General features: G+C 62.9%; 51 protein-coding genes (2 of these 51 running past the window's edge). 36 read left to right on the plus strand and 15 right to left on the minus strand.

What is annotated here, in order from left to right; translation table 11 throughout:
- From PPGU16_RS07445 to PPGU16_RS07475, 7 genes are all read left to right on the plus strand, one after another.
- Positions 1–11 carry the 3' portion of a hypothetical protein gene (locus PPGU16_RS07445; RefSeq protein ID WP_180722345.1) on the plus strand. 349 nt of this gene lie to the left of the window's left edge, so only the last 11 of its 360 coding nucleotides appear in the window; the start codon falls outside the window, past its left edge; it ends in the stop codon at positions 9–11.
- A gap of 75 nt (positions 12–86) precedes the next feature.
- Positions 87–1319, plus strand: a complete 1233-nt coding sequence (gene hpnI, locus PPGU16_RS07450; RefSeq protein WP_180722570.1) for a bacteriohopanetetrol glucosamine biosynthesis glycosyltransferase HpnI — start codon at positions 87–89, stop codon at positions 1317–1319.
- A gap of 61 nt (positions 1320–1380) precedes the next feature.
- Complete coding sequence (gene hpnJ / locus PPGU16_RS07455) at positions 1381–2805, plus strand: hopanoid biosynthesis associated radical SAM protein HpnJ (protein WP_180722346.1); 1425 nt, start codon at positions 1381–1383, stop codon at positions 2803–2805.
- Positions 2802–3662, plus strand: coding sequence for a hopanoid biosynthesis-associated protein HpnK (gene hpnK / locus PPGU16_RS07460; RefSeq protein WP_180722347.1), 861 nt, complete (start codon positions 2802–2804; stop codon positions 3660–3662). The genes hpnJ and hpnK overlap by 4 nt, the downstream gene beginning before the upstream one ends.
- On the plus strand, positions 3662–4651 hold the full coding sequence (locus tag PPGU16_RS07465; protein ID WP_180722348.1) for a lysylphosphatidylglycerol synthase domain-containing protein: 990 nt from the start codon (positions 3662–3664) through the stop codon (positions 4649–4651). The genes hpnK and PPGU16_RS07465 overlap by 1 nt, the downstream gene beginning before the upstream one ends.
- 143 nt (positions 4652–4794) lie before the next feature.
- On the plus strand, positions 4795–5262 hold the full coding sequence (locus tag PPGU16_RS07470) for a Fur family transcriptional regulator (protein ID WP_180722349.1): 468 nt from the start codon (positions 4795–4797) through the stop codon (positions 5260–5262).
- A 399-nt stretch (positions 5263–5661) separates the two neighbouring features.
- Complete coding sequence (locus PPGU16_RS07475; protein ID WP_180722350.1) at positions 5662–6369, plus strand: carbonic anhydrase; 708 nt, start codon at positions 5662–5664, stop codon at positions 6367–6369.
- A 25-nt stretch (positions 6370–6394) separates the two neighbouring features.
- Here the strand turns inward: PPGU16_RS07475 and PPGU16_RS07480 are convergent, their stop codons facing one another.
- Entirely contained in the window at positions 6395–7801 is a 1407-nt protein-coding gene (locus PPGU16_RS07480; RefSeq protein ID WP_180722351.1) for an aminotransferase-like domain-containing protein, read from the minus strand.
- Positions 7802–8612: 811 nt separating this feature from the next.
- On the opposite strand from PPGU16_RS07480, the gene PPGU16_RS07485 reads away from it, so the two are divergent.
- The 10 genes from PPGU16_RS07485 to PPGU16_RS07530 all read left to right on the plus strand — a co-directional run bounded on the left by PPGU16_RS07485 (position 8613) and on the right by PPGU16_RS07530 (position 22704).
- Complete coding sequence (locus tag PPGU16_RS07485; RefSeq protein ID WP_180722352.1) at positions 8613–8759, plus strand: hypothetical protein; 147 nt, start codon at positions 8613–8615, stop codon at positions 8757–8759.
- Between the two features lie 49 nt (positions 8760–8808).
- Positions 8809–9795 carry an iron-containing redox enzyme family protein gene (locus tag PPGU16_RS07490; RefSeq protein WP_180722353.1) on the plus strand — a complete coding sequence of 329 codons (987 nt, stop codon included), beginning with the start codon at positions 8809–8811 and terminating at the stop codon, positions 9793–9795.
- On the plus strand, positions 9792–10790 hold the full coding sequence (locus PPGU16_RS07495; protein ID WP_224030484.1) for an iron-containing redox enzyme family protein: 999 nt from the start codon (positions 9792–9794) through the stop codon (positions 10788–10790). Before PPGU16_RS07490 ends, PPGU16_RS07495 begins: the two co-directional genes overlap by 4 nt.
- Positions 10791–10798: 8 nt before the next feature.
- Positions 10799–12301: a heme oxygenase-like domain-containing protein gene (locus PPGU16_RS07500; protein WP_180722354.1), complete on the plus strand. Its 1503-nt coding sequence runs from the start codon at positions 10799–10801 to the stop codon at positions 12299–12301.
- The gene (locus PPGU16_RS07505; RefSeq protein ID WP_243460578.1) at positions 12291–13574 is read left to right on the plus strand and encodes an aminotransferase class III-fold pyridoxal phosphate-dependent enzyme; all 1284 of its coding nucleotides are present in this window, start codon (positions 12291–12293) and stop codon (positions 13572–13574) included. Before PPGU16_RS07500 ends, PPGU16_RS07505 begins: the two co-directional genes overlap by 11 nt.
- Complete coding sequence (gene rarD / locus PPGU16_RS07510) at positions 13571–14653, plus strand: EamA family transporter RarD (protein ID WP_180722355.1); 1083 nt, start codon at positions 13571–13573, stop codon at positions 14651–14653. The genes PPGU16_RS07505 and rarD overlap by 4 nt, the downstream gene beginning before the upstream one ends.
- A 597-nt stretch (positions 14654–15250) precedes the next feature.
- Positions 15251–17545: a tellurite resistance TerB family protein gene (locus PPGU16_RS07515; RefSeq protein WP_180722356.1), complete on the plus strand. Its 2295-nt coding sequence runs from the start codon at positions 15251–15253 to the stop codon at positions 17543–17545.
- On the plus strand, positions 17542–18852 hold the full coding sequence (locus PPGU16_RS07520) for an ATP-binding protein (RefSeq protein ID WP_180722357.1): 1311 nt from the start codon (positions 17542–17544) through the stop codon (positions 18850–18852). The genes PPGU16_RS07515 and PPGU16_RS07520 overlap by 4 nt, the downstream gene beginning before the upstream one ends.
- Positions 18824–21052, plus strand: coding sequence for a DEAD/DEAH box helicase (locus tag PPGU16_RS07525; protein WP_180722358.1), 2229 nt, complete (start codon positions 18824–18826; stop codon positions 21050–21052). Before PPGU16_RS07520 ends, PPGU16_RS07525 begins: the two co-directional genes overlap by 29 nt.
- 149 nt (positions 21053–21201) lie before the next feature.
- Complete coding sequence (locus tag PPGU16_RS07530) at positions 21202–22704, plus strand: MDR family MFS transporter (RefSeq protein WP_180722359.1); 1503 nt, start codon at positions 21202–21204, stop codon at positions 22702–22704.
- Positions 22705–22749: 45 nt separating this feature from the next.
- On the opposite strand, the gene PPGU16_RS07535 is transcribed toward PPGU16_RS07530, so the two are convergent.
- Positions 22750–23679: a LysR family transcriptional regulator gene (locus PPGU16_RS07535; RefSeq protein ID WP_180722360.1), complete on the minus strand. Its 930-nt coding sequence runs from the start codon at positions 23677–23679 to the stop codon at positions 22750–22752.
- A gap of 97 nt (positions 23680–23776) precedes the next feature.
- Between PPGU16_RS07535 and bla the strand changes: the two genes are divergently transcribed.
- From bla to PPGU16_RS07550, 3 genes are read left to right on the plus strand one after another with little or no spacing between them, the layout of a single operon-like run.
- On the plus strand, positions 23777–24676 hold the full coding sequence (bla, locus tag PPGU16_RS07540; protein WP_180722361.1) for a class A beta-lactamase: 900 nt from the start codon (positions 23777–23779) through the stop codon (positions 24674–24676).
- A gap of 18 nt (positions 24677–24694) precedes the next feature.
- On the plus strand, positions 24695–25864 hold the full coding sequence (ampC, locus tag PPGU16_RS07545) for a class C beta-lactamase (RefSeq protein ID WP_180722362.1): 1170 nt from the start codon (positions 24695–24697) through the stop codon (positions 25862–25864).
- Positions 25861–26271 (plus strand): cupin domain-containing protein, encoded by a 411-nt coding sequence (locus tag PPGU16_RS07550; protein ID WP_180722363.1) that lies wholly within the window; start codon positions 25861–25863, stop codon positions 26269–26271. The genes ampC and PPGU16_RS07550 overlap by 4 nt, the downstream gene beginning before the upstream one ends.
- 25 nt (positions 26272–26296) lie before the next feature.
- Here the strand turns inward: PPGU16_RS07550 and PPGU16_RS07555 are convergent, their stop codons facing one another.
- From PPGU16_RS07555 to PPGU16_RS07565, 3 genes are read right to left on the minus strand one after another with little or no spacing between them, the layout of a single operon-like run.
- Positions 26297–27367: a serine hydrolase domain-containing protein gene (locus PPGU16_RS07555; RefSeq protein ID WP_180722364.1), complete on the minus strand. Its 1071-nt coding sequence runs from the start codon at positions 27365–27367 to the stop codon at positions 26297–26299.
- A 45-nt stretch (positions 27368–27412) separates the two neighbouring features.
- On the minus strand, positions 27413–28735 hold the full coding sequence (locus PPGU16_RS07560) for an MFS transporter (RefSeq protein WP_180722365.1): 1323 nt from the start codon (positions 28733–28735) through the stop codon (positions 27413–27415).
- A gap of 10 nt (positions 28736–28745) precedes the next feature.
- Positions 28746–30167, minus strand: a complete 1422-nt coding sequence (locus PPGU16_RS07565; RefSeq protein ID WP_180722366.1) for a M20 family metallopeptidase — start codon at positions 30165–30167, stop codon at positions 28746–28748.
- A 221-nt stretch (positions 30168–30388) separates the two neighbouring features.
- Here PPGU16_RS07565 and PPGU16_RS07570 point away from each other — a divergent pair, with 221 nt between their 5' ends.
- A complete protein-coding gene (locus tag PPGU16_RS07570) occupies positions 30389–31294 on the plus strand; it encodes a LysR family transcriptional regulator (RefSeq protein WP_180722367.1) in 906 nt (301 codons plus the stop codon).
- Positions 31295–31390: 96 nt separating this feature from the next.
- On the plus strand, positions 31391–32152 hold the full coding sequence (locus PPGU16_RS07575; protein ID WP_180722573.1) for a Fic family protein: 762 nt from the start codon (positions 31391–31393) through the stop codon (positions 32150–32152).
- A 7-nt stretch (positions 32153–32159) separates the two neighbouring features.
- Here PPGU16_RS07575 and PPGU16_RS07580 read toward each other — a convergent pair whose 3' ends face one another.
- The gene (locus PPGU16_RS07580) at positions 32160–33536 is read right to left on the minus strand and encodes a GntT/GntP/DsdX family permease (protein WP_180722368.1); all 1377 of its coding nucleotides are present in this window, start codon (positions 33534–33536) and stop codon (positions 32160–32162) included.
- A 28-nt stretch (positions 33537–33564) separates the two neighbouring features.
- On the opposite strand from PPGU16_RS07580, the gene PPGU16_RS07585 reads away from it, so the two are divergent.
- The 3 genes from PPGU16_RS07585 (at position 33565) to PPGU16_RS07595 (ending at position 35913) form a co-directional block, all read left to right on the plus strand.
- Positions 33565–33786 (plus strand): hypothetical protein, encoded by a 222-nt coding sequence (locus tag PPGU16_RS07585; protein ID WP_180722369.1) that lies wholly within the window; start codon positions 33565–33567, stop codon positions 33784–33786.
- Positions 33787–34117: 331 nt separating this feature from the next.
- On the plus strand, positions 34118–35257 hold the full coding sequence (locus PPGU16_RS07590; RefSeq protein ID WP_180722370.1) for a porin: 1140 nt from the start codon (positions 34118–34120) through the stop codon (positions 35255–35257).
- A gap of 200 nt (positions 35258–35457) precedes the next feature.
- Positions 35458–35913, plus strand: a complete 456-nt coding sequence (locus PPGU16_RS07595; protein ID WP_180722371.1) for a lipoprotein — start codon at positions 35458–35460, stop codon at positions 35911–35913.
- A gap of 79 nt (positions 35914–35992) precedes the next feature.
- Here PPGU16_RS07595 and flhC read toward each other — a convergent pair whose 3' ends face one another.
- From flhC to PPGU16_RS07610, 3 genes are all read right to left on the minus strand, one after another.
- Positions 35993–36637, minus strand: a complete 645-nt coding sequence (gene flhC / locus PPGU16_RS07600; RefSeq protein ID WP_180722372.1) for a flagellar transcriptional regulator FlhC — start codon at positions 36635–36637, stop codon at positions 35993–35995.
- A 14-nt stretch (positions 36638–36651) separates the two neighbouring features.
- Complete coding sequence (gene flhD, locus PPGU16_RS07605; RefSeq protein ID WP_180722373.1) at positions 36652–36972, minus strand: flagellar transcriptional regulator FlhD; 321 nt, start codon at positions 36970–36972, stop codon at positions 36652–36654.
- A 536-nt stretch (positions 36973–37508) separates the two neighbouring features.
- Positions 37509–38960, minus strand: coding sequence for a sugar porter family MFS transporter (locus tag PPGU16_RS07610; RefSeq protein ID WP_274599975.1), 1452 nt, complete (start codon positions 38958–38960; stop codon positions 37509–37511).
- A gap of 227 nt (positions 38961–39187) precedes the next feature.
- On the opposite strand from PPGU16_RS07610, the gene PPGU16_RS07615 reads away from it, so the two are divergent.
- A complete protein-coding gene (locus PPGU16_RS07615) occupies positions 39188–39391 on the plus strand; it encodes a DUF3563 family protein (protein ID WP_180722374.1) in 204 nt (67 codons plus the stop codon).
- Positions 39392–39477: 86 nt separating this feature from the next.
- Here PPGU16_RS07615 and PPGU16_RS07620 read toward each other — a convergent pair whose 3' ends face one another.
- From PPGU16_RS07620 to PPGU16_RS07635, 4 genes are all read right to left on the minus strand, one after another.
- Entirely contained in the window at positions 39478–40728 is a 1251-nt protein-coding gene (locus PPGU16_RS07620; RefSeq protein ID WP_180722375.1) for a multidrug effflux MFS transporter, read from the minus strand.
- A gap of 142 nt (positions 40729–40870) precedes the next feature.
- A complete protein-coding gene (locus PPGU16_RS07625; protein ID WP_180722376.1) occupies positions 40871–41875 on the minus strand; it encodes an aldo/keto reductase in 1005 nt (334 codons plus the stop codon).
- Between the two features lie 16 nt (positions 41876–41891).
- Positions 41892–42653, minus strand: a complete 762-nt coding sequence (locus PPGU16_RS07630) for a glucose 1-dehydrogenase (protein ID WP_180722377.1) — start codon at positions 42651–42653, stop codon at positions 41892–41894.
- A gap of 114 nt (positions 42654–42767) precedes the next feature.
- A complete protein-coding gene (locus PPGU16_RS07635) occupies positions 42768–43661 on the minus strand; it encodes a LysR family transcriptional regulator (RefSeq protein ID WP_180722378.1) in 894 nt (297 codons plus the stop codon).
- Between the two features lie 225 nt (positions 43662–43886).
- On the opposite strand from PPGU16_RS07635, the gene PPGU16_RS07640 reads away from it, so the two are divergent.
- Together PPGU16_RS07640 and PPGU16_RS07645 are read left to right on the plus strand one after the other, a co-directional pair.
- A complete protein-coding gene (locus tag PPGU16_RS07640; RefSeq protein ID WP_197986837.1) occupies positions 43887–44606 on the plus strand; it encodes a carboxymuconolactone decarboxylase family protein in 720 nt (239 codons plus the stop codon).
- 195 nt (positions 44607–44801) lie between these two features.
- Positions 44802–46109, plus strand: coding sequence for an MFS transporter (locus PPGU16_RS07645; protein WP_180722380.1), 1308 nt, complete (start codon positions 44802–44804; stop codon positions 46107–46109).
- Positions 46110–46158: 49 nt separating this feature from the next.
- Here the strand turns inward: PPGU16_RS07645 and PPGU16_RS07650 are convergent, their stop codons facing one another.
- Positions 46159–47082 (minus strand): LysR family transcriptional regulator, encoded by a 924-nt coding sequence (locus PPGU16_RS07650; protein WP_180722381.1) that lies wholly within the window; start codon positions 47080–47082, stop codon positions 46159–46161.
- Between the two features lie 159 nt (positions 47083–47241).
- On the opposite strand from PPGU16_RS07650, the gene PPGU16_RS07655 reads away from it, so the two are divergent.
- The 7 genes from PPGU16_RS07655 to PPGU16_RS07685 all read left to right on the plus strand — a co-directional run bounded on the left by PPGU16_RS07655 (position 47242) and on the right by PPGU16_RS07685 (position 55178).
- Positions 47242–48417 (plus strand): L-rhamnonate dehydratase, encoded by a 1176-nt coding sequence (locus tag PPGU16_RS07655; protein WP_180722382.1) that lies wholly within the window; start codon positions 47242–47244, stop codon positions 48415–48417.
- Positions 48418–48515: 98 nt separating this feature from the next.
- A complete protein-coding gene (locus PPGU16_RS07660; RefSeq protein ID WP_180722383.1) occupies positions 48516–49826 on the plus strand; it encodes an MFS transporter in 1311 nt (436 codons plus the stop codon).
- 21 nt (positions 49827–49847) lie between these two features.
- On the plus strand, positions 49848–50849 hold the full coding sequence (locus tag PPGU16_RS07665; RefSeq protein ID WP_180722384.1) for a 4-hydroxythreonine-4-phosphate dehydrogenase PdxA: 1002 nt from the start codon (positions 49848–49850) through the stop codon (positions 50847–50849).
- A gap of 4 nt (positions 50850–50853) precedes the next feature.
- Complete coding sequence (locus PPGU16_RS07670) at positions 50854–51810, plus strand: amidohydrolase family protein (protein ID WP_180722385.1); 957 nt, start codon at positions 50854–50856, stop codon at positions 51808–51810.
- A 25-nt stretch (positions 51811–51835) separates the two neighbouring features.
- A complete protein-coding gene (locus PPGU16_RS07675) occupies positions 51836–52756 on the plus strand; it encodes a dihydrodipicolinate synthase family protein (protein ID WP_180722386.1) in 921 nt (306 codons plus the stop codon).
- Positions 52757–52852: 96 nt separating this feature from the next.
- A complete protein-coding gene (locus tag PPGU16_RS07680; protein ID WP_180722387.1) occupies positions 52853–54181 on the plus strand; it encodes an MFS transporter in 1329 nt (442 codons plus the stop codon).
- Positions 54182–54224: 43 nt separating this feature from the next.
- Positions 54225–55178, plus strand: coding sequence for an amidohydrolase family protein (locus PPGU16_RS07685; RefSeq protein ID WP_180722388.1), 954 nt, complete (start codon positions 54225–54227; stop codon positions 55176–55178).
- A gap of 810 nt (positions 55179–55988) precedes the next feature.
- On the opposite strand, the gene PPGU16_RS07690 is transcribed toward PPGU16_RS07685, so the two are convergent.
- Positions 55989–56852 (minus strand): LysR family transcriptional regulator, encoded by an 864-nt coding sequence (locus tag PPGU16_RS07690; RefSeq protein ID WP_180722389.1) that lies wholly within the window; start codon positions 56850–56852, stop codon positions 55989–55991.
- 116 nt (positions 56853–56968) lie between these two features.
- Here PPGU16_RS07690 and PPGU16_RS07695 point away from each other — a divergent pair, with 116 nt between their 5' ends.
- Positions 56969–57380, plus strand: partial view of an NIPSNAP family protein gene (locus tag PPGU16_RS07695; protein WP_180722390.1) — the 5' portion only. 200 nt of this gene lie beyond the right edge of the window; the window shows 412 of its 612 coding nt (coding positions 1–412); it begins with the start codon at positions 56969–56971; its stop codon lies off the right edge, out of view.

Raw genomic sequence — 57380 nt, forward strand, 5'->3', positions numbered from 1 at the left:
CGGGATGGTGACACCGGTTTGTCTTAGTGGCTGCGCGTCGACACGACGACCAGCTTGCATTCATTTCAGCGGGAGCAATCGACAACATGCAGGACACGCTGTTACGTATCGACTGGTTGCCGATGATGTTCGTGTGCGGCGCAGCGCTATACGCCGTCGTGGCCGTACTGGCCTCGCTCGTGTCGGTGTCGCGTGCTGCCGCGCGCGAACGGCGATCCTTGCCGATGCGTGCACCGGTGCCCGTCAGCGTGCTCAAGCCGCTGTGCGGCGCCGAGCCGCGACTCTTCGACAACCTCGCGACCTTCTGCGAGCAGACGCATCCGTGCTTCGAACTGATCTGCGGCGTATCGAGCGCGGACGACCCCGCCATTGCGATCGTCCATCGCCTGCAGGCTGAGTATCCGCATTGCCGCATTTTGCTCGTCGTCGATCCGCGCGTGCACGGCACGAACCTGAAGGTGAGCAACCTGATCAATCTCGCGCAATGCGCGCGACATGATGTGTTCGTGCTCGCGGATAGCGACATCGCCGTCGAAGCGGATTACCTGGAGCGCGTCTGCGCGCCGCTCGCCGATCCGCAGGTCGGCGTCGTCACGTGCCTGTATCGCGCGAAAGGCATTGCCGGGTTCTGGTCGCGCGTCGGCGCGCAGTTCATCAACGAATGGTTCGTGCCGTCGGTGCGGATCGCGCATGCGTTCGGCTCGACGCGCTTCGGCTTCGGCGCGACGCTTGCGCTGCGTCGCTCGACGCTCGCGGGCATCGGCGGTTTCGAGCGGCTGCGCAACACGCTCGCCGACGACTACTGGCTGGCCGGTCATGTGCGCGAACTGAACCTGCACACGGTGCTGTCGCCCGTCGTCGTCGAGACGGATGTGACCGAGCGCACGCTCGCCACGCTGTGGAACAGGGAGACGCGCTGGCTGCGCACGATCCGCTCGGTCAACCGTGCGGGCTTCGCGTTGCTGTTCGTGACGTTCACGATGCCGTGGATGGTCTGCGGCGCGTGGCTCGCGTTCGCGTTGCATCGCGCCAGCATGCATCCTGCCTTGTCGATCGCGCTCGTCGTCGCTGCCGTGACGGGCGTGTCGGCGCGTGTCGTCCTGCATGCGCTGATGGGCGGCGAGCGGCGACGCTTGTGGCGCGATCTTGCGCTGATGCCCGTGCGCGATGTATTGCTGTTTGCGCAATGGATGGCAGGGTCGTTCGGCTCGACGGTGGTGTGGCGCGGCGTGCGCGTGCCTGTCGAGTCCACCGACAGCGCGACGACAGTTTTCCGGCCCGAGACGGCCAACGCACTCGAAGTATCCGATGGACGCTGAGCATGTCGCGAGAGCATCGCGCGCGCTCGGCTCAATGACAACTCGTGGAAAACGAACGAATATGAAGAAGACGTTATTTTTGCAGGCGCCGTCGTACGACGGATTCGATGGCGGCGCGGGGTCGCGTTATCAGGCAAAGCGTGAGGTTCGCTCGTTCTGGTATCCCACGTGGCTCGCGCAGCCCGCCGCCCTCGTGCCGGGCAGCCGCGTGCTCGACGCGCCTGCCGACGGTCTGTCGGTCGAAGCGTCGCTAACGATCGCACAGGAATACGACCTCGTCGTCATTCATACCAGCACGCCATCGTTCCCGACCGACGCGCTGTTCGCCGAGCAGCTGAAAGCGCGCGCACCGAAGGTGTTGATCGGCATGGTCGGCGCGAAGGTCGCCGTCGATCCGCACAACTCGCTGACGGCGAGCGAAGCGATCGATTTCGTCTGCCGCGAAGAGTTCGATTTCACCTGTAAGGAACTCGCCGAAGGGCTGCCGCTTTCGCAGATCAAGGGCTTGAGCTATCGCGCCGCGGACGGCTCGATCGAGCACAACGAAGCGCGCCCGATCCTCGAGAACATGGACGAGCTGCCGTTCGTCGCGCCCGTTTATCAGCGCGATCTGAAGATCGACAATTACTTCATCGGCTATCTGAAGCATCCTTATGTGTCGATCTACACAGGGCGCGGCTGCCGCTCGCGCTGCACGTTCTGCCTGTGGCCGCAGACGGTGGGCGGGCATCGCTATCGCACACGCTCCGTCGAGAACGTGCTCGAAGAAGTGAAGTGGATTCGCGACAATATGCCCGAAGTGAAGGAGATCATGTTCGACGACGACACGTTCACCGACTTCAAGCCGCGCGTCGAGGAAATTGCGCGCGGTCTCGGCAAGCTCGGCGTCACGTGGTCATGCAACGCGAAGGCGAACGTGCCGTACGCGACGCTGAAGATCATGAAAGAGAACGGCCTGCGCCTGCTGCTGGTCGGCTACGAATCGGGCGATGACCAGATTCTGCTGAACATCAAGAAGGGTTTGCGCACCGACATCGCGCGACGCTTCTCCGAAGACTGCCGCAAGCTCGGCATCAAGATTCACGGCACCTTCATTCTCGGCTTGCCGGGCGAAACGAAAGAGACGATCCACAAGACCATCGAGTACGCAAAGGAAATCAATCCGCACACCATTCAGGTGTCGCTCGCCGCGCCGTATCCGGGCACCACGCTCTACAAGCAGGCCGTCGATAACGGTTGGCTCGAAGAGAACAAGGTGATCAACCTGGTGAGCAAGGAAGGCGTGCAACTGGCGGCGATCGGTTATCCGCACCTGTCGCGTGACGAGATCTATCACCATCTCGAACAGTTCTACCGTCAGTTCTATTTCCGTCCGTCGAAGATCTGGGAAATCGTGCGCGAGATGCTACTCAGCTGGGAAATGATGAAACGGCGCCTGCGTGAAGGCGTCGAGTTCTTCCGTTTCCTGCGGGCGCACGAGGCATGACGCGACAGTCGGCGCAGCGCCCGATAAACGCACCGCGACGCGCGCTGATCGTGACGGCCGACGACTTCGGTTTGCACGAGCGTATCAACGAGGCCGTCGAGCGTGCGCATCTGCATGGCGTGTTGACCTCGGCGAGCCTGATGGTGTCGGCGCCCGCCGCGGCCGATGCCGTGCGCCGCGCGCAGCGTTATCCGAGCTTGCGCGTCGGCTTGCATCTCGTGCTCGCGGACGGCGTGCCCATGCTCGCCACGCATCTGATTCCCGCGCTCGTCGACAGACATGGGCGGCTTGGCGAACGGATGGTGCGCGACGGCTTTCGCTTTTTCCTCCTTCCTGAAGTGCGACGCCAGCTAAAGGCGGAAATCCGCGCGCAGTTTCAGGCCTTTGCACGCACGGGCCTCACGCTCGATCACGTGAATACGCACAAGCACTTCCATCTGCATCCGACCGTGCTCGCGCTGATTATCGAAGTGGGTAGCGAATATGGGCTGAAGGCGATGCGGCTGCCGTACGAGCCGGGGGCGCCCGCATGGATCAGGCCGTGGATGGCACGCGTGCGCAAGCAGCTGGATAATGCGGGTATTGCACACAACGACTACGTGATCGGCATGTCTCAGACCGGGCATATGGACGAGGCGGCGTTGCTCGCCGCGCTCGCGCGGCTGCCGGAAGGCGTCGGCGAGATTTACAGTCATCCCGCCGTGGCCGGGGAGGGCGCCATTACGCGCACGATGCAGGCGTACCGGCACAGCGACGAATTCGATGCGCTGGTGTCTGCGCGTGTCGCTTCGGCGATTGCCGCGAGCGGGGCGATCACGGGCGGTTTCGCCGACGTGTTCGCGCAGCCGTCTTACTGATGATGAAGTGGCTCAACTGGTTGGGATTGCCTGCGGGCATCGCGGTGCTGATCGCACTGGCGTTGCACAGCGGACTCGACGACGTATTGCACGCGATCCGTTCGGCGGGCTTCGCGCTGCTGTGGCTCGTGCCGCTGCATGCGCTGCCGTTGCTGCTGGATGCGCAGGCGTGGCGGCTTCTTCTCGGGAAAACTGCGTCGCTGGCGTATCTGTGGTGGGTCGCCACCGTGCGCGAGGCGGTGAGCCGGTTGCTGCCTGTCGCGAGCATCGGCGGGGAGTTCGTGGGCGTGCGGCTCGCGCGCTGGAAAATCGACGAGACGAGCATGGTGTGCGCATCGGTGATCGTCGAGGTGCTGGTGACGGTGGCCGTCCAGTACGTGTTCGCCGCGCTCGGGCTCGTGATGATCGTCGCGCAGACGGGCCACGACGGTCTGCTGACGACAGTCGGTGCGGCGTTGGTGCTGTCGTTGCCGCTGCCCGTCGTCGCGTTCGTGCTGCTAAGGCGCGGCGGCTTATTTCACGCGATCGAGCGCTGGTCCGCGCGTCTGCCGATGAGCGCGCACTGGAACGTCGAGCGTATCGGCGGCGCGCAGCTCGATGCGGCGATCGATGCGCTGCTGTGCAAACCGCGTCTGCTGCTGAGCGCGTTTGCCTGGCAATTCGCGGGCTATCTGCTCGGCGCGTCGGAGGTCTATGTCGCGATGTGGATGCTGGGGCATCCCGTTTCGATTGGCGGCGCGATTGCCGTGGAAGCGCTCACGCAGGCGGCGCGCCATGCGGCGTTCTTCGTGCCGTCGGGACTCGGCGTGCAGGAGGCCGTGGTCGTGTTGCTCGCGCGAATGTTCGGTGTGGATGATCAGACGGCGCTGTCGCTTGCACTCATCAAGCGGATGCGCGAAGTCCTGTTCGGCTGTGTCGCGCTGGTCTCGTGGCAAGCGGTGGAGATCGTGCGCAACCGTGGCGGTGGTGTCGCGAGAAATCTGCGCTGAGTCCTTCTCGCTGATTCGGTTGTTGTGCCACGCATGCTGCGTGTTGCCGAATGCGAATCGCAATCAACTAGGTTCCGGAAATATTCGTGCCGATGTCATAGGCTGAAAGCCGGTTCCCTCGATTCGATTCAGAACGGCTGCGCATGCCGCCCTTGTCAACGTCTCCGACCCGAACGCTCGACGCGCTCAAGCGAGCCGGCCTGCTAGGCACGGCTGCGCAGGTCGCCGTGCTCGACTATCTCCAGCGCACGGAGCACGGCCATTTCAGCGCGGAAGAGATTCACCGCCGCATCGCTGCAAGCGGTGAACGAATGAACCTGTCGACTACCTATCGCGTGCTCAGTCAGCTGGTCGAGGCGGGCTTCGTCGCGAACGTGCCGCTCGGCAAGCATCACAGTCTCTACGAACTGAACTCGGGCAAGGCGCACGATCATCTGGTGTGCGTCGTGTGCGGTCGCGTCGAAGAGTTCTCCGACGCGACGATCAATCGCCGGCGTATCGCAATCGCGAAGAAGTTCGGCTTGCGTATTGTCGGCAAGACGCTGGCATTGCACGGCGTGTGCGCGGATTGCGCGGCGCGCGCGCATCCACCGAGAACGCGTGCGAAGTGAGCGTGGGGCATACGCGTCGCGCCCGTTTGTGCATGCTGGAAAGGAGTGTTTCCGCGCGACCCGTTAATCCGCGGCGCGCAAACGGCTACAGTGCCTCTTGTGCGCGGTGCTTCCCTTCGCGCGCGAGAGAGCTTCCCCCGGTCGCCGCACCCGGCGTCCGGGGTTTTTTTCGATTGCTCCGTTTTTTTGACGCGCGTAACGTGAGCTTGCCTCTTGAGAACAGGCGAGCTTTTTGTCAAGCCCCGCGCCGCTCCGATCACGTCCGGCCGGGGCTTCTTTTATGGTGTCTCCGCGTTCCGCGCACCACGGACTGCCGGTGCGCATGACTGCCTGCTGACGCATTCCCGTCGTACACTCCCTGATCCAAGATCCAGATGCGCTGCGAAGGGGGACAGCCTCATGTCGGACGATATGCTCAACACCAGACGGCTTCGCGACCCGGCGAAGTCGGACCTGCTGCATCTGCTGGACGGCGTCGAACAGTTCAGCGACGAGGTGTTTCCCGCTACCCAGGCGCTATTCGAAAGTCTTGCGCAAGGCCAGGCGCCGCACACCTTGTTCATCACCTGCGCCGATTCGCGCGTTTCGCCGGAAATGATTACGCAAACGCATCCGGGCGAACTGTTCGTGTGCCGCAATATCGGTAATATCGTCCCCGCTTACGGCGAAATGCTGGGCGGCGTGTCGGCTGTCGTCGAATACGCGGTGCTGGCGCTGAATGTGCGGCAGATCGTGGTGTGCGGACATAGCGACTGCGGCGCGATGCGCGGCCTCGCGGGCACCGCGCCGATGACAGCGGAAGACATGCCAACCGTCAATGCGTGGCTGCGCAATGCGGAGACGGCGCGCAGCGTCGTGCAGGCGCGCAAGGTCGACAGCGGTCATCTCGTGCAGGCGCTCGTCGAGGAAAACATCCGGCTGCAACTGATGCATCTGCGTACGCATCCGTCCGTCGCCGGACGGCTTGCGCAAAAGCGCCTCGATGTCCAGGGCTGGGTGTACGACATCGGGCATGGACGCATTTCGGTGTTCAACGAAGACGACGACCGCTTCGAAAGTCTGGGCGAAGCGCGCACACGGATTCAGCGGGAGCAGGGCGGCTCATAGCCGGGCGCAGCGCGACCGTTTTTCTTCAATCGCCCATTGCCGCCGCGCGCCGCAAGAATCCCAGCGCCCGCTCATTGTCGAGATACGCGGTGTTGAACCGGACCCACGGCGTCACTTCGCCGTGCGGCCGATAGTAGCTGCCCGGCTGCACGGTGATGCCGGCGCGGGCCGCCTCGGCGACGAACACGTCTGAACTCGGTACGCCCGGCACGCGCGCCCACACCAGCGTGCCGCCGCACGGCTCGTCGAACACCTCCCAGCCAATGCCGTTGAGCAATTCCACCGCGGTCGAAATGGCGCCGTTCACGCGCCGCCGCAGCCGTTCCAGATGCTTGCGATACGTGCCGCGCTCGAGCAGCGCGGCCACGACGCGCTCGCTAAAGCGCGTGCCGCCGAGGCTGGTCAGCGCCTTCACTTCGACGAAGTGCTTGACCAACCCCGCTTCGGCGGCGATATAGCCAAGCCGTAGCGACGACGACAGGCTCTTCGAGAACCCGCCGATATACACGACGCGCGTCAGCCGGTCGAGCGACGCGAGACGTTGCGTGGGAATCGCCTGGAAATCCGCGTAGACGTCGTCTTCGACGATCATGAAGTCGTGTTCCTGCGCGAGCTGCAGCAGCCGGAAGCCGACGTGCGGCGCGACGTTCGTGCCCGTGGGATTGTGGAAGACCGTGTTGATGAAAAAGAGCTTCGGCCGATGCTCCTTCAGCAGCGCCTCGACGGCTTCGACATCCGGCCCGCTCGACAGGCGCGGCACGCCGACCAGCTCGATGCCCTGCAGCTTGAGCAGGCCGAACAGGTTGAAGTAGCCGGGATCTTCGACGAACACGGTATCGCCGGGCTTGAGCAGCATTCGCACGACGAGGTCGAGCGCCTCGCTCGCACTGTTGGTCACCATGATGTTCTGCGGCTCGGCCGCTACGCCGACGAACGCGAGGCGCTGCTCGATCTGCAGCCGCAGCACCGGGTCGCCCTGCGGAATCGCGTAGTCGATCAGACTGCGCGCGTCCGTGCGGGACGCCTGGCGAATCGCCTGCGCAATGCCTTCGACGTCGCGCCACGCCTCGGGAATGAAACCGATCGACAGGTTCAGCACCTCGTCGGGCCGCTCGAACTGCCGCAGGATCTGATCCGACTCGGGCGTCGCGCGGATCGCATCGAGCCCGCGCGTCGCGCGCGGCGCCTTCTCGAACTGTTCGGCGACGTAGTATCCGGAACCGTGCTTGGGCTGCAGCAGGCCGCGCGTGGCGAGCCGGTCGTAGGCCTCGATGACGGGAAAGCGGCTGATGTTGTGCTCGGCCGCGAATTTGCGGATAGACGGCAGACGCATGCCCACGCGCAGTTCGCGCGCCAGGATCAGCGCTTCGACCTGACCGACGATCTGTTCCGTCAGCGGGGTAGCCGTTGCGACGTCGAGGGTGATCTTCATTCGCCTCCCTGTCGACCAGAGCCGGCGCTAGCACCTTGCCGTGGTCCCATCAAGATGATTGCTCTGAAAGTGTTCATGCGAGTTTGCCGAACACTTCACGCAAATTGATCGCAAGTGTTCATTCCAGTTATCGCAGTTTACCGGAACAATAGGCCCAACGAGTTAGTTTGTTCGCATGAATTTTAAAGTGAAATGCTCGAAAAATCAGTGATTTAGTTCGAATTCGACGAATTCTTCGAACACTGGCAAAAGCGAGCGAACACTTTAGCTGATTCCGCAAAAACGGAACTGTGTCGAACCGAATTTCCGAGGCCGTGCAAAAAAGATACGACCCAGCAGAACCTGAGAGAAAGCAGAACCTGAGAGAAACAACGAACGGCGGCCATTCACGGGAATCCGGCTGGACCGCCCAGACCTAAATCGACCTTCAGGCGCGCTCCCTTTTGCGGGAGCGCCCGTTTTGTTCGTCGAAAGGGGCTGGCTGCGGCGTGAGTCCGACACCCGGGCACGCATTCGTTAACAGCGCGCGAGGCTGCGATCGGGCGGCGTCGGGCTGATTAACAACACACACGTCTGACTGCGCCGTAACGGAACCCGGGCGACCGGGAAAGCCGTGCCCGGCGTCAGATCCACGGCGGAGAACGGGGCTACAAGTCAAGCCTGTTGCGCTCATCGGCCTGCCGCCATTGGCGAGGCGATGCTGCCCGCCACACGGCTTCGGGTTTCTGGCTCCGGGTGTGAAAGAACTGGCCACTGCAGTGGACAGCTTGTTAAGCAGTACAGAGTTAACGCCAACCCCAAGGAGATTGAGATGACGACCCAAGTGCACGTTCAGCAAGCGCAGCCGCAACAACAATCGCAGGCGCAGTCGCAAACGGACAGGCAAGACGACAAGAAAATCACCGTCGTGGTCAAGCCGCGCAAGGCGCGTCCTGTCCTGATCCCGGTTCACCTGTGATGAACGCGCCGGCGCCGTTGCGTGCCGGCCACGAACGGAGGCTGTCGTGATGGACGACATTTTTGAACCACAGGCGTTTGTGCTGGCGGGGAAGTGTCTCAGCACGTCGCCTTCGCTCGTCATCGAAGACGACGAGAACCAATATGAATTTCCGGCGTCCGTCGACGGTGAAGACGCGGCGTCCCTGATCAGCGCGCTGCGCTCCGGCGTCAAGGCGGAGGAGGTGATCTCCCGCTATTCGCCGTACGAACAGAAAGTGTTCGACCGTCTGAAGGAACTGCAACTGGTGCGCGCGGTGAAGCCCGCGCTGGCCCGCAGCGGCCTCGACGTGCTGCTCGAACTCGAAGATCTCGCCAACGATCTGCTGTATCGCACGCTCTATACGAACGTGTTCTGGGAGAAGTGCTCGTCCGCGAGTTCGGGCGACGACATTCCCCTCAACGTGATCCACGGGATGATCGTGGAGAACTACCATTTCCTGTTCCGCGAAAGCTATTTCGACGCGCCCGTTCTTTCATACGTCGCGAACACGGGCGTGCGGCTCTCGATGAACGAGTTCTACGCGGAAGAGTACGGCCACGACGAACTGTTGCTCAAGGCGCTGAACACGCTCGGCGTCACGCGCGAGGATCTCGCGCGCACCGTGCCGTTGCCGCAAACCATGGCGCTGTGTAACGCGCTTGCTTTCTGGGCGCATAGCGACCCGCTGTTTTTCTTTTCGACCCTCGGCATTCTCGAAGGCAAGGACATCAAGCAGGATTCCTTCCTCGACGCGGCGTATCGGATCGGTGTCGATCCTGCTTTGCTGAAGCCCGTGAAAGCGCATTCCGACATCAACCTGAACGGCGGTCACGGCAGCCTGACGCGCAAGATCTTTTCGCGCATTCCCGCCATTGCGGATGCCGACGTGCGGCGCATGCGCGCGCACACGCATCTGTTCATCGAACTGTACGACCAGTTCTATACGGGCATCTGGGAACACTATTCGACGTCTCCGACGCTGCTGCGCACACTCGACGTCAACGGGGAGGCATGATGCAGGCCACGACCGCAGCAGATCTTTTCGCCGCGCCGCGCTTTCGTCCCGGCGTGCAACTGATCGAAGAGCACAACGGCCTGACGCTCGACTATCGCGAGCAATCGTGTTCCGTCGTTGCCGACAGTCAGGGCGCGCTCAAGGCGTTCGTCGATTCGCTCCGACGCGGCGACACGTCGACGGCCGAACTGAAGCGCCGTCATCCGGAGCTTGCGTCGGAAATCGACGGGCTGCTGGAGGAGTTCGACCGGCTCGGCCTGCTGACCGAGAGCGCGTTTCCCACGCCTCAGGGTTGTCTGTCAGGCGAGGAGTTCTATCACCGGCTCAGAAAGTTCGCCGCTGAAACCATCGAGGCGAATTCGAAATCGCGTCTCTATCTGGGGCTGTGCGACCGCACCTTGCCGAAGAGCGCGCTGATCGGCTACGCGCTCGAATACTTCTATATCGTGCGCGAGGCGCCGGGTCTGATCGCGCCGTCGCTCGCGCATGCCGAACCCGTCAAGGTGCAGAAGCTGCTGCAAGGCTTTCTCGCCTCGGAACTGAATCACGACGACATGCTGCGGGAGTCGCTGCATGCCGTTTCCATCCGCACCGACAATCTCGACTATCTGGTGCCGCTGCCCGCCACGTTCGCGCTGTGCGCGTCGCTCGGCGTGTATGCGCGCCAGCATCCGTTGAGCTTCAAGTCGCTGCTGTTCCTGTTCGAGCAGCCGAGCGTGAGCTTTCATATCGAACTGGCGAACTATTGCCGCGAGACGGGCATCCCGGAAGGCTTCTGGCGTCCGATCGCCCGTCACTCGACGATCAACGACGAGTTCGATCACGAAGACATTTCGCTCAGCCTGCTTGCTGAAATCGAGGCCATCTCGCCTGAAGAGCAGATGACGGTCAAGAAGCACGTGATGCTCGCCATCGAAACCATGGTGCTGCAGGAGAACCAGATTCTCGATTTTTACGGCCGTCAGTCCGTCGTCAAACCGCGCATCTTTGCCTGAGAGCTGCCATGGAACGCTGGGATATCGATCGATACAGACGGCCGGCGTTGGTGCCGTGCGAAGTGTCGGCGGGCATCGAGGGATTGACGATCGGCGTGGGCGACGATGCCATCGACCTGTCGTTCGAAGGCGTCGCGCGCGACGAGGTGGCCGAGGTCGTCACGCAGTTGATGCGGCCTGCGTCTGATATCTGGGTGCGCCTGGGCGAAGGCGCGTGCCCCGCGTGGATTCGTACGCTCACGGTGCAACTGGATGCGCTGTCGCTGATCGAGGAGACGGATAGCGGAATCGACAGCATCACGTCCGATGCCCAGCGCGCGATGGCGTTGTGCGATGAAGTTGGGCAACGGCTGGCCGTTGTCGTCGGACGTCGGCTTGCGATGTATCAGGATGTGCTGAGCGTCGTTCATCAGATGCTCACGGCAGACACGCACGATCGCGACGCGATGCCCAGTGCGTTTCCATTTTCTGATGAAGGCAGCGGCAAGTTCGCCGGCAACTTCGCGCTTCAGTCGCTCCATTTCCAGTTGGCGTATGCGCGCCATAACGCCCCGGAAATCGTGTTCGCGTGGCAGCGCGTGCTCGCCGACGTGTTCCAACACGTGGGCTGGCATCCGGCGACGGCCGTGTCGGACGATGCTCCTCTGGAGCGCTTCCGCAGCGTCGCCTCGCTCGATCCCGTCGATCTGGAAATGTATCTGCTGTCGTTCGCGCATTTCGTCGAGATCGCGCCGCTGCGTGTCGGCAGGCGCATGACGTCGGCGGATACGGAACGCTTCACCGAACCCTGCAGCGGTCTCGCGCTCGCCGCGCGCGCCGAGCGCCTGCTACTCAACGCGCTCGAACAACTGGGCAGTAACGCGTATGCAGCGGCGGCGCTCGAGAGCCATGACATCACGCCGCTCGTGAAGGGCCTGTACATCGAGCAGTATCACGTCACCGACCGGTTCGTCGAGATACTCGGGCCGTTGCTGTCGCGCCGCCTCAAACGCAATCTGCGCGCGCGGCTGTTCCAGTACTTCCAGGAAGAATACGGTCACGAAGCATTCGAACTGGCCACGTGTGTCGCGCTCGGCATGAACGAAGCCGAGGTGCGCGCATCGGTGCCGCTGCCGCTTACGGCGCTGTATATCGACGCGTACACGGTGCTGGCGCATCGCCTGCCCACAGCATTCTTTACGTCGATCATGGTCACGGAAGGCCTGCGCGACCAGCACAGTCCCGTACACGAGCACATCGCCGCGCTGGTCGAAAGCGCGTTGCACGCGGGCGATATCGTCGCAAAGCATGGCGAGACCAACGACGAACTGAATCATCCGAGCCTGTCGCGCCTGTTCCTCGCCGACGTCCCACACGTGAGCGCGGCGGAGCAGCGGTACAGCCTCGAATCGGCGCTCTTCATGCTCGAAGTGAACATGCGGCAGCTGGAGTCGGTCGCGTTCTTTTATGGTGAACAGACACGTCTCCAGTTTCATGGGCTTCGTGAAGGCAGGAGGCCGCTTGAAATCTGACGACGGCGCCGACGAAGGAGGCGAGCGCGGAATTGAACGCGCTCAGCGCTTCGATCCCGTCAATCCCTATTGGGAACAATTCCTCGACGAAGCGGGCCTCGACATGACGGGCGCGCGCGGCGACGGCTGCTATATCGAAACAGCCGATGGCCGCGCGTTGCTCGATTGCCTCGCCGGTTTTGGCACGGCGAACCTGGGGCACGCGCATGAGTCGCTGCTCGCGCGTTTTGCCGATGCACTGCAGCGCACGTCGGTGAATGTGTTTCCGTTCGAATGCGCCGAGTCCCAACTCGCGCTCGCTGAAAAGTTGCTCGCGCTCAGCGGCCGGCGCTTCCAGAAAGTGTTCTTCGCGACCACGGGCGCGGAGGCCGTCGAAAGCGCTGTGAAGTTCGCGATGACGAGCACAGGGCGTACCGATGTCGTCACCTTCCGCGACGCCTTCCACGGCCTGTCGATGTTTTCGTCGTTCATGACGGGCAATCCGTTCTGGACGGAAGCGCTGCGCTGGAAGCCGGGCAACGTCCATCACGTCGATGCGCAGAATTTCGCCGCGCTCGAAGACAGTCTCGCGAGCCGCAAGATCGCTGCCGTTGTGTTCGAGCCCGTGGCGGGATCGTCGGCGGCGCAGCACTGGACGGCCGACACCGCGTCGCGTCTCGCGGCGCTGTGTCGTTCGACGGGAACGAAGCTGATCGCCGACGAGGTGTATTGCGGCCTCGGCCGCACGGGGACATGGTTCGGCATCGACGCGATCGGCATGGACGCCAAGGGACCCGCGGCAACCGCGGCGCCCGACATGATCGTCGTATCGAAAGGACTGACGGGCGGGCTGGTGCCGCTGTCGGCCGTGCTGATGAACGACGGCGATTTCGATGCCGTGTTCGGTGCGCCCGGCAAGGCGAAAGTGCAGGGCTCGACCTTTGGCGGCAACCGGCTCGCCATGCAGTGCGGGCTGATCGTGCTCGACCTCGTCGAACGCGGACGGCTGGTCGAGAACGCGGCCGCGATGGGCGCACTGATCGGCGAGCGCATCGCAGCGCGTTTCGATTCGCGCGTGAGCGTGCACGGCAAGGGCCTCGCGCTCAGCCTCAAGCTCGACCCGCGTCTGGACAGGAACATGACCGACGTGTGGGTGGATCTGATCGACGGCGGCGTGCTGGCGATGCCGAATTCCGCTGCGCCGGATTCGCTGCGCCTGTCGCCGCCGCTGATTTTCGGCGTGGATGAAGTGGAAGTTCTGATCGACCGACTCGACGAGGCGCTACAGCCATGAATGCGAACAATCAGAAGCAGAAGGAGGGCGCCGGCTACGCTGCGCTGCTCGTGGCGCTGTGCTGGTGGGGCCTGATGCCGCTGTATTACTGGCATCTGAAGGAAGTGAGCGCGCCGGAGATGCTCGCGCATCGCGTGTTCTGGTCGTTCGTGGTGCTGTCGGCCGTGATTGCTCTCAAGCCCGCGTTGCGGCAACACATGGGTGACTGGCGCTCGTTCCTGCTCGCACTGTTGCCGGCGATTTTGCTGTCCGCGAACTGGGTTGTGTATATCCTGGCGTCGGTGACGGGGAACGCGTTACAGGCGAGTCTAGGCTATTTCCTGAATCCGCTGCTGTCGGCTGCGCTTGGCATCGTTTTTCTGAACGAGCGTCTGAACGGTCTGAAAGCGGCAGCGCTGGCGCTCGGACTGGCCGGCACCTTCGTCCAGTGTTACGCGCATGGCGGCGTGCCCGTGTTCGCCGTGATGCTGACGGTGACGTTCTCGCTGCTCGGCCTTACGCGCAAAGTGTGGCCGACGCGAAACGCGATCGTCAGCACGTGGCGCGAAACCGTCGTGATGATGCCGTTCGCGCTCGGCTATTTCGGCTATCTGACGTCGCATCATGCACTTGCGTTTACGTCGTTCGGCGTCGACGCGTCCGTGCTGATGATGCTGGCGGGGCCGCTGACCGTCGTGCCCCTCGCGCTCTACGCGTACGCAATGCCGCTCGTGTCGATGACGGAATCGGCCGTGATGCAATACGTGACGCCGACCGTGACGTTCATTCTCGCGCTCACGGTCTTCCACGAACGGTTAACGACCGTCGATCTGACAGGTTACGGGCTGATCTGGTGCGGCCTCGCGCTCGCGACCTATGCGTCGATCCGGCGTCGTCCGCTTGCGCTCGCCGTCGCGGCGCCAGGAACGGCGCAGGGAACGCAAAGTGTGCAGGGCGTGCAAGGTGCGAGCGTGGCAGGACAGAACGTGTCCTTTCTTTCGTCGCACAAAAAGACGCCAGCTTCCGCTGGCGTGAATAGGTTCTGGCATTCCGAGGGCCGTCCAGAACCTGAGAGACGGTGCGAAAAGTCTGACGCATAAAGGGCGTCGAAGACCGAGTTTCAAATTTCGGCGCGCTCGATTGGGAAATCTGGCGCGCTAAACGCATGTTGCCGAGTGTACCCCCAGTTCGCAAAATGAGCTTGCAAAATATGCGATTTAGTTGGGGTCGGATTGTTCGCTCGCGTACAAAGGCATTTGTAAGCCAGGTCCCGCCATCAGTCGCGTCGGCGCCTGTTCCAAAGGGCCCGAATCGCCATTTTTGCGCCATCGGAGCGATCCTGAAAAAGAACATATAATCAAAGGTCGCGACCGCGCCGGGCAACGGATTCCCGGCGATGTGGACGGGAGAACAATGAGCCGCGGGCGAAGCAGTTCGGGGAGGGGCGTGGTTGCCGTCATCGGCGTGCCGATGGGACTTGCCTTTCCTGCATCGGATAAGCGCGCGCATGTCGGCCATCCGATCGTTCTGGCGCTGGCTGTGTGGGCCGGCCCGTTCGGGCTGGCTTTCGTTGGTTCCCCTTCAAGCTTGCATCGAAAGACATGTTGCGCGATATGCAGCATGTCGGCGCGCCGCCGCATGTCGTGTCGCAGTTTTCATCCGGATTTCACAGGGCTCCTGAGGAGCCAGGCAATTTCATGACAAGTTCTCCCGGCTCATATGACGACGAGCCGTTGGTATCGATAAACATGGCGGGCTCAGCCGCCGACGCTTACCGCATCAGCCACGCGTCCGGCGGCGCGCGTCCGGCTGCGCGCGCGTCCGCGCGCTTTGTCGCGCCTGGCGAAAGCATCGATATCCACGGCCTGACGGTCTCGGGAGGCTTCTTCTACACGGGCGACGCGCAGCGCCTGCACGCCGATTCGATCGAAGCATGTGTGATCGACGCGCGCCAGGACGTCGCCCGCGACGGCGCGGACCCGGCAGCGGGACTGGGCAGCGTCGCGCTCAGCTATGGCGGGCTCACGCCGGAGCAACGCCGCACGTATCTCGAATGGCTCGCCTCCGATCGCAAGAAATCGGACATCAACACCGGCTATCTGTTTTTCTACCTGTACGGGCTGGAGCGGCGCGTGCTCGTCGACGGCGCGGCGGGCAAAGTCAGCGCCGACGAATTCAACGCCATCGCGCGGGAACTGCGGCGCCTGCTCAATCTCGACGCGAACTACGGCTGGCAAAAGCACGTGCGCGCGCTCATCGACGCGCTGTCGCTGGTGGCGTCGCGCGGTACGCGAATGTATCTGCAACCCGCGCCCGACGGGCTCGCGACGGGTTATCAGGTGCCGCTGAACGTACGCGTCGCGTTCGGCCAGGCGGCGCTCGACCAGCATCCGTTACCGGCCGACTGGGCGCTCGCGTGGGTCAAGCTCGATCCGATGATGGTGCGGCGCACGGCCGTCGCGCGCTGTCCCGAGGAATTCGACCGCGTGTTCATGCGGCAGTATCGCGACCGCTTCGGCGCCGGCATGCTGCTGCCAGCGAACCGCACGAAGCTCGACGCGTCGCCGCAGCCGTCGTTTCGCGCGCTGAAGAGCGTGCCCGTGCCGGGCTTTCTGGTCGGTCTGCCCGACATCGCGGCCGTCAATGGCACGCGCAACAAGCTGCAACTGCTGATGCACGAGAGCGCCGCCGCGCTCGACGCGTACAGCCGCTATCTCGGCCGCTATCCGGAGGCGCAGGGCACGCTGGAAGCAACGCTGACGCTGCCGCCCGCCCTGTGGCCGCAGGCGACGCACGACGCGATCGACGCGCTCGCCGCCGAAGTCGCGCGCGAGACGGCGGTCAGCACGTTCGGCGCGGTGCTGGCGCGCTTCAAGTCGGGCGGCAAGATGACGCGCGACAAGGCTGTTGTCTTTACGACGGCGCTCGCGGAAGCGGGCATCGCCGTCGAGCCGGACGTCCGTCTGGGCGCGCGCACGCCGAAGCCGACGGACGCCGTCGCGCTGTTCGCGGTCGCGCCCAGTGCGACCCCGCTGGCCATCGACGACGCGTACGAGATTGCGACGATCATCGTCGATCTCGCTGCGACGGTTGCCCGCGCGGATGGCGACGCGACGCAGCGCGAGACGGCCGTGATCGAATGGCAGATCGATCAGTGGCCGCACTTGTCCGATGCGCAGCGCGCGCGGCTGAAAGCGCGCAATCTCGCGCAACTCGCGCAGCCGACGGCGAGCGCCGGGCTGAAGAAAAAGCTGGAACCGCTCGCGCAGGACGTGAAGGCGACGATCGCGTCGTTTCTCGTGCACACGGCGAATGCCGACGGCGTCGTGTCGCGTGAAGAAGTGCGCTTGCTGGAGAAGGTGTACCGGATGCTCGGCATCGATCCGCAGCGCCTGTACACCGACCTGCATCAACATGCGAGCGGCGCGGCCATCACGCCAGCGGGCGTGAAGCCGGCAAAGAAACATGCTCACTCACCGAAGCCTGCCGTGGTGAAGCACGAGTTCGTGCTCGACGCGACGCGTATTGCCGCGTTGAAGGAAGAGACGGCGCGCGTCTCTTCGATGCTGGCCGATGTGTTCGTCGACGAAGCGCATGGGTCCGTTACCGCCGTGCACCTCCCCGAAACGGCGCAACCGGCCGCCGTCGAGGAACAGGACATGCTTGCGCCACAGGCAACGGCCGCCGTGCATGACGTCGAGCCGACGCCTTCGCCCGAACCGCAGGCGGGACCGACGCCGCAAACGTCTGACGCTACCGGGCCGCTGCTCGGCCTCGACGATGCGCATTCGTCCTTTCTGCGCCTGCTCGTGACGCGCGAGTCGTGGACGCGCGCCGAGCTCGCCGATGCCGCATTGCATCTCGAACTGATGCTGGACGGCGCGATCGAACAGGTGAACGAGGCGTCGCTCGACCGTTGGGACGAGCCGCTCACGGACGGAGAGGATCCCGTCGAAATCAATCAGGAAGTCGCACAAAGGTTGGCTGCATGACAACGATCCGCCCAAGGGACCGCGACGCGGTCCTGCAATCCCTGCGCGCCGGCGTGGTGCCGCGCATCGGGCAACATCTGATTCAGGTCGGCCGCGCGCACGAACTCGAAGCGTTGCTGAAAGACATCGAACGCGTCGCGGACGGCGGCTCGGCGTTTCGCATCGTCGTCGGCGAGTATGGCGCGGGCAAGACGTTCTTCCTGAACCTCGTGCGCGCCATCGCGCTCGAGAAAAAGCTCGTCACCGTGCACGCGGACCTGAATCCGGACCGGCGCCTGCATGCGTCGGGCGGCCAGGCGCGCTCGCTGTACGCGGAACTCGTGAAGAACATGGCGACGCGCACCAAGCCCGAAGGCGGCGCGCTGGCCGGTGTGGTCGAGAAGTTCATCGGCCAGGCGAAGACGGAAGCGAAGGCGACGGGCCGCACGAGCGACGAAGTGATCCGCGCGCAGCTGTCGCAACTGACGGAGATGGTCAACGGCTACGATTTCGCCGATGTGATCGCCGCCTACTTCCGCGGCTTTGAAGAGGGCAACGAGAAGTTGAAGAGCGATGCCGTGCGCTGGCTGCGCGGCGAGTTCACGACGCGCACCGACGCGCGCCAGGCGCTCGGCGTGCGCACCATCGTCGACGACGCGAGCATGTACGACCAGTTGAAGCTGCTCGGCCGTTTCGTGCGGCTCGCGGGCTACAGCGGGCTGATGGTATGTCTCGACGAAATGGTGAACCTGTACAAGCTCGCGAACGTGCAGGCGCGCAACGCGAACTACGAACAGATCCTTCGCATCCTGAACGATTCGCTGCAAGGCACGGCGGAAGGGCTTGGCTTCGTGCTGGGCGGCACGCCCGAGTTTCTGCTCGATACGCGCCGCGGCCTCTATAGCTATGCCGCACTGCAATCGCGCCTGGCGGAAAACGCCTTCGCGACCAATGGACTCGTCGACTACAGCGGCCCTGTGATCCGCCTCGCTGCGCTCACGCCGGAAGATTTCTACGTGTTGCTCGACAAGCTGCGCCTGCTGTACGCGTTCGGCGACGCGAGCAAGGCGCTCGTACCTGAGGAAGCGATTCCCGCGTTCATGGCGCACTGCGCGACGCGCCTGGGCGAAGCCTATTTCCGCACGCCGCGCACCACGATCACCGCGTTCATCAATTTCCTCGCGGTGCTGGAGCAAAACCCGTCGGCCGACTGGCGCGAACTGATCGGCAGTATGGACATCGAGCGCGACACGGGCGGCGCGGCCGACATCGTCAACGACGCCGCGCCCGATAGCGACGATGAACTTGCCAGCTTCCGGCTCAACTGATTCGCGCAGCTTCGATCTGCTCGACGAGCGGATCCGCCGCTGGATCTGGCGCGAAGGCTGGACCGAACTGCGCGATGCGCAGGAGCGCGCGGTGCCCGCGCTGATCGATGCCGACCGCGATGTGATCATCGCGGCCGCGACGGCGGCAGGCAAAACGGAAGCGGCCTTTCTCCCCATCCTGTCGAACCTGCTGCGTGACGATCCGTGCAGCGGCTCCGTGCTGTACATCAGTCCGCTGAAGGCGCTGATCAACGATCAGTGGGCGCGCCTCGACGACCTGTGCGACGCGCTGGAGATTCCCGTCACCGGCTGGCATGGCGATGTGTCGTCGGGACGCAAGCAACGCTTCGTGAAAAAGCCGACGGGCGTGCTGTTGATCACGCCTGAATCGCTGGAAGCGATGTTCGTCACGCGCGGCGCGTCGCTCGAAGCGACGTTTGGCGCGTTGCGTTACGTCGTCGTCGACGAGTTGCACGCGTTCATCGGCTCCGAGCGCGGCATGCAGTTGCAGTCGCTGATGCGGCGCGTCGATCGCGCATGCGGGCGCAATGTGCCGCGCGTCGGCCTGTCGGCGACGCTCGGCGACATGCGCCTCGCAGCCGAATTTCTGCGCCCACGCGCCGCGCAGGACGTGCAGATCATCGAGTCCGGCAACACGGGCCAGGAACTGAAGATTCTGATCAAAGGCTATGTCGAGAAGCCGCCGCGCATCCAGTTCGAGCCGGGCATCGAAAATCCCGGCCTCGAAGACGTCGTGCCCGCCAGCACCGTCGAGGTCGCGAATCACATGTACAAGGTGCTGCGCGGCTCGAACAATCTGATCTTTCCGAACAGCCGTCGCCAGGTCGAGCTCTACGCCGACCTGCTGCGCCGCGCCTGCGAGCGTGACGGCTATCCGAACGAGTTCTGGCCGCATCACGGCAGCCTGTCGAAGGAATTGCGCGAGCAGACCGAGCAGGCGCTCAAGGCGGGAGACCGGCCCGCCAGCGCCGTCTGCACGACGACGCTCGAACTCGGTATCGACATTGGCGCAGTGAAGAGCGTGGTGCAGGTGGGCGCGCCGCCGTCGGTAGCGAGCTTGCGGCAGCGGCTCGGACGCTCGGGGCGGCGCAAGGGCGAAGCGGCGATTCTGCGCTGCTATGGCGTCGAAGCGGAACTGCACAGCGGCTCCGATCTGTCGGACCGGCTGCGCGAAAGTCTCGTGCAATCGGTGGCGATGGTGAACCTGCTGCTGCGCGGCTGGTTCGAGCCGCCGCGTGCGCGCGGCATGCATCCGTCGACGCTCGTGCAGCAGATCCTGTCGATCATCGCCGAACGCGGCGGCGCGAGCGCGGGCGAACTGTGGGACACGCTGGTCGCGACCGGCCCGTTCGGCACGATCGACAAGCCGACCTTCGCCGCGATCCTGCGCAGCCTCGGCGCGAAAGATCTCCTCGTGCAGGAAGCGGGCGGCCTGCTGCTGCATGGCGTGGCGGGCGAGCGGCTCGTCAATCACTACGAGTTCTACGCATCGTTTTCGACCGACGACGAATTCCGCATTGTCGCGGGCGCGAAGGTGCTCGGATCGGTGCCTGTATCGCGTCCGCTGGCGCCCGGGCAAGGCCTCGTGTTCGGCGGCCAGCGCTGGCGCGTGCAGGATGTCGATGCGGGAAAAAAGACCGTGTACGTGACGCCCGATCAGGGCGGCGTGCCGCCTGTGTTCGACGGCGGCGGCTCGCTCGTGCACGACGAAGTGCGGCGCGAGATGTTCAATGTGCTGAAGGATGGCGCGCCCATCGTGTTTCTCGATACCACGGGCCGCGAACTGCTCGAAGAGGCACGGCGTTATTTCGCGTCGAACGAACTGGCCACGCGCTCCGTTTTCACGCATGGCGGCAGCACGGTGCTCGCGACATGGGCCGGCGACTGGATCAACGATGCGCTCGTCGTACTGCTGCGCGCCGAAGGGTTGGACGCGTGGAATCAGGGCCCGACGATCAGCGTGCGCGTAGCAGGTTCGGTAAGGGACACACTGCAACGCATCGCTGCGCTGACGCCCGCGCAGACCACGGACGCATTACGCGCGATCGGCAACATCGACAATGAAAAGTGGGACTGGACCCTGCCCGACGACGTGAAGCGCAGCGCGTATGCGTCGCTGCGGCTCGACATGCCGGGCGCGCAGGCGCTGGCACGGCGGCTCGCGACGGCGTGCGACTGAACGCAGCTCGCAGGCGCGCACAATCCGAGTGCAAGCCGGTCAATTAAGCGGTAGCATACATTTCTTTGCGCGCATCGAACGGCTCGGCTGAAGCATCGTGTTTCAGCGGGCTTTCAACGTTTTCGCGCCGCACACAACTACATCCCCCCATGTCGACTCAACCTCAGACGAAGCGTCATCTCGTCATCGCGGCGGTGATGGCATCGATGGCGATGGTGGCCATCGAAGCCACCATCGTTTCGACGGCCATGCCGCAGATCGTCACCCAACTCGGCGGCCTGCGTCTTTACAGTTGGGTCTTCTCGTCGTTCCTGCTGGCGCAAACGGCGATGACCGTCGTGTTCGGCAAGCTCGCCGATCTCTATGGCCGCAAGCCGACCGTGCTGGTGGGAATCGTGATCTTCCTGGTCGGCTCGATCGGCGCGGGCTTCGCGTGGTCGATGCCCGCGATGATCGTGTTCCGCCTGATTCAGGGCATCGGCGCGGGCGCGATCCAGCCCGTCACGCTGACCATCGTCGGCGACCTGTATCCGGCACGCGAGCGCGGCAAGATTCAGGGCTATCTCGCGAGCGTCTGGGCGATTTCGGCCGTGATCGGTCCGATGGCGGGCGGCCTGCTGATCCGCGATCTGTCGTGGTCGTGGATATTCTGGATCAACGTCCCCATTGGCATTCTGGCTGCGTTTGGCTTCATCAAGTACCTGCACGAAGAGAAGCGCCATCAACGGCCGTCGATCGACATCATGGGCGCCGTGCTGTTCACCATCGCAATCGGCGCGCTGATGATGGCGCTCACGGACGCCGGCTCGGAGAACGATGCGCGCGCGCTGTTCGAAGTCGCGCTGTGCGTGGTTTGCGGTGTGCTGTTCGTGTGGCATGAACGGCGCGTGCCGGAGCCGATGATCTCATTCAAGTTGTGGAGCCATCGTCCCATTGCCGCGTGCAATGCGGCGACGGTGCTGTCCGGCATGGCGCTGATGGGTCTCACCACGTTTCTGCCGATGTACGTGCAGGGTGTGCTGCATCAATCGCCCGTGGTCGCGGGTCTCGCACTGACCATGGTGATGCTCGGCTGGCCGTCGGGTGCGACCTTTACCGCGAGGTCGTTTCATCGGCTCGGGTTGCGGCGCACGATGGTCGGCGGCAGCTTCTTCCTGCCGCTTGGCGCGATTGCGTTCGCGCTGCTGCAACCGGACGGCTCACCCGTGCTGGCGGGCGTCGGCTCGCTGGTGATGGGGCTGGGCATGGGGATCGTGAGCGTCAGTTCGCTGATCCTGATCCAGGAAATCGTGCAGCCGCTCGAACGCGGCTCCGCAACGGCATCGAACCTGTTCTCGCGCAATCTGGGCAGCACGCTCGGCGCGGCGATTTTCGGCGCGGTGCTGAACTTCGGGTTGAGCCATTACAAGGGCATGGCGATCACGTCCGACCAGTTGCGCTCGCTGCTCGATGCGACGCCCAACGCGGCGCAAGCGGCGCTGTCGAGCAACGAGATGGTGCGCGCAGCGCTGCATCACTCGCTGCATCTGACGTTCCTGTCGATCTTCGTGATCTGCGTGGGCGCAGTGCTGTCGGTGATGATGGTGCCGCACATCAAGCTCGGTGGACCGCCGCGCGAAACCTCGGTGGCTGCGCATCTGACGGAGATGTGATCGACCTCTGATGCACGCGTGTAGCCGTTGCGGCGAAGCGCGTGCTCATTCCGCCGACGCCGGCGTCGTTCTGACGCCTAGCTCGCCAGGCGCATCGCCACTCGCTGCGCCTTCATCCACTTCCTTTGTGATCCATTGACTGAACGCGCGCATTGCGGGCGTCGCCGGTTTTGCCTTTTGCCAGGTGAGCCAGTAGCTGCCCGCGTGCACGTCGATATCGAACGGACGCGCGAGACGTCCCATCGACAGATCGCGCTCGAACATCGAAGCAGGCGCGAGCGCTACGCCCGCGCCTTGCATTGCCGCTTCCACCATCAGCCGCGACGAATCGAATACGGGGCCGCGCACCGGACGCGGCGCGAGGCCCGCTGCCGCGAACCAGTTCGCCCAGTCGTCTGCGCGATACGAACGCAGCAGCTTTTCACTGGCGAGATCGGCGGGCGTCTGCAGGCGCTGCGCGATCTCGGGCGTGCACAGTACCGACAGCGGCGCATCGAACAGCTTCTGTGCGCGCGAGCCGGGCCATGTGCCGTCGCCGAAGCGGATTGCGAAGTCGAGACCTTCCGCGGAGAGATCGACGAGATTGTTGTTGGTCTGCAGGCGCAACTCGACGAAAGGGTGCGCGTCATGAAACGCCTTGAGGCGCGGCATCAGCCAGCCGACCGCGAACGTCCCGACCGCGCCGACCGTCAGCACCTCATGAAAATGCCCGCCTTCGAACTGCCGCAACACGGCTTCGATGCGGTCGAATGCATCGCTGAGCACGGGGCGCAGCGCGAGTCCTTCATCGGTGATGGCGAGGCCGCGCGGCAGGCGCTTGAAGAGCGTCGCGCCGAGGCGCTCTTCTAGCATGCGCACCTGCTGGCTGACGGCCGCCTGGGTGACGTTCAGTTCGAGCGCAGCGCGGGTGAAACTCAGATGCCGGGCCGACGATTCGAAGGCGCGCAGCGCGTTCAGCGGGAGATACGGTCGCATGTTCGAGCCATAAGAAATTCTGGGGCATCGAGCAATTTATCATCGTTTGTCACCCGGCTGCGGAAACGAGATAGTGGCGGCTCTTCAAGGAGGAGCAATGGTCACGAGGCGGACATTCACATTGGCGTTGATAGGCAGTGGGTTAGCTGGCGTTGCGGCTCATGCGCTCGGCGCAGGGGCGAGCGTGGCGGCATCGGCGCCGCGCGGGAGCGCTCTGGAACAGCAGCTCGCGCAGATCGAAGCGCAAACGGGCGGGCGGCTGGGCGTCGCGATACTCGATACGGCAAGCACGAAGCCGCAGGGCTGGCGCATGCACGAGCGCTTTCCGATGTGCAGCACGTTCAAGTTCCTGCTCGCGTCGGCGGTGCTGGTGCGCAAGGATCAAGGCAAAGAACAGCTTGGGCGCAAGATCGTCTACTCGAAAGACGTCGTGGTGGCGAATTCGCCCGTCAGCGGTCCGCGTGCAGGCGGCGATGGCATGACGGTCGCGGAATTGTGCGAAGCGGCCATCACGCGCAGCGACAACACGGCTGCGAATCTGCTGCTCAAGAGTATCGGCGGGCCGGCGGCGCTGACGGATTTTGCACGCGGCATCGGCGACCGGATCACGCGGCTCGACCGCAACGAACCGACGCTCAACGAAGCGACGGAAGGCGATCCGCGCGATACGACCACACCCGCCGCGATGCTCACCGACATGCGCACGCTGTTGCTCGGCAAGCATCTGTCCACCGCGTCGCGCGAGCAACTAACGGCATGGCTCGCCGGCAACAAGACGGGCGACGCGCGCCTGCGCGCCGGCTTGCCGAAGTCATGGCAAATCGGCGACAAGACGGGCACGGGCGAGCGGGGCACCTCGAACGATATCGCCGTCATCTGGCCTGAAGGCCGCGCGCCGATTCTGGTGGTGGCGTATCTGACGGGCGCGACTCAAGCTACCTCGACGCAGCGCGACGCGGCGATCGCGCAGGTCGGGGCGCTGGTTGCAAACATTTGATCGAAAGGAAACGAAGCGATGAAGTTCGGTACTGTCAGTGCGCGGGCTGCGGCCATGCTCTGCGCGATGTGGATGACCTCGGGCGCGAGTTACGCAGCCGACGCGCCGCAAGCCAACATCAAACACGCAGTCGACGCGGCGATACAACCGTTGATGACAAAAGACAAGATTCCCGGCATGGCCGTCGGCGTGATCGTCGACGGCAGGGCGGCGGTGTTCAACTACGGCGTGGCATCGACGGAAACGGGCATGCCTGTCACCGACGCAACGCTGTTCGAACTCGGCTCGGTGAGCAAGACCTTCACGGCGACGCTGACATCATGGGCGCATGTCGACGGCGAGTTGTCGTTGACCGACAGCGTCGCGACGTATCTGCCGACGCTGCGCGGCACGCCGTTCGGCAATGTGAGCCTGCTCAATCTCGGCACCCATACGCCGGGCGGTCTGCCCTTGCAGGTGCCCGACGACATCCAGAACGACGATCAGATGATCCGCTGGTTCCATGCCTGGCGTCCCGCCCATGCGCCGGGCACGGTCCGCACGTACGCGAACCCCGGCATCGGCGCGTTGGGCATGATCACGGCAAAGAGTATGGGACGGGATTTCACCGCGTTGATCGAGGGGCGGCTCTTTCCTGCGCTGGGCCTGAAAAACAGTTTCATCGACGTTCCCGTCGACAGAGCACCTGACTACGCGCAAGGCTATACGAAGACGGGCAAACCGATCCGCATGGCGGGCGGCGAGTTTGCACCCGAAGCGTACGGCGTCAAATCGACGGCCGCCGACATGCTGCGCTTCATCGAAGCCAACATGAAGCAGGTCCAGCTCGACGCGCCACTGCAACGCGCGATCATCGACACGCATACCGGCTACTTCCAGGCAGGCCCGATGACGCAGGATCTGATCTGGGAGCAATACCCGTATCCTGTTTCGTTGAACGCGCTGATGGAAGGCAACGCGCCCTCGATGGCGCTCGATGCCAACCCCGTCACGAAGATCGAGCCGCCCGAAGCGCCAAAGGACAACGTGTGGATCAACAAGACGGGCTCGACGAACGGCTTCGGCTCATACGTGGCGTTCGTGCCGTCCCGACGTATTGGCATCGTGATTCTCGGTAACCGGAATTTCCCGATCCTCGACCGGGTCGCTGCCGCGCACAAGATATTGACGTCGCTGGAGCAGCCATGAATCGCGTACGTTTCATCGCGGCGACGCTTGTCACATGCGCGTGTGGTTGCGTGCACTCTGCACATGCCGCCGATAAAGCGCCCGAAGCCAAGGAAACGATCGTCCTGCAACGAGCGCCCGTCGTGCAAACCGATCGCGAGCTGGGCATGGGCATCGCCGAATTTCCGCCCAATGCGTCCAAGCCGCGTCACAAGGCGACGGGACCGGAACTCTGCTATGTGCTGGAAGGCGAGGTCACCGTGCAGATCGACGGCCAGGCGGTGCATGTGTATCGCGCGGGCGAGTCCTTCGCGCTGCCGGCCAACGTCGTGCATGTCACGAAGGCCGGGCCGTCCGGCGCCAAGGTACTCGCAAGCTGGGTCCATACGCCGGGCAAGCCATTCAACGTTCCGGCGTCGTCGGATTGATCGACCGATACGATGCGCGCGATGGTTATCGCGCGCACACCGTATCGATCGCGTGCAGCATCTTGCCGAAGAACGCATCCGCGAACTGCGAATCGAGCCAGCGCACGATCAACGCGATGCGTCGCTCCGGCTCGATCCACATGAACGAACTGCCCGCGCCGACGCCGAAGTAACTCGTTTCGGGCACGCCCGGAAACACGCGGCGACCCGTGTTGAGCCACACCAGATACCCGTAGTACGGCGCGAGCGCGCAGGGCGTTTGCATCCGCGCGATCCATTCGGCCGACAGCACGCGACGTCCGTTGGCGACGCCGCCGTCGAGCAGCATCTGCGCAACTTTCAGTTGATCGTTCGCGCTCACCGACATGCCGCCGCCCCAGTGCGAACCGCCCGGCACCGATTGGACGCGCGTACCATCGATGTCGATCCACGCGTCGTCATAGCCGACCCATTGCCAGTTCTCGCTCGCGCCGACGGGCCGCATGATGGCCTCGCGAAACACCTCGGGCAAGGGCTTGCCGAACAGATGCAGCAGCGCGAGGGACAACTGGTTGATACGCACGTCGTTGTATTCCCAGTACGTGCCGGGCGGCTGCAACGGGCGCAGATCGCCTTTTTTGCCGTTGGGCGGATCGCCGAACGTCACGGCGCGATAGTGATCGGCCTGATCGGTCAGACTGAAGCACTTGCCTTGCCACTCGCTCGTCTGCTGCAACAGTTGCGTCCACGTAATGGGCGCGTTGTGCGGATCGTCGAAGCCGATGCCGGGCACACGCACGCGCACCGGTTCGTCCGGATCGGGCAGCAGGCCGCGATCGTGCGCGACGCCTGCCAGCAGCGCGAGGTAGGTCTTGGCGATGCTGAACGTCAGGTCGGCGCGATCCGGCTCGCCCCATGTCGCGAGCAGCCGGCCATCGACGGCGACCGCGCCCGACACCGGCCCGCGGTCATGGATCGGCCCGAGCAGCCGGTTCCACGGCGGCGGATCGTTCACATGCACGCCGAACTTGCCGTCGGCGTTGCGGTCCCACGCCGATTCGTGGTCGATCGAAAAATGGATAGCGTCGCGGATGTCCTGCGGCAAATCGTGTTGCATACGTGCCTGTTCCTTGCTGATGGATTCGATTCAATGTGATCCGCTTCAATGTGCGTTCAGCCGCGCCCGCGCCCAGACCAACGTCAACAGGCTCACGACGGCGGCCATCATCAGATAGAGACCCGGCGCGAGGTTGTTGCCCGTCGCCGCGATCAGCGACGCCACCGCGAGCGGCGTGAAGCCGCCGAAAATCGTCGTGCCGATGTTGTAGCCGAACGCCATGCCCGTCGTGCGCGTGCGGGGCGGGAACAGCTCGGCCATCAGCGCGGGGATCGGCGCGAAGTAGGTGGCCTTCAGCAATGCGACCCACGTGACGGCGGCGAGCAGAGTAGGCAGCGACGGGTGCGCGTTCATGAACATGAAGGCGGGATACACGGTCAGGAAAAACAGCGCGCCTGCCCCGAGCATGATGCGCGTGCGGCCCACCTTGTCCGACCAGTGTCCGACAATGGGCGTGAGCACCGTGACGATCAACCCCGCGATCAGCGTCGCGATGAAGCCCGACGAAGGCGCCAGACCGAGTTGCCGCGCAGCGTAAGTCGGCATGTACAGGATCATGTAGTTGGCCGTCGTGGTCAGCACCAGCGCGCCGATCGACACCAGCACGCGCGACTTCTGCGTCGCGAGCAGTTCGCGCACGGGGGAGTGGGCTTTTTCGATGCGCTCGAACTCGGGCGTCTCGTCGATGCGCCGGCGGATGTACAACCCGACCGGGCCAATCAGCATGCCGAACAGAAACGGAATGCGCCAGCCCCAGCCTTCCAGTTGCGGCTGCGTCAACATGCCCGTCAGCACCGCGCCGAATGCCGACGCGAGCAGCGTGCTGGCGCCCTGGCTGGAAAACTGCCAGCTCGACATGAAGCCGCTGCGCTCCGGTGCGTGTTCGATCAGGAACGCCGTCGAGCTCCCGAACTCGCCGCCTGCCGAAAACCCTTGCAACAGCCGCGACACGAAAATGCCGATGGGCGCGAGCAGTCCGATCGTCGCGTACGTGGGCATCAGCGCGACCATCCCGGTGCCGACCGTCATCATCGCAATCGACAGCGTCAGCGACGCCTTGCGGCCCTTGCGGTCGCTATACGAGCCGAGCACGAGCGCGCCGATGGGCCGCGCGAGATACGACAGCGCGAACGTGCCGAGCGTGAGCAGCAGCGAGATCGTCGCGTTGTGGGCGGGAAAGAACAGCTTCGACAGCGTGGTCGCGAAGTAGCCGTAGGCGATCAGGTCGTAGAACTCGAGCGCATTGCCGATCGAGGTCGCGACGATCAGGCGCGAGACGCTCTTGCCCGACACCGGCTGTGAAGACGCTTGATGGGCTTCATGCGAAGGGTGAGCAGGGTGATGCGCGGTGACGGAATCCACGTTCATTGCGACTTCCTTATGCAAGGGTTGTCGAAACATGCGGTGCGGGATTGATTGCGCCGGCTTGTTGCGCGCCGAGATCCCAGAAAAGTCCAGCCATGATGCGAAGTCCGTCGCGTACGACGGGGCCGAGCAGATGCTCGTTCGGCGCATGCTGCGAGCAGCCGGGATACGAGTGCGGGACCCATAGCGTCGGCATGCCGAGCACATCGGCGAAGACGTCGTTGGGCAGCGTGCCGCCCAGGTTCGGCAGCAGCACGGGTTCGTCGCCCGTCGTGTGACGCAGCGAGCGCAGCGCCCACTGGACCCACGCGTTGTCGGGATCGACGCGCGTCGCGGGCGCGCCGCGTTCCACGTCCAGTTCGATCATGCCGAAACCGTGCCCGTCCAGATGCTCGCGAACGATGGTTTCCAGCTTCTGCCAGTCCGTGCCGACCACGAAGCGGATCTGCATGTACGCGACAGCCGATGGCGGAATCGCGTTGACGGGCTTTTCGGGGTTGCCCGTGCGGAAGGCGAGCACTTCGAGATTGTTCCAGCCGAACACGCGCTCGGTGGGCGTGAGGCCCGGCTCGCCGTAGTCGGTATCGACGGTGGGTTCGCCGGGATTGCCGCCCACGGCGATGCCGGACAGCGCGCGCCGCACCGGGTCGGGAATGGGCGGCGGGCGCAGCCCTTCGACGAGAATCTTGCCGTTCGCATCGACCATCGATGCGATCGCATTCGCCAGCACCACGCCCGGATTGCGCAGCAGCCCGCCCCAGTTGCCCGAGTGATGGCCGCCGTCGCGCAACTTCAGTTCGAGCTTGAAATTGACGAGGCCGCGCGAGCCGAGAAATAGCGTTGGTCGATGCGCGGACAGGCGCGGGCCGTCGGACGCGATCAGCACGTCGGCGGCGAGTTCTTCGCGCAGTTGCGTGCATAGCGCATGCAAGCCGGGCGAGCCGACTTCTTCGCCCGTTTCGAACAGCAGTTTCAGGTTGAAGCCGAGCTTGCCGCCGCGCGCGTCGAGCACGGCTTTCAGCGCGGCGAGATTGATACTGTGCTGGCCTTTGTTGTCGGCGGTGCCGCGACCGTACCAGCGTTCGCCGTCGACGGTCACGTCCCACGGCGAGAGGCCGTCGCGCCATTGCGCGTCGTAGCCGCGCACGACGTCGCCGTGGCCGTAGCTGAGGACGGTCGGCAGCGCGTCGTCTTCGTGGCGATGCGCGATCAGGAACGGGCCCGCGCCCTGCGCCGGGTTATCGACGATGCGGCAGGTGAAGCCCCATTGCGTGAGCAGGGGCGTCAGTTCGTCGTCGAGATAGCCGCGCAGGCGCGCGCCGCTATCGGCCTCCTGGCTCTCCGTGCGGTACGCGACGCGGCGCCGCAGATCGTCGAGAAAGCGGCCGGAATCGAACTGGCTGGCGGCGTTTTGGATGGCGATGTCACGATTCAACGGCGGGTCTCCTGTCGATCAGAGTGGGCGCTTCAGCGCCTTACTCTGATCCCATGGCATGTCGGCCCGAGTTGGCGCTTTAGCGCCTACTCGGGGCCCTTGGCGAGTCGATCAGCTTTCACGCGGATCATGGAAAGCAGTCGAATCGATCGTGCGGTCGCCGATATTTCTGCACAATTACAATATTTGCCACGAATCGTTGCCAAAACGGCAAAGCGGACATGGACAACACAGCACTGCGTTACTTTCTGGAAGTGGCTCGCAGCGGGTCGCTGAGCAAGGCGTCGGAGCGGCTCTTCGTCGCCGTGTCGGCGTTGAGCCGGCAGATCGGCAAGCTCGAGGAGGAACTGGGCACGCCGCTATTCGAGCGGCGTCCGCGCGGCATGGTGCTGAGCGACGCGGGGCGCGTGCTGGCCGAGCATGCGCGGCGCAGCCTGCTCGAAGCCGAGCGCGTGGTCGGCGAAATTCGCGGACTAAGCGAGGAGGGCCGGGCGACGATACGTGTCGCCAGTTCCGAAGGCGTCGCGCCGCATTTTCTGCCGCAGGTGTTCGCGCATTTCCTGAAGACCTGGCCGTCGACGCATTTTCAGCTCGACGTCTCGGCGCCTTCCGTGGCGACGCAGCGGGTGAGGGAAGGGACGGCGGATATCGCCGTGTGCTTCAGCATCGCGCCGGAGAAGGAGATCAACGTGCACTATTCGCAGCGCGCGCCGATTTACGCGCTCGTGCGGCGCGGCCATCCGCTGGCGGCGCGCGAGTCGGTGTCGTTGAGGGATCTCACGCCGTGGCCGCTCGCCATGGACAACCAGGGCGTGACGATCCGGCAACTGTTCGATATCTCATGCAGCCTCGAAGGGCTGATCTTCGAGCCGGTGTTCGTCAGCAACTATCACGCGGCGCTGCAGAGCTTCGTGCGGCTCACCGATGCCGTCACGCTGACGGGCTATCTGACGGTGCGCAGCCGGCTCGATGTCGACGGACTGGCCGCCGTGCCGATTACGAACGCGGAGTTGCATCAGCGCACGCTGCAGGTTCAGACGATGGCGGGCCGCACGCTGCCGCATACGATGCAGGCGTTCGTCGAGCTGTTGATGCGGGCGATCGGGGAGCCGGAGGTGGTGGATTGAGCGCCTGTCTATCGGGGACGTGTCGCTCAGGTGCGATGCTATGATCTGGCACATGCGCACCGCCGATGCGACGTATCTTGTGTGTTTAGAAATCAGATGACCCTCCACTCCGCCACACCCTTCGAAGCTATCGATAACGACAAGTCGAAGCTCGATTCGGCACGTCCGTTACCGAAGCACTCGCTTGCAACGCTGCGAGAAAAGCTGGCATTGGAGTGGACGTATCACTCCAATGCAATCGAAGGCAATACGCTCACGTTGCGCGAGACCAAAGTGGTGCTGGAGGGCATCACGGTAGGTGGCAAGTCGCTTCACGAACACTTCGAAGCGACCAACCACCGCGATGCCATCCTCTACGTCGAGGAACTTGTAGCGAAGGATGAGCCATTATCCGAGTGGCAAATCCGCAACATTCACGCCCTCGTTCTGAAAGGCATCGACGAGGGCGAAGCCGGGCGATATCGCCAGGAGAACGTGGTGATTGCGGGCGCAAGCACCACGCCTCCTGATTTTCTCCATCTGCCGGCGGAAATGGCGTCACTTATCGAGTGGCATGCTCAGGCACAAGCGCTTCATCCGATCACACGTGCAGCCGAACTGCATACGCGCTTCATCAAGATTCATCCCTTCGTGGATGGAAACGGGCGCACGGCTCGCCTGTTGCTGAATTTCGAATTGATGAAGGCTGGCTATCCGCCAGCGATCATCCGCAAGGAAGATCGCCTCGCCTACTACGATGCACTCGATGATGCGTGCGTAAGCGGCGACTATGGCGCGATCACGCAGCTCGTCGCGCAAGCCGTTCAGCGTTCGCTCGACACCTACTTGCAGGTTCTGGGCTTGCGTAGCGAACGCTGAAGATTCGTCAGCTCAACACCCCCCACAACACCAGCGTCCCCACCAGCCCCACCACCGACACGATCGTCTGCAAGATCGACCACACGAACACCGTCTGCTTCAGTTGCAGCCCGAAGTATTCGCGGACCATCCAGAAGCCCGCGTCGTTGACGTGGCAGAAGAACACCGATCCTGCGCCGATGGCGAGCGCCATCAGCGAGTTGTGCGTCACCGACAGGCCCGCGACGACAGGCGCCACGATGCCCGCCGTCGTGGTGGTCGCGACCGTGGCCGAGCCCGTCGCCTGACGCAGCGCGACGGCGATCAGCCACGCGAGCAACAGCAGCGGCATGTGCGCGCCGACGGCGATCTTGCCGATCGTCGTGCTGATGCCTGCGGCGACGAGTGTCTGCTTCAGGCCGCCGCCCGCGCCGATGGTCAGCAGCAGCGCCGCGATGGGCGGCAGACTCTTGCGCAGGATGCCGCCGACGCGATCGCGCGACATGCCGCGCGACCAGCCAAGCGCGATGATCGCGAAAATCACCGTCAGCCCGAGCGCGATGATCGGCTCGCCGAGAAAGTCGAGCGTGTCGAACAACAGCGTGTCTTTCGCGAGCGCGAGTTTCGCCACCGTGCGCCCGAGCATCAGCACGACGGGCATCAGAATCGTCACCAGCGATATGGCAAAGCCGGGCAGATCGGTTTGCGCCGACCCGGCGCGAAACAGCTTGCCCATTTCTTCCGGCTCTGCGATCTGCATGCGCTTCGACAGCGCGATGCCATAGAGCGGACCTGCAAGGATCACTGCGGGAATCGCGACGATCAGCCCAAGGCCGAGCGTAATGCCGAGATCGGCATGCAGCGCGCTCACGGCGATCAGCGGACCCGGATGCGGCGGCAGCAGTGCGTGCAGCGTCGTCATGCCGGCGAGCGCGGGAATCGCGATACGCAGGATCGGCTGCTGCGAGCGGCGCGCCATCACGAAGATGATGGGCACCATCATCACGAGGCCCACTTCGAAGAACAGCGGCAAACCGATGATGATCGCGACGAGCGCCATCAGCCAGGGCAGACGGCGCGGCGTCGAGTGTTCGAGAATCGTCGACACGAGCCGGTCGGCGGCGCCCGAATCGGCCATCAGCGCGCCCAGCATCGCTCCGAGCGCAATGATGATGCCGACGTCGCCCAGCAGTGCGCCCGCGCCCTTGCTGAACGAGCTGGCCACGGTTTCGAGCGGTAGCTGCGCGGTGAAGCCCGCGGCGAATGTGCCGATCAGGATCGACAGGAACGGCGCGAGCTTGAGCGCGCTGATGAAGACGATGATGAGCGCAAGACCGAGCGCGCACGAAAGGATCAGGCGTGTGTCGTGGGCGGACCACGGACTCAGGGGAGCGGTGAGATGCACAGGATGTCTCTTGTCTGTTCGAGCGTAGATGATGTGGTTGGAAGATTCGCGCGTGCGTGCTGGCCGTAACAGCGAGCAGCAGGTGGGCTGGCGCAGTGCGCCCGATGGTAACAGCGGCTGCTTTCAGATTCCTGCTGGCGGGCAAACGCGATACGTCACGAATGAAGTATCGGCGTGCAATGCCCGAATGCCGCGAAAAATCAATACGCCGATTTATCAATTATTTATTGGTCGATTTAAAATGAGTTGAAATTCAGGGATATTATTGCATTACCTTACCATTATAAGAATGCGAAAGGATAATGCGCGACGCAGAGCTTGTGGATTCAACAGAAGACCCATAAAATCCGCAGGCCTGTATTCCGAGAACGGCTAGAATTGGGCACTTGGGGCGCATCCGCGAGAGGGATGCGCCCCATTTCATATGAAGTTCTGCAGCATCAAAATTACGAATGCCATTACAAGGAAGATTGAGAAAGCGTTTAAGGGGTGGTTTAAACGCAACGACAAAGTCGCAAAGCCGATTCAATCAGATATTCTCCGCGCCACGATAGCATTCGTTATCGGAATATGGAGAAAAGATGAAAAAGCTCGTACTCTCGACCCTCTCGCTCGCTTTGTTTGGCACGGCTGGTGCCGCGCACGCTCAGAATTCCGTCACGCTCTACGGCCTGCTCGATACGGGCCTGACGTACTCCAGCAATTCTGGCGGCCATAGCAACATCCAGCAGGCCAGCGGCATCCTGAACGGCAACCGTTGGGGCCTGCGTGGTTCGGAAGATCTCGGCAACGGCCTGAAGGCAATCTTCACACTGGAAAGCGGCTTCAATCTGTCGAACGGCAACATGGGCCAGAACAGCCGCCTGTTCGGCCGCCAGGCCTTCGTCGGGCTTGCAAGCAACCAGTACGGCTCCGTCACGCTCGGCCGCCAGTACGACAATCTCGTCGACAACCTGGGCCCGCTGTCGCTGAACGGCACGCAATACGGCGGCACGCTCGCCTCGCACCCGTACGACAACGACAACCTCAACAACTCGTTCCGCGTCAGCAACTCGGTCAAGTATCAGAGCGTCGATTACGCAGGCTTCAAGGTCGGCGCGATGTATGGCTTCTCGAACGAAGCGGACGGCTTCTCGGACAACCGCGCGTATAGCGTCGGCGCGACGTACACGTTCGGCGGCCTGAAGGTTGCGGCGGCTTACCTGCAACTGAACGGCGCAGGCACGAGCAATTCGAGCGGCGCCGTGAGCAGCGACGCCACCTTCACGGCTTCGCGTCAACGCACGTACGGCGCGGGCGTCAGCTACGCGTTCGGCCCGGCTAACGTCGGCTTCGTGTTCACGCAGACGCAACTGGCGAATGCGACGTCGATCGGCGCAACGGCATCGGGCACGTCGAGCGGCTTCACGCTGAACGGCTCGGGCGCGCACTTCACCAACTTCGAACTGAATGGCCGTTACGCGCTCTCGCCGGCGTGGACGCTGTCGGGTGCCTACACGTACACCGATGCAAGCCTGCAAGGCGTCGATCCGAAGTACCACCAGATCACGCTGCAAACGGATTACGCACTGTCGAAGCGCACCGATGTGTATGCTGAAGCGGCGTATCAGCATGTCGGCAGCACGGGCAACTCGGGTGTTACCGCGCATATCGTCGGCGTGAGCGCTTCGTCGACGGATTCGCAAGTGGTCGGCACCGTCGGTATCCGTCACCGCTTCTAAGCCGTGAGTCACGCATCTCATTCATCGCGGGATTTGCGGGGCGTGCTCTAACCGGGTGCGTGCCGCGTCTGCTGCGAGAGTTTGACTGACGCGCGTCCCGTTCCGGCGGGGCGCGCGTTTGCGCTTTTACGAGCGGATCTGTGTACGCATCTGTCGCACAGCTATAATCGCGCTCGACTGTCGCAAAGGAAGCTTCACTCGTGAAAAAAATCCATGTCGTTGCGTTGGCCGCACTCGTGCTCGCAGGTTGCTCGTCTGCCGAAAAGGAGGCGCGCCAGGCCCAGGAATACGAGCACAACGAAACCAGCCTTGCCGCTGCACAGCGCAATGCGGCCGTCGATTGCAACGGCGCGCAGTGCGACGCCGCGTGGGTAGCGACGAAGCGCTATGTCGAGCAGCATTCCGATACCTCCGTCACGCGCGCGGACGCCGTGGCGATCGAAACCGATGTGCCTTACAGCTCAGGGAAGGTGTCGTTCTCGGCGACGCGTGTCGCGCACCCCGGTGGCGCGACGCTCACGCTGTTCGCGCAGTGTCGCGGCATGTATGGGCCGGACAACGCGAAGGGCTCGGACTATGACGACTGCGCAAGCAAGATCCTGAAAACGCAGAATGGGTATGTCGCGTTTGTCAGGAAGCAGGTGTCGGGGCAATAAGTCGCGCTGATTCGGCGGCGGCGCGCAGGGCGGTTGCGGCATGTCGTCGAGTGCGGCAGGGCAGCAGCGTTGCGCGGCATCAGGCGGCCAACACGGCTTCCTCGAAGACGCCGGGCGCGACGCTCTCGCCCAGCTTACCCAACTCTACTTCGACGGCATCGTGGAGCACTTCGACGAGTTGCCGTTGCGCATCGCGCTTCGCGGCAGCCGCTTTCTTCGTCTTGCCGGCGCGCGACGGCGGCTGGCACGCGTCGCACACGACGTTGTGCTGCAGGTCATGCTTGTGACCAATAAACTTGCCGCTGCAACGGCTACAGGGCGTCAGTTGCAGGAGGTCGGCATCGAAGAAGCGCACCAGCGTCCAGGCACGCGTCAGGTCGAGCACCGATTCGCTCTGGCTGTGATGGCAATGTTCCAGATAGAGGCGGTAGCCTTTGGTCAGCGCATCCAGATGCGAGCAGCGCGCTTCGTCTCTCAGGAAACGGTACGTGTTGTAGAAGAGTGAAGCGTGGATGTTTGCAAGCCACGTCGTATACCAGTCGGCGGAGAACGGCAGCATGCCCTTGGGCGGCGACACGCCCTTGACCTCGCGATACAGACGGATCAAGCGGTCGCGCGAGAGCGTCAGTTCGGTTTCGAGCACTTGCATCCGCGCGCCCAGTTCGATCAGTGCGATCGCGCGGAACACTTCCTGTGCGTCTTCGGCGAGGCTTTTCTTCGACATGGCAACGCCTGGGTTTAACCGGACTGGGTTGCGGGCTGACCCGCTAGCAAGATGGCGGCGTGCGTGGCGGTCACTTCCGCGTGCTTCGAGGTATGCGTCAATGCCGACAGCAGCGCGTGATCGTTGAAGCGGAACGAGCAAAGAAGCTGCTCTGAACTGGCCAGCTTGACGATTTGCGCGAGTGACAGACCGGCGAGAATGTCGGCCACTTGCGACGACAGGCCCAGACGGAACATGCCGACTGCCCTGTCCTCTCGGAGGATGCGCTGCGCAAGCATGATGTACGACAGATTGATTTCGCGGATCTGTTCGATCACTTCGCTGCTACGGTCCATTTTCTACTCCCCATTCCCCGAATGCTTTCTGGCTTTTTGCCGGAATGCGAAATTCATTCTGCGGGTTGCCGCGTTGAACCACACACGCGCGGCGAATGGAAATAATTGTATGAAGTGACTTTCTGACAGGCCATTTGTTTTTTACAAAGGCTTTATGGATCTAATTTTAAATAAGAAACGCCAACTGATTTATATGGTTTTTCGATGCGTTGTGAATCGGATTTATCTGGTCTGAATGCGATCGCAGGCATTTGACTATGATTTCACAAAAGTACTGTCATCCTCGAGCACGCGGATTGCTACGCGGTTCTTTAACGGGAGGCGACTGGGAGGCCGTCTGGCGAGATTTCTGCTGCCAGGTAGTTGATGGCGAAGTTAATCGCGATCTGCGCGTGAATGTCAGGTGGCAGGATATGCCACCTGACACGGTCGCCTCGAATCTCGGGCTTGCGGCTCTCGATATTTGCGGTCTGTTCAGCCGAGGACGTTTGATATCTCTTGCGCGGCGCAGGGGAAAGCCGGCGACCGCGTCGAGGTCACTTGTCAGCCTTGCCCAGATCACGCAGACGCTTGCCGGCCATCAGGTCGTTACCCAGCTTCTCGAGCGAGACACCGCGAGTCTCGGGTACATAAAAGAACACCACGACCGCGAAGATCACATTGAGGATGGCATACAGCACGAAGGTGTTCGCTTCGCCAACCGTCGACAACAGGCTGAGGAACGTGGCCGCGACGGCCATGTTGGCCACCCAGTTGACCAGGGTTGAGACAGCGATGCCGAAGTCCCGTCCCTGCTGGGGTTGAATCTCCGAGCAGAGAATCCACACAAGAGGACCCGCCGACATGGCGAAGCCTGCGATGAAGAGCAGCAGCGCCGCGACAGCCAGAATCTGCGCCGTGAGACCTGCCACGCCGGCATGCAGCAGAAACCCGAGAGAGCACATTCCGAATGCCATGACCGCGCATCCCGCGTAGAGAATCGGCTTGCGGCCCCAACGATCGACGAAGGCGATTGCGCCAAACGTTGCCACGACGTTGACAAGGCCGACGATGACGGTAGCCCACAATTGCTGCTCATGGGTGCCGAAGCCGGCCAGCGCGAAAATGCGCGGCGCGTAGTACATCACGACGTTGATGCCCGTGAGCTGCAGCACGATGCCGAGCAGCACCGAACGGCGAAAGTTCGGGTTCTTGCGCAGCAGGCTCCATCCCCGCTGGGGTCGCGTGTTGTCCTCGGTGACCTGTTCGAGTTCGGCTTGAACGTCAGCCGGATTGCAGTGGAGACGCTCGAGGACGGTGCGAGCTTCCGCTGCGCGGTTGCGCTGAAGCAGCCAGCGCGGACTGTCGGGGAGGGCGAGGACGCCCGCCAGGAAGATCGCGGCGGGGATCGCGATAACGCCCAGCATCCAGCGCCAGTCGGCCACGTAGGAAAGCCCGATGTTCGACAGGAAGGCCGCGAGAATCCCCACTGTAATCATCAGTTGATAAGTGGAGATCATGGCCCCGCGCACCTGTCTCGGCGCCACCTCCGAAAGATAGAGCGGCGCCGTGAAGGACGCCATGCCGACGGCGAGGCCCAGCAGCAGGCGCGCGCCGATCAGATCGGCGGGACTGCCCGCGAACCCCGACCATAGCGAGCCCACGATGAACAGTACCGCCGCCAGCGCAAGCGCGTAGCGGCGTCCGAGGCGCCACGACAGCCAGCCCGCGCTCAGTGCGCCGATTGCCGCGCCGACCATCATCGAACTGACGATCCATTCCTGCGAGCGGTCATTCAGAACGAAATGCTTCGCGATAAAGGGCAGGGCGCCTGAAATCACGCCGATGTCGAGACCGAACAGCAGGCCGGCGAGCGCTGCCATGAGGCAAACGAAGAGGCCATAGCGTCTGGATCTCGAACGGGTGGGGGCGATGCTGTCAGCGAGCGTGCTCATTTGATGTGTCTCCTGGGGGCTTCTCATATCAGTCATGGTCGGGCGCTTTGGCATCAATCGCCCATCTGTGTCCATGATCGAATATGAGAATTAGCGCTGGATGAGGGCACGCAATCCTTTCCGTCCCGCGCAATGCTCATTCGAAGCTAATTCACGGGCCTTAATCTGCTTCACATCAGCGGTGCATGTGAAGCGGGTTCACCAAACCTGTTTCATGTGCGCTGTGTCGGGTGGTGACGCAACACTGCGAGCGCCGCCCTTTACACGACAAGGAGCACATCATGTTTGCACGCCTTTCCCACCTCCTCGGAAAAATGGTGTCCGGCCACGACGTTTCTTCGCACGGCGACTATCTCGCGTCGTCGAGCGATCTGGCTGATCTCGAACGCCGCATGCGGCAGGTCGACGAGGAAGAGCACGCGTACCGCATGCCGTTTTGCGGATCGGTATCTCGCGATCAGAATTCGTTTGTCTCGAAGCATTGAGTCGTTTGCAGTATCGCGGCTCGTCCGGCAGACAGGCGGATCGAATCGTCACTGCGAGTCAATCGCTATGGCGAACCCGCTGCGCGTCAGGCAATGGTGTTTGCACATGTTTGCCTGACGCTTTCGCGTGGCACGAGAAGGCGCGTCGAGAGCCAGCAACCGATGCCCATCAACGCAATGACGTATGCCATTGGGCGCGGCGTGCCGTCCGCGAAGAAACCGATCAGCGCCGAGCCCGCAATACCGGCGCCATACTGTATCGAGCCGATCAGTGCGGAGACGGCGCCTGCGCGCTCGGGGCAAGCGCCAAGCGCACCCGTGATTGCATTGGCGTTGATGAAACCGTTGGTCGAGACGAAAAGGAACAGCGGCAGCACGAGGCCGGTCAAGCCGCCCCATCCCGATCCCGCATCGAACGCGAGGAGGGCACCCATGAGCCCCGCTACGATTGCGCCAAAACGCATCAGACGATCGCCGCCGAAACGCAGGACAAGCCGGGCGTTGACCTGGTTGGTGATCATGATGCCGACGATTCCCGCAGCGAACAGCACGCCGTAGTGCTGCGGCGACACGTGGTGATAGGTGATGTACGCGAACGGCGTACCCGCAACGTACGCAAAGATGCCGCCGTAGAAAAATCCTACGCTGACGGAATATCCGAGCACGCTTCGATTGCGCAACAGGCTGGCATAACCGGCAAGTGAGTTCCCGAGTGGTGCGCGAATGCGGCGCTCCCGGGGCAAGGTCTCAGGGAGGCAATAAAGCCCTGCGAGCGTTGCGATGCCGACGACGACGAGTACCCAGAAGATCGCCCGCCATGACGCAACGTGGAGAATCAGGCTACCGACGCTCGGTCCTATCAACGGCGCAATGGCCATGACGGTCATCAGCGTCGACATCATTTGCGCGGCGCGTGCGCCGCTGTACAGATCGCGCACCATGGCGCGGGAAATGACCACGCTTGCGCATGCGCCGACTGCTTGCAGCACGCGCCAGCCAATGAGGGTGTGTGCGTCCTGCGATATCGCGCAGCCAGCGGAGCCGAAGATAAAAAGAACAAGGCCGATTGCCACCGGTAACCGGCGGCCGTGACGATCGCTGACCGGTCCCCACAACAACTGGCCCAGGCTGAAGCCAATCAGATATCCCGAGATCGTCAGTTGCAGTGTGCCGGGGTCGGCGTGGAGCGCATCGGCCATGGCGGGTAATGCGGGAAGGTAGAGATCCGTCGAGATCGACGCGAAAGCCATCAACGTGCTGAGGATCAGCAGCGTCCGCACGCGATGATGTTGAGCATCATGCTTCGCGGCGGCGGTCGATTGATGGTCTGTTGGCATGAGCGGATGTGGTGGCGGTACCTGGCAATAGTATGGGCTACATCAGAAGCGTGAGGTGCTGATCGCGGCCGTAGTCAGTAAGCGGCGCGACGCTACAGGCATAATCGGGTGCCTCGGAAAGTGCTTCTGACGGGGTCCATATCTAGAGCGCCCGGCGACCTTCGACCGGGTACCCCGGGTCGGTGTAACCCGGCGTCGATGCATGTCCAGGTGGCACCAGGCTATCGACGAATTTTTCGTCGTCGGGTCCGAGTTGCAGGTTCAGCGCTTCGATATAGCTATCCCAATGCGCTTCCGTACGCGGACCCCCAATCGCCGCACTGACGAGCCGATTCTTGAGTACCCACGCCAGCGCGAACGCGATCGACGTCGTGCCGCGCCCGGCGGCGTGCGCCGCTACCTTTTGCGCAATCGCCAGCGACTCCGGCCGCCATTCCGTCTGCTGGATGCGCTTGTCGCCGCGGCCCGCCCGTGTGTCCGAGGGCGGGGGAGCATCCACTGCATACTTGCCCGTCAGCACGCCACGGGCAAGTGGGCTATAGGAGACGATGCCCACGCCGTAGTGCGCGGCCGCCGGCAACTGTTCAACCTCGGCAGTACGGTCCACCATGTTGTACAGCGGCTGGCTCGCAACCGGCCGGTCGATGCCGAGCTGATCGGCGAGCCGCACGATCTCGGCGATGCGCCAGCCCCGGAAGTTCGACACGCCGAAATAGCGCACCTTGCCCTGACGGATCAGATCGCCAATCGCACGCACGCCTTCTTCGAGCGGTGCATCGAGCAACGCGCGATGAAAGTACAGGACGTCGATGTAGTCGGTGCCCAGGCGCCTGAGGCTCGCCTCGACCGATTGCATGATCCACTTGCGCGACTGTCCCTGTTCGTTCGGACCTTGCGTGGTCGGATAGCCGAACTTCGTCGCAACCACCCAGCTATCGCGACGCTCGGCGATCGCGCGGCCGACGATTTCTTCCGAGCGGCCGGCGTGATAGACGTCAGCCGTGTCGATGAAGTTGATGCCCTGATCGAAAGCCTTGTCGATGATGCGTTTCGAAGTGGCTTCGTCGGTTTCGCCGCCGAACATCATCGCGCCCAGGCACAAGGGCGAAACCTTGAGGGCGCTGCGGCCCAGATATCCGTATTCCATGTCGTGTTCCTTCTGATTAACGAGCGGTGTAGCCGCCATCGACGGCGAGCGCGTGACCGATTACGAAACTCGCGCCTGGGCTGCACAACCAGAGCACGGCCGCGGCGATCTCATCGGACCGTCCGAGCCGGCCGATGGGCTGCTCCTTCATGAGCGCTTTCATCGCCTCGGGCTCGCGCGCCAGCATCTCCGCGACCATCGGCGTTTCAATGATGCCGGGGCACACGGCGTTGATGCGGACGCCTCTCGCTGCGTATTCGAGCGCGGCGCTTTTCGTGAGTCCGATGACGCCATGCTTCGACGCGTGATACACGCCACGTCCCGCAATACCCACGAGCCCGCCGAGCGACGAGCAGTTGACGATCGCGCCGTTTCGCTGTTCGCGCATCTGCAGCAGTTCGTATTTCATGCAATTCCACACGCCACGCAGGTTCACGCCGTTCACGCGTTCGAACTCGTCGCCGCTGGCGTCGGCCGTTTCGGCGACAGGACTGTTGATGCCTGCGTTGTTGTACGCCGCATCGAGATGTCCGTAGGTCGCGACAGTCAGATCGACCATCGCTTTGACTTGCGCCTCGTCGGCAACGTCGCAGCGTACGGCAAGCGCCTGATGACCTGAAGCGACAAGCCTGGCGGCGGCTGCTTTAACCGCGCCTTCGTCGACATCCGCGAGTACCACGGAAGCGCCTTCGGCGGCAAATGCCTGTGCTGCGGCAAGCCCCAGTCCTGAACCCGCGCCCGTCACCAGCGCGACCTTGCCTTGAAACATGCCGTTCATGTCCGTCTCACCTGAATGCTGACCAGGTGAAATGATAGGAATTTAGCGTCTATCGATAAAGACCTTAAAACTGCAAGCTCTTATGTCTCTCGTTCATGAATCAAACGACCGTGTTCAGGGGCGGTAGCGGAGCGCGTCGATCACTACGTTCATCGCACGCGAGGACTGGCGGCGGCTTGCGTAATACGCATGGAGGCCCGCGAATGTCGGCGACCAGTCTTCGAGCACCCAGACAAGGCGGCCCGCCGTGATATGCGGCTGAGCGACGTCTGCCGGAATGTAGGCGAGTCCATAACCCGACAAGGCCGCATCGAGCATCTGATAGGTGCCATTGAAGGCAAGCTGCCCCTCCACACGCACCTGGACCTCCCGCTGTCCTTTCCTTAGTTCCCATGCGTAGAAGCCGCCATGGGTAGGGAGACGCAGGTTGATGCAATTGTGGGCGATCAGGTCTTGCGGTTTCCTCGGGGCCGCGTGCTTTTGCAGGTAAGCGGGCGTGCCGACAACGGCCATGCGCATGTCGGGGCCGACACGGACGGCGATCATGTCCTTCGCGACCTGATCGCCGTTGCGAACGCCGATGTCATAGCGATCCGCGACGATATCCGAGAGACCGTAGTCCGTGATGATTTCGACCTTGATCTCGGGATAGCGACGAAGCACTTTAGACAGTCTTGGCCACAGGATGGTCCTGGTCGCGTAGTCGGTCGCCGTGATGCGGATCGTGCCCGCCGGCATATCGCGAAGTTCGGTGACGGCGGCCAGTTCGGCCTCGATTTCCTCGAAGCGAGGCGCGACAGTCTCGAGTAGTCGCTCGCCGGCCTCCGTCGGGGCGACGCTGCGCGTCGTGCGGGTCAGGAGCCGAAGACCGAGACGCGTTTCGAGCGCCCGGATCGTGTGGCTCAACGCTGATTGCGATACGCCGAGTTGGGCTGCGGCGCGTGTAAAACTGCGCTCGCGCGCGACGGCGATGAATGCAAGCAGGTCGTTGAAATTTTCGCGTGGCATTGATGAACCCGTTTCATAGGTGTATGCCGATTTTAGCGTCTAGTCAGACGGGGTATGCCTGGATATCTTTGTAAGGCCCGTGCTGGCTCGTGCGGCCTTTGGCATTGACACCCCGATTCTGGCTCCCCTCGCGCAAGGACATCACACGTGAACAGGTTCGTCATATTGCTCGGGTCGGTTTGCCTGACGCTTTCCGCCTGTTCGCAAATGCAAAGGAATATCACTATGGAAAAAAGCCATTCGCTTCCCCCCGTTCCGACGCCCGAGGACGTGCGTGCGGTCTCGCCAGCGCTCGAAAAGTATTCAACAGATGCGCTGTCAGGAGATGTGTGGAAGCGTCCACAACTGTCGCCGCGCGATCGCAGCATCGTGACGCTGTCGGTACTGATTGCACGCAATCAGACGGTCGAGTTGCCTCACCACCTCAACCTTGCACTCGATAACGGCGTCAAGCCGGGTGAGATCTCGGAGATCATTACGCATCTCGCGTTTTACTCGGGCTGGGCCAATGCGACATCGGCGGTCGGCGTCACGAAGGCCGTATTTGACCAGCGCGGCGTCAAGGCAGATCAGATACCGCCTGCCACGGTCAAGATGCTGCCGCTCGACGAAGCCACTGAGGCGAAGCGGGCGGGCACCGTGCAGCAAAATTTCGGCACCGTCGCGCCGGGCGTCGTGCAATTCACGACCGATGTGCTGTTCCGGGATCTCTGGTTGCGCCCCGGTCTCGCGCCACGCGACCGCAGCCTCGTGACGGTCAGCGCGCTCGTTGCCACGGGGCAGGTTGCGCAGATCGCCTATCACCTCAATCGTGCGATGGATAACGGCCTGACCCGAGACGAAGCGTCGGAGGTGATGACGCAACTCGCCTTCTATGCCGGTTGGCCTAAGGTCTTTTCCGCGCTGCCGGTGGTCAAGGACGTCTTTGAGAAGCGTGCACACTGAGCGGGCGGCGCCTCGCCGACGAAAAGTCACGCCTCGCCGCTCACACAGCGATAACCAGTGGGAATCGTCCCATAAGCCGATTTCAATAGACGGCTATCAGAGTTCTCTCCAGACTTTGGTGCGGCGGACCTCGAATCGCGGTCCGCCCTCAAGAAGAGCGCGCTAGCGCGCAAAAGCCCTGGAGGAGACAAAGACATGCCGCATCGCCCAAGAGTCACACGGTCGGTCCTCGCGCTGATGTGCGCGATGTCGTTCATCATGTATCTCGATCGCGTGAATCTTTCCGCCGCCGCGGGACTGATTCGCGACGACCTGCATCTTTCCAATACCAATGTCGGTTTCGTATTCGGCGCGTTCGCCTACACATATGCGATCTTCCAGGTGATCGGCGGATGGTTCAGTGACCGCGTGGGTGCGAAGACCACGCTCATGCTTTGCGCGACGATCTGGATCATCGCCACGGTCGCGACGGGTGTCGCGGGCGGTGTGGCGTCGCTGTTCTGCGCGCGAATGCTGCTAGGCGTCGGCGAAGGCGCCGCATTGCCCGCGCAGGCGCGTGCGCTCGTCAACTGGTATCCGGCGAGCAAGCGCGGCTTCGTCCAGGGCCTCACACATTCGTTCTCGCGCCTCGGAAACGCGCTGACGCCGCCGCTGATCGCGCTGCTCGTCGCCTTCGCGTCGTGGCGAGCGTCGTTCCTGCTGGTCGGCGCGCTCACCGCCGTCTGGCTCGTGGTCTATGCCTGGTACTTCAAGGACGACCCGCGCAAGCATCGGCACATCACGCGGGAGGAAGTGGCCGAACTGCCGCCGGAAACGATGGTATCGGCGAAGACGACGCGCGAGCCGACGCCATGGGGCAGGCTCATCAGGCGCATTGGTCCAACCATGATCGTCTACTTCTGCTACGGCTGGACGGGTTGGCTTTTCTTCACCTGGCTGCCGACCTTCTTCATGCACGGGCGCGGCCTCGATCTCAAGAGTTCGGCGCTGTTCTCGGCGGGCGTGTTTCTTTCGGGCGTGGTCGGCAATACAGCAGGCGGGATGCTGTCGGATCGCATTCTGAAACGAACGGGCAACGTGGTTGCCGCGCGACGCAACATGATCATCGTCGCCTTTCTGGGCGCACTGGTGTTTCTCGCGCCCGTGATGATCGTCGATTCGCTGCCCGTCATGGCTGCCTCGTTGAGCCTGTCGTTCTTCTTCCTCGAACTGACCATTGGGCCGATCTGGGCCGTGCCCATGGACATCACGCCGAAACACGTGGGCATCGCGAGCGGACTCGTGAACGCAGGCTCGGCCATTGCCGGCATTTTCTCGCCGATCGCCTTTGGCTTCATCGTCGATCGGACGGGAAACTGGACGTTGCCGTTCATCGGGTCGCTGGGCTTGCTGACGGTGGGCATCGTGATGACGTTTTTCATGCGTCCGGATATCAAGCTGGATGCGCAGCCTGACGACGCTTCCGGTGAACACGGATTGAAGCTGGCCGAGCAGAGTCGCTGAAGCGCATAAAAAAAGAGACCGCCTTCGCGAAGGAGGGCGGTCTTTGTTTTTACGCGGTGCGAATCGCCTCGATCACCAGTTGCGTTGCCGGACTGATGCGCCGGTTCTTCCGCAGAATCAGCCCATAAGGCGCGAGCCGGCCGCGTAACGGCGTACCCAGCGATGCAATCGTGCCGAGCGCCGAATAGTAGTCCGCCACGGATGACGGCAGCACGGCCAGCATGTCCGAATCCCGCAGCAGCGAGAGCGTGGTGAGAATCGATGACGTCTCCACGGTGCTTTCCGGCGCGGCCACGCGCGATTCCCTGAAAGTCTGGTCGATGATCTCGCGCATCGGACTGGGATGGGGTTGCACGATCCACGCGAACTTCGACAACTGCACGAGCTTCGGCCTGCCCGGAATGCCGAGCGCCGGATGGTCCGGCCGCGCGACGATGGAAAGCGCCTCCTCCGACAAAGTCTCGAAGCTCAGATCCAGCGCGGGAAAGCCATACGGAATGCGCCCGACGACGATATCGAGCTGATCTTGCTGCAAGGCCTGCACGAGCACGTCGCTGGTATCGATCTGCACGCTGATCTGCAGACGGGGGTGTGCCTCCTTCAACTGCACGATCACGCGCGTCAGCAGCTCCGGCGCGGGCGCCATCACGGCGCCGATGCGCACCTTGCCGATATCGCCCGCCTCGATGGCGGCCAGTTCCTCGCGCAGTTCATCGAGATCCTCGAACATCACGCGCGCATAGCGCATCACTGCCTCGCCGTAGACGGTCGCCTCCATGCCGCGCGGATGCCGCACGAATAGCGACACGCCGATGGTGTCTTCCAGTTCCTTCAACGCCTTGGTGGCCGCGGGTTGGGTCATCGCGAGTTCGTCGGCGGCGCTGCGTAGCGATTCAGTTTCGGAGAGCGCATGCATCAGTTGCAGATGGCGCAGGCGGAGTCGTTTCCGGATGGTCGAGGCGGGCGCGATCATGTCGTGACGAGGTCTCTTGAGCGATAACCGTTGGAAATAGGCTGATCCAAATAATTCAATGGTCAGTTATCGCAGAGTTTCGCACACTAGCAGCACCCGAAACAGCCGCGCAAACCCTTGAATTGTGCGGCGCAACTCGATCGAACGGAGACAGACGAGATGAAGATCAAGCACGTCCGCGCACGCGTTTTCGAATGGAAGGGCAAGGTCGTTCCGCCGCAATCGCACTTCTGCACGAACGCGGTGGACATCCTCTACGAACGCGGCGACGCGATGGGCTCGTTCCGCTTCCACGGCTGGCTGGTCGTGGAGATCGAATGCGACGACGGCACGGTGGGCATTGGCAATTGCGCGCTGGCGCCGCGCGTGGCCAAGCAGATCGTCGATGAATACCTCGCGCCTATCGCGATCGGCGAAGATCCGTTCGATTACGAATACCTGTGGCAGAAGATGTATCGCCGCACGCTGGCATGGGGCCGCAAGGGCATCGGCATGGCGGCGATTTCGGCGATGGACATCGCCATCTGGGACATCATGGGCAAGGCGGTGAAAAAGCCGGTGTTCAAGCTGCTCGGCGGCCGCACGAAAGAGAAGATCTGGTGCTACGCCTCGAAGCTCTACAACAACGACGATCGCGACGCCTTCCTCGGAGAAGCGCAAGGCTATCTCGACCAGGGCTTCACCGCGATGAAGATGCGCTTCGGCTACGGCCCGAAGGACGGTCCGAAAGGCATGGCGAAGAATCTCGAACAGGTGCGCCTGCTGCGCGAACTGGCGGGCGATGACGTGGACATCATGGTCGAATGCTACATGGGCTGGACGCTCGAATACGCGCGCCGCATGTTGCCGCGCCTCGCTGAATTCAATCTGCGCTGGCTGGAAGAGCCGGTGATCGGCGACGACGTTGAAGGGTATCAGGAGCTCAAGAAGATGAACATCCTGCCCATCTCGGGCGGCGAGCACGAGTTCACCGTGTACGGTTTCAAGGACCTGCTCGAACGGCGCGCGGTGGACGTCATCCAGTACGACACCAACCGCGTGGGCGGCATCACCGCGGCGCGCAAGATCAACGCGATGGCCGAGGCGTGGTCCGTGCCCGTCATCCCGCACGCGGGGCAGATGCACAACTATCACCTCACCATGGCCTCGACGGCCAGCCCGATGTCAGAGTTCTTCCCCGTCTTCGACGTCGAAGTGGGCAACGAGTTGTTCTACTACATCTTCGACGGCGAGCCGCAGCCGGAGAACGGCTATCTGCAGCTGTCCGACGAAACGCCGGGTTTGGGAATCACGCTCTCGGACAAGCATCTGAAGGACTTCGACATCATCGAATGAGCCGCATGACGGCGGGGCCGACGTAGCCCCACAGCAAACATCTTGCATGGGGCTCGCGTACGCGCTGAAGCGCCAGCTCGAGCCGACAGGAGACAGACATGGAGAGCAGGATGGAGGCCCGCGCGGCGACGCGCGATGCAGCATCGGCACAGCACTCGACCAGCGTACGCTGGCGCATCTTCGGCGTGGTGTTTCTCATCACGCTGATCAATCTGGTGGATCGCATCTCGCTGTCGATCGCGATGCCCACCATCGCGAAAGAGTTCACGCTCTCGCCCGCGATGCAGGGCCTCATTCTCTCCAGCTTCTTCTGGTCGTATGCGTTGCTGCAGATTCCCGGCGGCTGGCTGATCGACCGCTTCGGCCCGCGCAAGGTGGTCGCATGCGCAACGGTGCTGTGGGGCCTGTTTCAGACGCTGATGGGCGCAGCGACGGGCGGTCTGTCGATGCTCTTCATGCGCGTCGGGCTGGGCGCCGCTGAAGCGCCGCTGTTTCCCGCGGGCAGCAAGCTCAACGCGCTGTGGCTCTCGAAGAAGGAACGCGCGCGCGGCGCGGTATTGATGGATGCCGGCTCGCCGCTCGGCGCGGCGATCGGCGGGCTGGCCATCTCGAACCTGATCCTGATGTTCGGCTCGTGGCGCACGGCATTCGTGGTCGCGGGCCTCGCGACCATCGCATGCGGATGGCTGGCGTGGCGCTATCTGCGCGACGATCCCGCGAAGCATCCGGGCGTCAACGCGGCGGAACTGGAGCATATCCGCGACGGCGCACCCGCACAGGCCAGCGCCGCGATTCAGGCGAGCGCGCACACGCAGGACGCGCCCTTGCCGCTGCGCTCGACGGTGGCGATGTGCATGGGTCGCATGGCTTGGGCGATGATCTTTTTCGGCTTGCTGACCTGGGGCCCGACCTATCTGACTCAGGCACGGGGCCTGAGCCTGTCGCAAATCGGCGCCGCCACGTTCTTCATCTTCCTCGCGGGCGCCTGTGGCTCACTGACGGGCGGCTTCCTGTGCGACGCGTTGTGCTCGTGGGGCTTCTCGCGCGGCAAGGTCGTGAAGGGCATGATCGCGCTATCGGGTCTCGCGACGCTGGCGGTGTTTGCCGCGCTGCCGGGCATTTCATCGCCCGTGACGGCCATCGCGGTGCTGTGCGCGGCATCGTTCATGCTGTTGTGGGGCAGCCTCTACTGGAGCCTGCCATCGCTGCTCGCCAGTCCGGGACGCGTGGGCCTGCTCGGCGCATGCATGAATTGTGCGGGCAGCGTCGGCGGCATCTCGATTCCGCTCATCACTGGCTTCATTCTTCAACGCACCGGCTCTTTCGATGCGGTGCTGCATTTTTACAGTGCGTGTGCACTGGTGTATATCGCCGGCTCGCTGGCGATCGACCTGCGCCGCACGCGCTGACATTCAAAAGGCAAAACTACGATGAAACCTCGTATTGCAGTCCTGCTTGGCGACCCGGCCGGCATCGGTCCCGAACTCATCGCGCGTTTGCTCGCGCGGCCCGAAAACCGCGCGCGCGCCGATCTGCTCATCATCGGCGACAAACGCGAGCTGGATGAAGGCATGGAGATCGCGCAGCAGCGCTTTGACTACACCGTGGTCGAAAGCGAAACCGATGCCCCACGCGATACCGATGTGCCTTCGCTGATCGATTTTCGTCTCGCCGACGATGCCCCTTACGAACGCGCCGTTTCCACCGAGCGGGGCGGGCGCTACAGCCTTGAAGCCTTCAGGAAGGCGCTGGCCCTGACGCAAGACAAGCGCACCCACGCGATGATGTTCGCCCCCGTCAACAAGACGTCGCTGCACATGGCGGGCATGGAGACGAGCGACGAAATGGAGTGGTTCGCGCGCCAGCTCGATTACAGCGGCGCATTCTGTGAATTCAACGTGCTCGACGAACTGTGGACCTCGCGTGTCACCTCGCACATGGCATTGAAGGATGTCAGCGCGCGGCTGTCGGAGCAGCGCATCATCGGCGCGATCCAGTTGATCAACGATGGCCTGAAGCGGGCGGGTATTGCTTCACCGCGCATCGCGGTGTGCGGCTTCAATCCGCATAACGGCGACAACGGCGCGTTCGGCCGCGAGGAACTGGACGTGATCGCGCCCGCCGTCGACAAGGCGCGCTCGCTCGGATACGACGCGCAGGGGCCGTTCCCGGCCGATACGATTTTCGTGCGTGCACGCGACCAGAAGGCGTTCGATGGCGTGGTCACGATGTACCACGACCAGGGCCAGATTGCGATGAAGCTGATGGGCTTTTGGCGCGGCGTGACGGTGCATGGCGGCCTGCCCGTGCCGATCACCACGCCCGCGCACGGCACCGCGTTCGACATCCACGGCCAGGGCAAGGCGGACGTGGGCGCGACGCAAAAGGCCTTCGACATTGCCGTGCGCATGGCGCAGGACCGTCTGGGCTGACGCCATGATGCACGAGCACATCGAGGCCTTGCGACAGCGCTTTCTGCATAGCGGCGATGACGCGGACCTGCCCATCGTCGATGCGCATCATCACTTCTGGGATCTGGAGCGCAACTATCATCCGTGGCTGCGCGACGTGCCGCGCATCCCATTTCGTTACGGCGATTACGAAGCGATCTGCCATGACTTTCTGCCCGACGATTATTTCGCGAGAGCGGGCAATCACCGCATCGTCAAGACGGTGATGATGGAAGGGGAGTGGGACCCGCGCGATCCCACGGGCGAAGCGCGCTGGGCCACGGCGCTGCATCAGCGAACGGGTCTGCCCAGCGCGATGGCTGCGCAGATCTGGCTAGACCGCGACGACGTGACCGACGTGCTCGCCGCTTACCGTGATCTACCGCTCGTGCGCAGCGTACGGCACAAGCCCGCTACCGTGCCGCGCGCCGCGCATCGCCGCGATTTCAGCGCGCCCGGCTCGATGCGTTCCGAAGGCTGGCGGCGCGGCTACGCGCTGCTTGAAGCAAGTGGCCTGATGTTCGAACTGCAGGCGCCGTGGTGGCATTTCGAAGAAGCGGCCGAACTCGCGCGCGACTTTCCGCGCACGAGGATCGTCGTGAATCACACGGGTTTGCCTGCTGACCGCAGCGACGAAGCGCTTGCCGCGTGGCGCCGCGCGCTCGATGCGCTGGCGCGCCATCCCAATGTCTGGCTGAAGATTTCAGGCATCGGCGAGCAGGGCGCTGCGTGGAGCGTGGCGCGCAACGGCCCCGTCGTGCGCGATGCGATCGCCTGCTTCGGCACGGCGCGTTGTCTGTTCGCGAGCAACTTTCCCGTCGACAGTCTGGTGGTGACGCTCGACGATCTGTTCACCGGCTTCAAGACGATCGTCGCGGGTTGCACGCGCGAGGAGCGGCTCGCGCTCTTTTACGACAACGCGTGCGCGCTCTATCGCATCTAGGCACTGACACAGGAGACGTCTTTACATGACTGCACCGACCTACCGCGGCGTGTTCCCCGTCGCACCCACCATTTTCGACGAGGACGGGCGGCTCGATCTCGAAGGCCAGAAACGCGCCATCGATTTCATGATCGACGCCGGCTCGCATGGCGTGTGCATCCTTGCGAACTTTTCCGAGCAGTTCGCGCTCTCCGACGCCGAACGCGAGACCGTGCAACGCACCGTGCTCGAACACGTCGCGGGCCGTGTGCCAGTGATCGTCACGACCACGCACTTCAGCTCGCAGCTCTGCGCCGGGCGCAGCCGTGCGGCGCAACTCGCGGGCGCCGCGATGGTCATGGTGATGCCGCCATATCACGGCGCGACGATTCGCGTGAGCGAGCGCGACATCGAGGCGTTCTACCAGCGCGTGTCGGATGCAATCGACATCCCGATCATGATCCAGGACGCGCCCGTGGCGGGTACGCCGCTGTCCGCGCCGTTTCTCGCCAGATTGGCGAAGGAAGTCGAGCACGTGTCGTACTTCAAGATCGAAACCGCGCAGGCCGCCTCGAAGCTGCGCGAACTGATCGAACTGGGCGGTGATGCGATCGTCGGCCCATGGGACGGCGAGGAAGCGATTACGTTGATCCCGGATTTCGATGCGGGCGCGACGGGCGCGATGACGGGCGGCGGCTATCCGGACGGCATCCGCAAGATCGTCGATGCGTATGCGTCCGGCGACACCGAACAGGCCGCGGCGCTCTATCAGCAATGGCTTCCCCTCATCAACTACGAGAACCGCCAGTGCGGGCTTGCCGCCTGCAAGACGCTGATGAAGGAGGGCGGCGTGATCCGCTCGGACGCGGTGCGTCATCCGCTCGCACCGATGCATCCCAAAGTACGCGAAGGGTTGTTGAAGGTGGCGCGCAGGCTTGACCCGCTGGTCTTGCGCTGGGGCCGCTGAACATCGTTTGAACCCGCGCGTGAACCCTGCGCGCCCATCCACGCTACATCGACCAACATAAAACGCTCGCGATCCGGCGAAGCGGCAGGAGACGTCATGACCTCATCTTTTTCAGGCAGTTCATCCAGTGCGGACGTTGACACTGGCGCGATGGCGGTGGACGAAGAGCATCGGCTCTTCCGCAAGATCGCGTGGCGCTTCTTGCCGGTGCTGATGCTCGGCTATCTCGCCGCGTCGATCGATCGCGTCAACGTGGGTTTCGCCAAGCTGCACATGGCGCAAATGCTCGGCCTGAGCGACGCGATGTATGGTTTCGGTGCGGGCATTTTTTTCGTTGGCTATTTTTTCTTCGAAGTCCCGAGCAACCTGATTCTCTACCGCGTCGGGGCCCGCCGCTGGCTGGCGCGCATCATGGTGAGCTGGGGTGTGGTATCTGGCCTGATGATGTTCGTCAGCACGCCGTGGCAGTTCTATGCCGCGCGTTTCGCGCTCGGCGTGGCGGAGGCGGGCTTCATACCCGGCGTCATTTACTACCTCACGAGCTGGTTTCCCGCGCATCGGCGCGGCCGCGTGATGGGCGTGTTCTATATCGCGCTGGCGCTGTCCGGGCTGATCGGCGGTCCCGTGTCCGGCTGGATCCTGCAGACCACGCCGGGTGTCTGGGGCCTGGCGGGCTGGCAGTGGATGTTTCTGCTCGAGGCGCTTCCGACCATCGCCGTGGCGGGGCTGATCCTTGCCACGCTCGACGACAGGATCGAGGATGCGCAGTGGCTCGATGCCAGCGAGCGCGCCAATCTGCTGCGCGTGATGCAAAACGAGGTGCGCCATAAGCGGCATCTGTCGATGCGCGAGATGTTCGCCAATCGTCACCTCGCCGTGATGTGCCTGATCTTCTTCGCGAACATCTTCGCGATGTATGGCCTCGGCTTCTGGATGCCCACGCTGATCAAGAACATGGGCGTCGCCAGCGATCTGCATATCGGCCTGCTGTCCGCGCTGCCGAGCTTATGTGCGATTCCGGCGATGGTCCTGTTCGGCCGTAGCGCGGACCGGCATGGCGAGCGCCGCTGGCATCTGGCTACGCTGTTCCTGATTGGCGCAGTGGGGCTGGCCTTGACGGTGATCTGGCAGCACGAGCCCGCGCTCGGCATACTCGCTCTCTGCGTAGCGAACTTCGGCATACTCGCCATTCCGCCGATGTTCTGGAGCCTGCCGACGGCGCTCCTGAGCGGCGCGGCGGCGGCTGCGGGCATTGCGCTGATCAACTGTCTGGCCAATCTGTCCGGCTTTCTCGGGCCGTATATCGTTGGCACGGTGAAACAGTTGACGGGCACCAGCGAGGCGTCGATCTGGCTGATGTGCGCTGTGCTGTTCGCGGGCGCGCTGCTGGTGCTGTCGATTCCCGCGCGGCTCGTCAATCGATGAAGCCTGACATCGACCGTCCGTGCCTCGCTCTCTGAATCACGCCATGAACGCACGCTCGCAAAACAGCATCGGTTTCGACCTGCCGATCTTCGACGCACACCATCATTTCTTTGATCTGTCGGACGGTCACTATCCGTGGCTGACCGACGCCTACGATCCGCAGTTCTTTCTCGGCGACTATCGCGCGATCTGCCGTGATTTTCTGCCGGCGGACTATCGCGCGGCGACGGCGGGCTTCCAGCTGATCGGCACGGTGCATGTCGAAGCGGAGCGCTCGCGCCGTGAGCAGGTCGCGGAGAACGGCTTCGTCGCGCGGCTCAATGCGCGCGAGGGCTTGCCGTCAGTCGCGGTCGCGCACGTGTATTTCACGCAGGACGATTGCGCGGAGGTGCTCGCGGCGCACGCGGCCGATCCGCTGGTGCGCGGTGTGCGTTCCAAGCCGGTGACCTCGACGCACGCGCAGGTGAGCGTGCGCGGCGAGCCGGGCACCATGCAGGACGAGGCCTGGCTGCGCGGTCTGGCCATGCTGGAACGCTTCGGCCTGTCGTGGGATCTGCGAGTGCCTTACTGGCATCTGGAGGAGGCAGCGGAAGTCGCACGCGGCGTCCCGGATACGGTCATCGTGCTCAATCACCTGGGGCTTCCGCTCGATCGCTCGGATGCCGGTCTTGCAATATGGCGGCGGGGGATGGCGGCGCTTGCCGATTGCGGCAATGTGCATCTGAAAGTATCGGAAACCGGCCTTAAGGGTGGTGTGTGGGACAGCGTCAGTAATCGGCGGGTCATTCGTGAGGCGGTCGACATGTTCGGCTTCTCGCGTTCGATGTTTGCGAGCAATTTGCCCGTCGGAAGTCTCTCTGCGAGTTTCGAACAGATGGTTGCGGATGTGGTTGGTGCGTTGCCTGCTGCGAGTGAAGCGCAATTGCGGGATCTTTTTGCGGGGACGTGTCGACGGGTGTACAGGGTGCCAGCATCGACGCCGATCTCAGCTTTCTGAGATGTCCTACCGTTCGTTCCAAATCGCGGGGTGAGAGTCGCCCCAAAAGATCATCATTTTTGGATTTGAAGGATCCGGGACCGTTGTCGGGCTTGTCTATGTACTGGGTTCTACGATGTCAGAATCTGACGCGAAGAAACTATTTTCGCATGGCACACTAAGGCTGATTCCCGACTATCCCTCACCATTGATGTCTGTATTGCCAGCACCTTCGGGCGACGCATTGTTTGAGTCTGAAGATGAGGGAATCCAGTTCAGACAGGCAAATTATTCAGTTATTTGACCTGCATGCGGTTAAAAGGGAAATCACTCCTATGCAGACTTGCGCTCGTGAAACTGGCACATTACGGGAGAGTGGCGGCAGACCTGTCGGGAGTGACCTTAAGGGGGAGGCTGACACAACTCGCATTCGTTTCCATCAGTAAATTGATGAAACTGTTTTAGGTCTGAAGTGGTCCCGTTCGGACGGCTGCTTTCGGAACGCTTAAATGTCCCTTATGAATCGGTTTTTTCGGTCTTTTCGGTCTTTCCGCGGTAACGCGAGGCAGGTTGCAGTGGTAAGGCAGTTATCGTGGCGTAGAAGCTTCGCCGCACATCCGCGATGGCGGAATGCGTGACTGCAGCGTTGGGCGAGCGGTCCCGAACATCAATGACAGGCGGGCCCTCGTAAAACGACGCCGTTCATATAAAAGAATACTCATCTTAATAGCACGATTCTGTCTCTCGATTTACTGCAAATTTGACGTTCAGGCGGGAAGATCTATGGGGCGCCCTATCTTTGCGGTCAAAGATCGCCCCTAGAACGCGTCATTACGATTTCAACTGCGGTTCGCGACCGACGCACTCCGCCAGAAATGCCATAGCCGCCTGGATAGCCGGCGTGCGCCGTAGATCGGGATAAGTGACAAGCCACAATGCTGCGTCGGGAGGGTTGTCATCGACGCTTAGCCTGACGAGCCCTGCGTCACGCTCGCCGAGGATCGTCGGTAGAATCGCAACCCCAACATCGTTTCGAGCGGCCATCTGCTGTGCGACAACATCGCTCGTTTCGAACACGATGGGTCTGCCGTCGAGGAATCGGCGCAGCCACACCTGATGCTTCACGTGGTCCAACGACGCATCGTAGGCGATGAACGCCCACTGTGCAGGAGGGCGTGCCGCGTAGGCGCGGCTTGCGTATAAGCCGAAGCGAATCGCACCGACCCGGCGCGAAAGTAGACTCGCCTCTTGTGGTTTGAACATTCGAATCGCGATATCCGCAACACCTCGGTCAAGCGGGGCGATTTCCGGGGTACTCGACATAACGAGTTTCAATGACGGATGGCGCTCGCGGAATTCCTGAATATACGGAGCAACGCAAAAATTGCCGATCGTAGGCGGCACGCTGATCCGCACTGATCCGGACATCAATGCCGAGGTCCGAAGTGCAAATCCGTCGATTGCCTGTGCGCTTTCCGTCATCCCGATGGCGAACTCGGCAACGACCATTCCATCTTCCGTTAATCGGGTGCTCCGGGGTAGCCGATGAACGAGTTTCAAACCGAGCGTCGCCTCGAGCGATGCGATGCGACGCCCGACCGTCGCGTGCTCAACAGAAAGCTCATTGGCAGCACCGGAGAGTGATCCAGTGCGTGCGAGCACGAGGAAGTACCGTAAATCTTGCCAGTCGAACATAGCGAATTCTTGACGGAGCGTGTGAACGGATAGGGAATACCGCGTGAGAACGTCTCAGTCTAATCTGGTCATCAATTGGACGCTGACGATCGTCCAAAACACCATGGAGATTGGACATGTTTTACGAACTCACTACTTTGTCCTCGCATATCCTTAAACTGTCTCAGGTAATCAGGAATGCGGAGGCTTACCTCCATCACTCTGAAATATCGGGTCATTGGCTCGGCGCATGGACCTCCGAAAACGGTCCACTTGGCAATCTGCGGATGCTGCGGGGATTCAATGACGCTGACGAGCTGGCGCGTGAACGAGAACGTGCGCTCCATCACTCGAATCCTTTCGGAGCAGCTACCAGCGACTGTCGGATCGAGATGGAGAGTTACGCAGGGTTTTCGTTTCTTCCTCCGGTAGAGCCAGGGTGCTTCGGCAAATACTACGAATTCCGCACTTACTGGCTTCGACCAGGCGGGCTTGAGCCTACTATTGAAGCCTGGAAGGCCGCGATGCCTGAGCGCTCGAAACGCTCGC

The organism is Paraburkholderia largidicola (genome assembly GCF_013426895.1).
Classification (GTDB): domain Bacteria; phylum Pseudomonadota; class Gammaproteobacteria; order Burkholderiales; family Burkholderiaceae; genus Paraburkholderia; species Paraburkholderia largidicola.

Coding starts and splice junctions, on each gene's coding strand:
- PPGU16_RS07585 (WP_180722369.1), top strand. CDS start 33,565: ATGATGTGGTTGGAAGATTCGCGCGTGCGTGCTGGCCGTAACAGCGAG.
- PPGU16_RS07645 (WP_180722380.1), top strand. CDS start 44,802: ATGCCGCATCGCCCAAGAGTCACACGGTCGGTCCTCGCGCTGATGTGC.
- hpnJ (WP_180722346.1), top strand. CDS start 1,381: ATGAAGAAGACGTTATTTTTGCAGGCGCCGTCGTACGACGGATTCGAT.
- PPGU16_RS07490 (WP_180722353.1), top strand. CDS start 8,809: ATGGACGACATTTTTGAACCACAGGCGTTTGTGCTGGCGGGGAAGTGT.
- PPGU16_RS07470 (WP_180722349.1), top strand. CDS start 4,795: ATGCCGCCCTTGTCAACGTCTCCGACCCGAACGCTCGACGCGCTCAAG.
- PPGU16_RS07620 (WP_180722375.1), bottom strand. CDS start 40,728: ATGCCAACAGACCATCAATCGACCGCCGCCGCGAAGCATGATGCTCAA.
- PPGU16_RS07615 (WP_180722374.1), top strand. CDS start 39,188: ATGTTTGCACGCCTTTCCCACCTCCTCGGAAAAATGGTGTCCGGCCAC.
- flhD (WP_180722373.1), bottom strand. CDS start 36,972: ATGGACCGTAGCAGCGAAGTGATCGAACAGATCCGCGAAATCAATCTG.
- hpnK (WP_180722347.1), top strand. CDS start 2,802: ATGACGCGACAGTCGGCGCAGCGCCCGATAAACGCACCGCGACGCGCG.
- PPGU16_RS07650 (WP_180722381.1), bottom strand. CDS start 47,082: ATGATCGCGCCCGCCTCGACCATCCGGAAACGACTCCGCCTGCGCCAT.
- PPGU16_RS07535 (WP_180722360.1), bottom strand. CDS start 23,679: ATGCGACCGTATCTCCCGCTGAACGCGCTGCGCGCCTTCGAATCGTCG.
- PPGU16_RS07575 (WP_180722573.1), top strand. CDS start 31,391: ATGACCCTCCACTCCGCCACACCCTTCGAAGCTATCGATAACGACAAG.
- PPGU16_RS07655 (WP_180722382.1), top strand. CDS start 47,242: ATGAAGATCAAGCACGTCCGCGCACGCGTTTTCGAATGGAAGGGCAAG.
- PPGU16_RS07475 (WP_180722350.1), top strand. CDS start 5,662: ATGTCGGACGATATGCTCAACACCAGACGGCTTCGCGACCCGGCGAAG.
- PPGU16_RS07670 (WP_180722385.1), top strand. CDS start 50,854: ATGATGCACGAGCACATCGAGGCCTTGCGACAGCGCTTTCTGCATAGC.
- PPGU16_RS07495 (WP_224030484.1), top strand. CDS start 9,792: ATGATGCAGGCCACGACCGCAGCAGATCTTTTCGCCGCGCCGCGCTTT.
- PPGU16_RS07570 (WP_180722367.1), top strand. CDS start 30,389: ATGGACAACACAGCACTGCGTTACTTTCTGGAAGTGGCTCGCAGCGGG.
- PPGU16_RS07515 (WP_180722356.1), top strand. CDS start 15,251: ATGACAAGTTCTCCCGGCTCATATGACGACGAGCCGTTGGTATCGATA.
- PPGU16_RS07520 (WP_180722357.1), top strand. CDS start 17,542: ATGACAACGATCCGCCCAAGGGACCGCGACGCGGTCCTGCAATCCCTG.
- PPGU16_RS07560 (WP_180722365.1), bottom strand. CDS start 28,735: ATGAACGTGGATTCCGTCACCGCGCATCACCCTGCTCACCCTTCGCAT.
- PPGU16_RS07660 (WP_180722383.1), top strand. CDS start 48,516: ATGGAGAGCAGGATGGAGGCCCGCGCGGCGACGCGCGATGCAGCATCG.
- ampC (WP_180722362.1), top strand. CDS start 24,695: ATGAAGTTCGGTACTGTCAGTGCGCGGGCTGCGGCCATGCTCTGCGCG.
- PPGU16_RS07690 (WP_180722389.1), bottom strand. CDS start 56,852: ATGTTCGACTGGCAAGATTTACGGTACTTCCTCGTGCTCGCACGCACT.
- PPGU16_RS07635 (WP_180722378.1), bottom strand. CDS start 43,661: ATGCCACGCGAAAATTTCAACGACCTGCTTGCATTCATCGCCGTCGCG.
- PPGU16_RS07550 (WP_180722363.1), top strand. CDS start 25,861: ATGAATCGCGTACGTTTCATCGCGGCGACGCTTGTCACATGCGCGTGT.
- PPGU16_RS07630 (WP_180722377.1), bottom strand. CDS start 42,653: ATGAACGGCATGTTTCAAGGCAAGGTCGCGCTGGTGACGGGCGCGGGT.
- PPGU16_RS07555 (WP_180722364.1), bottom strand. CDS start 27,367: ATGCAACACGATTTGCCGCAGGACATCCGCGACGCTATCCATTTTTCG.
- rarD (WP_180722355.1), top strand. CDS start 13,571: ATGAATGCGAACAATCAGAAGCAGAAGGAGGGCGCCGGCTACGCTGCG.
- PPGU16_RS07625 (WP_180722376.1), bottom strand. CDS start 41,875: ATGGAATACGGATATCTGGGCCGCAGCGCCCTCAAGGTTTCGCCCTTG.
- PPGU16_RS07665 (WP_180722384.1), top strand. CDS start 49,848: ATGAAACCTCGTATTGCAGTCCTGCTTGGCGACCCGGCCGGCATCGGT.
- PPGU16_RS07480 (WP_180722351.1), bottom strand. CDS start 7,801: ATGAAGATCACCCTCGACGTCGCAACGGCTACCCCGCTGACGGAACAG.
- PPGU16_RS07610 (WP_274599975.1), bottom strand. CDS start 38,960: ATGCCAAAGCGCCCGACCATGACTGATATGAGAAGCCCCCAGGAGACA.
- PPGU16_RS07465 (WP_180722348.1), top strand. CDS start 3,662: ATGATGAAGTGGCTCAACTGGTTGGGATTGCCTGCGGGCATCGCGGTG.
- PPGU16_RS07640 (WP_197986837.1), top strand. CDS start 43,887: ATGGAAAAAAGCCATTCGCTTCCCCCCGTTCCGACGCCCGAGGACGTG.
- PPGU16_RS07500 (WP_180722354.1), top strand. CDS start 10,799: ATGGAACGCTGGGATATCGATCGATACAGACGGCCGGCGTTGGTGCCG.
- PPGU16_RS07685 (WP_180722388.1), top strand. CDS start 54,225: ATGAACGCACGCTCGCAAAACAGCATCGGTTTCGACCTGCCGATCTTC.
- PPGU16_RS07525 (WP_180722358.1), top strand. CDS start 18,824: ATGAACTTGCCAGCTTCCGGCTCAACTGATTCGCGCAGCTTCGATCTG.
- PPGU16_RS07530 (WP_180722359.1), top strand. CDS start 21,202: ATGTCGACTCAACCTCAGACGAAGCGTCATCTCGTCATCGCGGCGGTG.
- PPGU16_RS07590 (WP_180722370.1), top strand. CDS start 34,118: ATGAAAAAGCTCGTACTCTCGACCCTCTCGCTCGCTTTGTTTGGCACG.
- bla (WP_180722361.1), top strand. CDS start 23,777: ATGGTCACGAGGCGGACATTCACATTGGCGTTGATAGGCAGTGGGTTA.
- flhC (WP_180722372.1), bottom strand. CDS start 36,637: ATGTCGAAGAAAAGCCTCGCCGAAGACGCACAGGAAGTGTTCCGCGCG.
- PPGU16_RS07680 (WP_180722387.1), top strand. CDS start 52,853: ATGACCTCATCTTTTTCAGGCAGTTCATCCAGTGCGGACGTTGACACT.
- hpnI (WP_180722570.1), top strand. CDS start 87: ATGCAGGACACGCTGTTACGTATCGACTGGTTGCCGATGATGTTCGTG.
- PPGU16_RS07485 (WP_180722352.1), top strand. CDS start 8,613: ATGACGACCCAAGTGCACGTTCAGCAAGCGCAGCCGCAACAACAATCG.
- PPGU16_RS07675 (WP_180722386.1), top strand. CDS start 51,836: ATGACTGCACCGACCTACCGCGGCGTGTTCCCCGTCGCACCCACCATT.